Origin of the sequence: Streptomyces sp. NPDC059371, assembly GCF_042751995.1 — a bacterium.
Classification (GTDB): Bacteria; Actinomycetota; Actinomycetes; order Streptomycetales; family Streptomycetaceae; genus Streptomyces.
On sequence record NZ_JBHYXD010000016.1, the window covers coordinates 39332 to 97002 of the forward strand.

Here is a 57671-nt window from a genome sequence, read left to right on the forward strand (position 1 = left end):
ACACCCACGCCCTCCCCGCCCCCCCCCCCCACCGCGAGATTGGTATTCACACCTACCACCAGCCCCCGCGCCCCGTCCGCCGGGGCGCCGCCCCCCCCGCCCCTCAATGCTACTGAGACGGTAGCGAGTTACCGAGAAGTAGGTCAACTCGCCGCACTTCCGCCGAAGTTACTGACCCTCACCTGCGGCTGCAGGGCTTCTGCGACGACGCGAACGCCGGGAACTCCCTTCTCCCTCAGGGCCTGAGCGAAGGCGATTGCGGTGAGGTTTCCTGCCGTGCGTGGAGGACAGCTTGGGACGATCAGGCGATAGCGCGTGAGCGGCGGCGCAGTAGCGCCAGGACTGCGACGGCTGCGAAGGTCATCCACGCTTTGCCGAGGATTTGTCCAGGCAGGTAATTGAAGGAGCCGAAGGCAAGGTGGAGGAACAAGAGGCTGTCGGCCAGAAGTCCGACGGCGTTCGAGGCCAGTATCGCGACCAGTAGTCCTCGCTTGCGCAGGGGTTCGTAGACGACGAAGTCCATGGTTTCAGCGACGGCGAAGGCGACCGCTGACGCGGTGGCGAGGCTGGGGTCAGCGAGAAGGTAGGAGAGGACGGTGCCGATGGCTATGGCGGCGAGGATGGCGCCTCGGCCGACCGCCTCCCGTGCAAGGTCGCGCAGGACAAGCGCCAGGCCTACGAGGTAGACGCCGGCAGGCGCCACGTAACCGAGGCCGACGGGTACCGCGCCGAAATGGGTGACGGCCAAGTTGGCGGCCGGAATAGTGGCGATGTAAGCGATGAGTGTGGCAATACCGGCAGGAGCGGGAGACTTCACGATCTACTTTCTGTCTCGGTAGTGGGGTGGTGCGCTCGGCTCCAGCGGGGAACGGGCGGTGGGGCGAACGTGCAGACAGCACAGCACACGGCACTGACATTCCTAAGACGTCGGTCCGTGCTGCGGTGCTGGGGCAAGTGCCTGATTCCGGCGGTGCAAGGTCCGCGTGGGGCAGGCGGCGATGTCGCGCCGAGGGGCTCGGGTGGGTCCCTCTACGGCGGGCGCGCCAGACAGGGGGCAGGTGCCGGACCGCTGTAAGGGTTGCCGGGCGCGTGCGTAACCGCCAGCGGAGGCGTCCCACGGGCTCGGGTCGAACCAGGCGCCTTGCCGACGCAGGCGCGGCGCGGGAAGGGGGATGGCACCCCCCTTCCCGTCCAGGGGGCGTGTGCGTGGGTTCAGCCAGAGAAGGTCAGGCTGGCAATGGCGTCGTGGCTATGAATGCTTTCCAGATTCTTCGCCCTGATCACATGCTTTAGACCTTTTTCACGGCATACCAGGCTTATGTCACGGATGATGTCTTCGACGAAAACGGGATGGTCGTAAGCCTGCATGGTGACGACGCGTTCGTCGGGCCGCTTGATGAGGGGCAGGACGGGGGCAGAACCGGAACTGCGCAGCAGATCGACGATTTCGTGGATCGCCAGGGGGTAGGGCGCGTCGGCGGTCCCCGTGACCGTGAGGGTGACTTCGCTGCGTTGGTTGTGGGCCCCGTAGTCGGAGATGGCCTTGGAACACGGGCACAGGCTGGTGACGTCGGTGGTCACTGTGGTCGCGACGGTGCAGGTGTCGGCGGTGATGCGGCCGGTGATGGTGACGTCGTGGGTTTGCCACGACTGCCGCTGACTTGCGGGTGCGGTCACGGCCGTGGCGACGGGCAGGGACAGAGCGATGGCCAAGGTGGGGGCTTCGAGCAGGGCGAGCCCTCGTTTGAGGGCGATGGGCAACTCCTGCGGGGTGAGGGTGGCCACCTCCTCGTGCACCAGGGCGATCATGCGGCTCATGTGGGTGCCGCGCCGGTCGGCCTGCAGGCCGACGGTGACGCTGATGTCGGCGATACCGTGCTGGCGCGTACGGCCGTCATCGAACGTGACGGGGTAGCGCAGGCCGCTGATCCCTACTTCGTCGATGGCTACGCCGCGGTGGTCGACCTCGTTTTGAATGTCGTGCATCCTGCTACTCGCCTCGGTAGGTGCAACCGGAGGTGCAGGTCTCGCGCACGGTGATCGCCGACAGGGCAGGGAGTTCTGCGGTCATCCGGTCCCAGATCCAGCGGGCCAGGTTCTCGCTGGTGGGGTTTTCCAGACCGTCGATGTCGTTCAGGTAGTAATGGTCGAGTTGTGCATCAATCGGCTTAAAAGCCTGCTTGATGTCGCCGAAGTCCATCACCCAGCCCGCCTCCGGATCGACGGGTGCCTCCACGTGCACGGTGACCTTGTAGGAGTGGCCGTGCAGGCGGGCGCACTTGTGGCCCTCGGGCACGCGCGGCAGACGGTGGGCTGCTTCGAAGGTGAACTCGCGAAAGATTTCCATTACTGAATTCCCAGATACTTGTGCGTCTGGAGAGAGAGTGTCCAGCGCGGGTTCTTCATGCAGTACTCGACAGCGGCGCGGGTGTGGTCCTCACGGTGGGCGTCATCCAGCGGCTGCAACCGGAAGTGCTGGAAGTCGAGCCCCTCGAACTGAGCCGGGTCGCCGCCGGCCTGGGGGTAGACCAGTTTCAGTTCATCTCCGCTGGTCAGGACCAGGTCGGAGCCGATCTTGGGGCTGACGCACAGCCAGTCGATGCCGTGGGGGGCCGGCCGGGTGCCATTGGTTTCCACCGCTACTTCGAAGCCACGGCCGTGCAGGGCGGCGATGGCGTCCTCGTCCAACTGCAGCAGGGGCTCGCCGCCGGTACACACCACGAACCGGTGGGCACGGTCGGTGCTTGGCCAGGCGGCCTCGACGGCATCGGCGAGATCCTCCGCAGTGCCGAACCGGCCACCTCCTTCTCCGTCGGTGCCGACGAAGTCGGTGTCGCAGAACTGGCAGATAGCGCGTGAGCGGTCTGCCTCCCGGCCGGTCCACAGGTTGCAGCGGGAAAAACGGCAGAAGACCGCCGGGCGGCCGGCGTGGCTGCCCTCTCCCTGCAGGGTGTAGAAAATCTCTTTGATCAGATAGGTCATGTTCAGGCGCTCTGGTACCGGACAGGGTCGGTGACGCCGGCTTCAGCGAAGCCCTTCAGGCGCAGCAGGCACGTGTCGCACTTGCCGCAGGCCTGGCCCTGGTCATCGGGGTCGTAGCAGGAGGACGTGAGGGAGTAGTCCACGCCCAGACGCAGGCCTTCGCGCACGATGTCGGCCTTCGACATGGCGATCAGGGGGGAGTGCAGCGTCATCCGGGAGGTGCCCTCCATGCCAGCCCGGGTCGCCAGGTTCGCCATGGTGGCAAAGGCGTCCATGTACTCGGGGCGGCAGTCGGGGTAGCCGCTGTAGTCCACGGCGGTGACTCCGGTGAAGATGTCGCTGGCGCCTACGGTTTCGGCGAAAGCCAGTGCGAACGACAGGAAGATCGTGTTGCGGGCCGGTACGTAGGTGATCGGCACCCCGCCGTCCTCGACGTCATCCAGCGACTCGTGCTTGGGAACCTCGATGTCGGCGGTCAGGGCAGAGCCACCGAAGACCCGCAGATCGATGTCGGCGATGACGTGCCGGGCCACCCCCTGGACCTCGGCAACGCGCTTGGCGGCTTCCAGTTCGATGCTGTGCCGCTGGCCGTAGCGGAAGCTGAGCGCATAGGGAGTGAACCCTTGGTCCTTGGCGATGGCCAGCACCGTGGTCGAGTCCAGGCCGCCGCTCAGCAACACGATCGCGGGACGGTCCATGCTGTCACTCCCCTATCCGAAGTCCAGTTGCCTCAGTCGAGGCAGAGGCAGCCTACCCCTCTAACTAGCGGCTACAGTAATCACAACAACAAGCGAGTTACCGGAACCCAGGGGTCTAGCCGCAGTGAACGAGTTGCCGATCGTGGTCACCTGCACGGACCGGAAAGCGTCCCCTCCCACGGCAGACCTGCAGGCTCGCACCCTGAAGGCGGCCGACCTGCCCCAGCGGGCCGAGGAGTGGGCGCACCGATTGCGCACCACACCGAGCAGGCGTACGGCGCTGGAGGACCTGTACCGGGGAGACCAGTGGAAACGCGCCCTCGCGCTCACCCACGCTGCATCCCAAGCAGGCTTCACCCCCCGCCTGTATGCAGCCTCCGCAGGCCTGGGCCTACGTCCAGTCTCCAGCCCCGCCCCCTCCTACGCCGCGACTTTCCTGACCCGGCACGTAGATTCCGTGGCTTCCTCCAGCGCCCAGAGCTCCCAGTGGTGGGATCATCTGCAGCGCTTGGACGGCACGCGCGACCTGCCCCAGGTCGCTGGCGCCGCCGGACGCGCCCTCGTTGTGCTGTCTGCGCCTTATGCCCAGGCCATGCACCACGACCTGCTCGCCCTCGCCGATACCGCCACCGACGTCGTCCTGATCGGTGGCGCCACCGACATCGAGGGCATACGGCGCGTGCCCGCCAACGCCGGCCTGCGCCACGCCCTGGGCGGCACCCTGACCAGCCTCAACGTGCGCATGGCCGCCTCCTGGCTCGAGCACTGCACACCCGGACGCCTCACCGACCCCCCCGCCCAGCTGCGCTGGGAGGACTGGGCTGGCCAGACTGCCCGGCCTGAGCGCTACGACCGCACACCGGTTACGGACGAGACCGTCATCGCCTTCATCGAAATGGCGAAGGTCACCTCTCCCGGCGCTTCCCGTACCGGCCTGCTGCGCCAGTTTCGAGACGAGGGGATGGCCTGCGAACAAAAGCGTTTCGCAGGCCTGTACGAATCAACGATTGGTCGCTGATGACTTCCACTGTGCTGAAACGCCGAGCCCTGCGGATCGAGCAGCACCCCACGATCCCGCTGTACGTGTTCACGCTGGCGGCAGAAGAGGTCCATCAGGTCGCCGATGTCGCCCGGATCTCTCGCGACGAGGCCGGCAAACTCATCGGCTACCAGCGCCCCGAGAAGAAGCAGCACGTACGTCAGATCCTGGAATACCTCGACAGCGACGAGGTCCTCTTCCCCAACGGCCTGATCATGGCGCTGCCCGCCAGTGTGCGCTTCAAATCGAGCCCCGGACCCAGCAGCAGCGACGGCCTGTGCACCTCTGGCACGTTGGAGATCACGCTGCCAGACTCCCCCGACGCCCCCCGGCCTGCCTGGATTGTCGACGGCCAGCAGCGCAGCCTCGCTCTGGCTCGCACCCGCAACACCCGCCTGGCCGTCACCATCGCCGGCTTCGTCGCCGAGGATCTCGAAACCCAGCGGGACCAGTTCCTGCGGGTGAACACGGTCTCCCCTCTGCCGACCAACCTGGTCACCGAGCTCCTCCCCGAGGTCGGCACCGCGCTGCCCACCAAGCTCTCCGCCCGTAAACTCCCCGCCGTCTTGGTCGAAGCCCTTAACCACGACAAGGACTCACCGTTTTGCGGACTGGTGCGCCGCCCCTCCACCACCGCCGAGCAAAAAGCCGACGCCGTCGTCACCGACAACAGCCTCACCACGGCCATCCAGGAGGCCCTCAACTCCCCGTCGGGAGCCTTCTTCCCCTACAAAAACCTCTCCAACAACACCGTGGACACCGCTACCATCCGCCAGATTCTCATCACCTACTGGACTGCGGTACGCGACACTTTCCCTGACGCCTGGGGCCTGCCGCCCACCCGAAGCCGCCTCATGCACGGCGTCGGCATCCGCTCCATGGGACGCCTGATGGACCGCGTGATGATGGCCATAGACCCCGCCTCCCCCCACGCACTGCAGCAGGCACGCGACGAACTCGCCCTGATCGCCCCGCACTGCTACTGGACCAAGGGGCGCTGGCCCGACCTGAACATCCCCTGGAACGAACTCCAGAACAATCCGCGCCACATCAGCACCCTGTCGAACTACCTCCTCCGTATCTATGTGCAGGAAAAGGCAAAAGCCGCGTGAAATTCTATTTCCCTGACAGCCAGGACCTGGTGAGCCCCACCTATGACTTCGTCAACGACGAGTACTCGCCTTACCGAGTCCGTCAGCGCGACGACGTCTACGCCCACCAGGCCGTGACGCCGATCCCGTATGACGGGATTCTTGTCAGCAAGGCTGTCGTCGACGGATCCATGAAGGGTGCAGGGAAATACTCCACTCCGCAACGCGAGCGGCTTTACCGCCTGGGTGTGCGGAACTTCTTCCGCCTTCCCGAAACCTGTTCCACCATCGGTGACTGTGGCGCCTTCAACTACATTGACGAAGAACGTCCTCCGTACGAGGTCGATGAAGTCATCGATTTTTACGGCCGCTGCGGATTCGACGCCGGCATCAGCATCGACCACATCATCTTCGGCTACATCCCTCAAGAATCTGATACAGAACCAGAACCGGCCTGGCTGGAACGCCAGCAGATCTCCCTGGAGCTCGCCGAGAAATTTCTCGCCGCGACCAAAAAGAACGACGCCCGCTTCGAACCTGTTGGCGCCGCCCAGGGATGGGGGCCGGACAGTTACGCCCACTCCGTCGCGCAACTGCAGAAAATGGGATACCGGCGTATCGCTCTCGGAGGCATGGTCCCTCTCAAGTCCCACGAGATCCTGGCCTGCCTGCGAGCCATCGACGAAGTACGCAACGACGACACAGAACTACACCTGCTCGGCATCAACCGCGTTGACAGCATGGAACAGTTCGCCCGCCACGGCGTGACCAGTTTCGACAGCACTTCCGTCTTCCGCCAGGCCTTCATGGACGACCGCAACAACTACCACACCGCCACCAGTGCCTACACCGCCATCAGAGTTCCCCAGGTCGACGGCAACCCCGCACTCAAACGCCTCATCCTCTCCGGAAGCGTCTCCCAGGCCGAGGCCATCACCGCAGAACGGGCCTGCCTGCGCGCCCTGCGGGAATTCGACCGCGAGGAAACCTCTCTTGAGGACGTCCTGACCGTACTCCAGGCGTACGAGTCCCTCGTGCTCGGCCCGAAGAAGAAGAGCTATCTCGCACTCTACGAGCGCACCCTCAGCGACGCGCCCTGGCGAGCCTGCCCCTGCGCCCTGTGCGAGAAGCACGGCATCGAGATCGCCATATTCCGCGGAAGCGAACGCAACAAGCGCCGCGGATTCCATAATCTGACCGTACTCGAAGCCAAGATGCGCTCCCTCACCTTCGGGTAACCTCACTTTTAGATTTTTTGATATGTCTGGAGAGGCAATGGCCGACCGTTACGAACTCAGGCTCCCGGCGCTTGAAGTGCGCCAGGGTGACAGAAGGATCTACTGCTTCGCCGTTGACGGCAAGAAACTCCACAGCTTCGCCGCCGTCTCCCGCGTCCGACGCGACGACGACAGCAATCTCCAGGGCTACCAGCGCCCCGAGGTCCTCAGCCACATTCGCGGCATCCGTCGCTACCTCGAGTCCGACAACGCCATGCTTCCCAACGCCCTGGTGCTGGCATTCGACGAGAACGTCCGCTTCGAGACCGGAGCGCGGCGCAAGGACGGAGTCGACTACTCCGTCCCCGGCGAACTGGTCATCCCCGTCGACGAATCCCTTCCCGACGAGGACAAGCCCGCCCTGATCGTCGACGGCCAGCAGCGCAGCGCAGCCATCCGCGACGCCGATCTGGTCGAATTCCCCGTCGCCGCCGTCGGGTTCATCGCCGACAACCACGACGACCAGCGCTCCCAGTTCATCCTGGTCAACTCCACCAAGCCGCTGCCCAAGGGCCTCATCCACGAGCTCCTTCCGGAAACCAGTGGCCACCTTCCGCCCGCCTACGCCCGCAAGCGCCTGCCCGCCCAGTTGATGACCCGCCTCAACACCGACAACGGTCCCTTCTACGGCCGCATCGCCAGCCCGACCTCACCAGACGGCAACATCAAAGACACGGCCGTCCTGCGCATGCTGGAGCACAGCCTCTTCGAGGGCGCCCTCTACCAGTACCGCAACCCCGAAGACGGCTCCGGCGACGTCGACCGCATGGTGAAGCACCTGCGCGCCTTCTGGACCATGGTCAAGGACACCTTCAGTGACGCCTGGAAACTGCCGCCCCGCCAGTCCCGCCTCACCCACGGTGCCGGCATCCAGGCCATGGGCTTCGTCATGGACAGCCTCACCGACGGCATGCAAGCCGAAGAGGTCGACTGCGACGCCGTACGCAACGCTGTTCTGGGCCTGATGCCGGTCACCGCCTGGACCTCGGGCATGTGGCGCTTCCCCGACGGCGAACAGCGCCGCTGGAACGGCCTGCAGAACACTCCCAGCGACATCCGCCTCCTGACCGACCTGCTCGTCCGCGCCGTACACAACTGACCTGACGTTCGCGGTGCCCGACTCAGGGGCATCTCGAAGGACGGCAATTCGCCCGCTACCGGTATCCGGTGGCGGGCGAATCCGTTTTCCGGGCTGCAGCGGCCCACTGCTCCTGCGGCGCTGCCGCCGGCTCTCCACCGTCGTATAACAGCCGATGAAGATGCCGATTGAACCTGGTGAGTGTCGGCCCGGGCTGTCGGCGGGACCGAGGCCCTGGTTGCTGGTGTTGATGAACCTGCAGCAAGATCTGGTAGCGATCGTCAACTCGATGACGGGCAGTTGGGTCACTCGAACGTAGCTGCCGACAGGTTGACGCCTCGTCCTGCCTCGCTTGTATCTATCCGTACGACGGGTGTTGCGCTGCCCCGTCTTCTGCTGGTCCCGCTGGCTGGGGCAGGTCAGGTCTCCTCCTCGGCCCGGAGTCTCTGCGGTGTCACGGCATCGCAGGCGTCGCAGTGTTCCCGCAGCGTCAGTTGCTGATCGCTTGCGCTCGGCATTGACCGGACTAACCGTATGGGTTATGAAATTAAATGATCATCTTTATTGTGATCTCATTCCCGACGTCCCGGCGGGGCGGCGTGGAAGGGTGGCGGCAGGGCGGCGCCGGATGGAGTGGTGGCAGGCGGCCCGGGTTGTGGCTTCGGTGCGGTGACCCGGCGTCGACGCGTCGCGATCGCCCAAGTTGGTCTACCCGGCGGGGGCGTTGTCAGTGGTGCGGTTTACGCTTCAGCCGGCTGGATGTGAGCATCTTGTGAAGGAAGTGCGATGTCGGGGCTGAGGGTGGGGGATTTCGTCCGGTTCGCCGGTTCGCCGGGGGTGGGGCGTGTGGGGGTGCTTGAAGGAGACAGTGTCCAGGTCGACTTCTTTGAGTCGATAGCGGAACCTGTAGCACTGCAGCAGCGGATCGCTGCACGGTCGTGCACGCCGGTGGCTCTCCCGGAGGAGACCCGGGTCTACCGGCGCGATCCCAGCACGGGCGTGTGGATCGTGGGACGGGTGCGGGGCAGCGACCCGGGCGTGTACTACGTACAGTTCCCCAATCATCCGGACGTGCACTTGCCCGTCAAGGCGGCCGAGTTGCACGTGCGCTGGGACGAACCGGTACGCAATCCAGTGGCCACCCTCGGAGCCGGTGGAAACGAGTCCGGCTACTTCCACGACGCCCGCCTGCCGATGCTGCACAGCCTCATCGCCCAGCGCAGTGCCAGCGGCAGCATTCCTGCACTGCTCTCCGCCGCCGTGGAGATCTACCCCCACCAAGTGCAGGCCGCCCTGACGGTCCTCTCCGACCCGGTGCAGCGCTACTTGTTGGCCGATGAGGTGGGACTCGGAAAGACCGTCCAGGCCGGCTACGTCATGCGGCAGACCCTCATCGACAACCCCCACGCCAGGATCGTCGTTGTTGCGCCCCAACCTCTGGTGAGGCAGTGGCGCAGCGAGATGCTGGAGAAGTTCTTCATCGACGACTTCCCCGATGCACACATCACCTTCACCGCCCACGAGACCCCCCGTAAGTGGGAGACCTACCGAGGTGCCGACCTGCTCATCGTGGATGAGGCGCATCTCCTCGTCCACGGCATCACCGAGCCCACGCAATCGCCCTACCAGGAACTGTGCGGCATCGCACACTCGGCCGTTCGACTGCTGCTGCTGTCGGCCACTCCAGTGACCTCTCACTACGTCACCCACCTCGGCCTCCTGCATCTGCTGGACAAGGACCTGTACCGGTGGGACGACCGTGCCGCGTTCGGGGAGCGCTACCGGCGGCGCAAGGACCTGGCCGATGGGGTGTTCCAACTGGACGCCTACTTCCCCGCACTGCTGCCGATGACCATCGAGAGCCTGCGAGACCTCCTGCCGCCTGATGCACGCTTCGAAGACCTGGCCGCCGGAGTACTGGACCTGCTCACCGAGGACGCTGATCTGGCGGACGAGGATCAGGCTCCCGAACTGGGGCTGCGCGTGGAGAGCCTGAGAGCTCATCTCAGCGAGACCTACCGTCTGCACCGCAGGGTCATCCGCCACCGTCGTGCCTCCGTGCTCCAAGAGGACGAGGAGACGGACCTGGTGCCCTACGAGGTCAGGGGCCGCACCCGCCCGCGACTGCTCGCGGTGGACCGGGACGAACACCACCTGGGCCAGGAGTTGTTGCTCGAGTGGCGCACGCTTGCTGCCGACCACCTGATGGACACGGAAGCAGACGACCACCAGTACACGGCGTTCGCCATGGCACTGGCGGTGCTGGCCTCTCGGGCCGGGGGCCCGGCTCAGGACCTGCTGTGCGCACTGCGCTGGCGCACTCACCTCGATGAGCACGCCGCTGACCGCGCCGGACTCACCGAACAAGAACGACACCTGCTCAGGGCGCCAATCGCCCTACCGGGCGAAGGCGGCCTGCTGGAGACCTACAGCAACCAGTGCGCCGACTCCTTTGATGCCTCCGCCTGCACCTCCCTTGCCCAGGTGCTGGCACCGGTGATGCGTCCTGGGACGAAGGTGGTGATCTTCTGCGGTCCGGGTTCCATGGCCGCACAGTTGGCGGCCGCCCTCACCGCCGCCCACGCGGCGAGTGCAATGGTGGGCCTGCACACGACAAAAGCTGGCGCGGACGCCTGCGAACGTGCGGTGCAGGCATGGCGTGCCTCGCAGGATGCGGGAATGTGCCAGGTCCTCGTCGCCGACACCTCGGCCGAGGACGGACTGAACCTGCAGGTGGCCGACACGCTGGTGCACATGCGGCTGCCGTGGTCCCCCAATCGCCTCGAGCAGCGGATCGGACGGGTGGACCGCTACCGGGGAGTGGAATCGCTGCGGCAAAATCGGCCGGCGCAGCAATTCCGCATCGGTGACCGCGAGGGCAATGAGATGTTCTGCGGCGCCTGGGCCGGCCTCCTCCACGAGGGGTACGACCTGTTCACCGCATCGGTGTCAACTCTCCAGGACATCATCGCCGAAGGACTGGCCCGAGTGTGGCGGCAGGCGCTGACCGACGGCCCCGCAGGACTTACGGCCCTGGCACCTACCCTGCGCGAGGACCTCCGCCAGGCCAAACGGGACATCGACACCATGGACATGCTGGAGTCCAGCCACGAGACGTCGGAGCAGGCACGTCAGACCACGGGCGCACTCGACCGCCTGGAACAGGATTGGCGCACGCTGCGCAAGAACCTGGTGCACTACGCAGACGACAGCAGTGGCGGCCTGCGCTTCCGGCATGACGTACGCGCCGTCGCCGGTCACCAGCGTGACCTCTTCGATATCGCCTCCTCGCGCCCCCTGCTCGACCCCCAGCGTCGCAAGGCGGCCACCGAAAGCATTCACCCCCATATGTCCCAGGGTGTGTTCAACCGCTCCACAGCCTTGCGAGCACCAGGGACTCGGCTCTTTCGCTCGGGCAACCCCTTCGTCGACATGCTGGCGGGCATCGTCTTCACCGACGAACGCGGACAGGCCACGGCCTTCCGGCGCTTTGACCCGGCCTGCCGAGGCGCGGACGAGGCGTACTTCGGCTTCGAGTACCTCGTCGAGGCCGACATCAACTCCGCCCTTCAGCACCTCGCGGACGTACCGGAAGCGAGGCGGGCACTGCGGCGCCAGGCCGACCGCCTGCTCGCGCCATTCACCCGCAAGGTCTGGGTGCCAGCCGGACATCGAACAGCTCTCACCAATCCCGAGGCGTGCGCTTGGCTGGACGCCCCCTACGGTCGGCAGGGCGACCAGAACTACAACTTCACCAACCATCAGCAGTTGATCACCGTGTTCGGAGGCGGGCAGGACTACAGGCGGACGGCCGAAGCAGCTGAGGAGGTGGCTCGCGCCCACCTCGCTCAGGCAACCGATTTGGTCAGCAAGTGCGTTACGGCCCAGGACCAGGCACGACAGCAACTTGCCGTGGCGAGTGCGCAGGCGCAGGCGCGACGTGCGGCCGGGCATCTGCTGGGCGACACCGAGAGCTACCTGCTGGACGTGGCCGTGGCGCGGGATCTGACGGAAGGCCTGAGCCGTCCCTCGGTGCGCGTGGTGGCCGCCACCTGCATCGTGCGCGGTGGATACCGGACGGTGAACCACCATGGGTGATCTGTGGGCGCACGCTCAGGAGTTGTTCTCGGCATGGCCCGAGGTGCCCGCGACGACCGCGTCGGGGACGCTGCGGCGGCTGAAGGACGCCTTGACCGACCGGGCGGCCAAGCGGAGCGACGCGGTCGACTGGCGCGACATCGCGGCCCTGACCCGTCAAGTCCTGCTGGAGGCCGCGGTCAGGGGTAACCATGCCGGCCTAGAGGTGCCGTTGGATGCGGCCCTGCCCAGCCGCGAGCAGTGGGAACAGATGGCGTGCAGGACGCTGCCCACCGGACGTGGACTGCGTGTCTTTGCCCTGGAATGGCATCCGCGCGCCCTGACACCCCACGCACAGCAGAGCGCACGGGAGGACTTGCAGCAGATTTACCTGGGAGAAGACTCACTGCACCGGCGCCACCTCGAATCCCAGCCGGCCGATCCCTATTGGACCGAGGCCCTCGGTTACCAGGAGTACGTCTCCGTCGGACAGCAGCAGGCCGCACGGGCCGTCGCACTGGCTCCCGCGGGCAGCACCACGATCGTGTGCCTGCCCACAGGCCATGGCAAGACCGCCGTGGCCCAGGCTGCAGCGCTGCTGGCAGGAGCCCGCGGGGGAGTGTCTGTCGTGGTCGTGCCCACCGTCGTTCTCGCACTGGACATGGAGGCCAGGACGCAAGCTGCCCTTGCTCGGCAGGGTAGGCAGAGCCCGACCGGCCGCTATGCCTACACCGGCGGCATGCCGCACGAAGTCAAGCGACAGATCTGCGAGGACGTGCGGACTGGTCGCCAGCGCGTGCTATTCACATCTCCCGAGGCCGTGGTGACGGCGCTGAAGAAGCCTCTGGAGGACGCCGCCGAAGCCGGACTGCTGCAGTACTTCGTCATCGACGAGGCGCACCTGGTCGAGCAGTGGGGCACCGGCTTTCGGCCCGAGTTCCAGACCATGGCCAGCCACCGGCGTACCTGGCTGCGCAAGGCCCCACCAAACCAGGCGCCGGTGACGGTGGCGATGAGTGCCACTCTCACCCACCAGCAGGTCAGCCTGTTGGAGCAATTGTTTGCCGAAGAGGGGCAGGCCGAGGTGATATGGGCTTCCCAACTGCGCCACGAGCCCAGCTATTACGTCGACACCTGTCCCGACGACCAGAGCCGTAACCAAGCCGTCATCGACGCGGTCGCCATGCTGCCTCGGCCGCTGGCGCTCTACACCACCCGGGTCAAAGACGCCGTCGACTGGGCCGAACGGCTGCGCCAGGCCGGTTTTCGCCGTGTCACCCAGGTCACCGGAAAATCTACCGACGAACAGCGGCGGCAGGCTCTTGAGGGCTGGGCGGGATCGACCGCGGCCGGGCCTGCAACCACGCGCTTCGACGTGGTCGTGGGCACCTCGGCCTTCGGCCTGGGAGTCGACCTCGCCGACGTGCGTACCGTGGTTCACGCCTGCCTTCCGGAGACCACGGACCGCTACTACCAAGAGGTCGGCCGCGCCGGACGTGACGGCAACCCCTGCATTGCCTACATGGCCACCGCCCCTGGGGACGAGGAACTGGCCGAAAGCATCAACCGCAGCCCGCAATTGACCGCCGAGCGTGCCTGGTCCCGGTGGCGGGCTATGTGGGTGGGGCGCACCTCCACCGGTAACGGCGCCCACCGACTCAGCCTCGAAGCCCTGCCGGCCGACATGCCCGAAGGGTTCGGCCGCCACCGCAGTTGGAACGAACGCATCCTCAACTTTATGGTCAGAGCGGGGCTCATCAAGGTGAGTATCCCCGAGCCCCCCCAGCGCGCCACGCAGGAGGCCGACACGGCTTGGCAAGAACGCCTCGATGCGTTTTATGCGTCGCTGGGCAAAGAGTTCGACGTCTTCCTCGTGGACGGGCAGACCAACGACCGTGTCTACTTCTTGCAGCGCTTCAACGACGTCCGTCGGCTGATCATCAACGACCAGCGTGACGCCGCCGGCCGCCTGCGAAAGATCCTTCGCAGCGACCGCTGCTGGGGCGAAGCACTGGCCGACCACTATCGCGTGCCCTACCGCAAAGGCGTCCTGACGACGGGCGTCACCTGCCGTGGATGCCCGCCCTGCCGAAAGCAGGGCCCGCCCCGGACCGCACCGGAGGGCTACTACCGACTCGCGGTCGAGCCCTGGCCCGCCGTGCCATCGTGGCCGAACCGGCACGAGGACCCTCTGAAGCGGTTCCGCGCAGACCTGCCGTGCCTGTCCCTGTACTGGGAAACCGAGCAGGAGTTCACCGACCTGGTGCCCGAACTGCTCGAGCGCCTGGCTGTGCGGGGGATGTCGGTCCTCGGCGGTCCGGGACTCGCCCGCCTTGCCACCCGGCGAATGCAGCGCGACGTGCGGCCCCGCCCTCTGGTCGTCGACAGGGACGAGGACCTCCTGGGCCGCTACACCAACCCGATGGTCTGGCTGCTGGACCCTTCCGCCTCCCACATGGGAGAGGAACTGGCGATGCGATTTGATTCTCAGGATGTAACGTACCTGCTGCATCCACGGTCTTTGGCGCATCCGGATCGCCCCGACACCCCACTTGTTGCAATCCACCGCGCCCACTTGTGGGTACGTACTGCCTTGGAGTCGTTCTAGTGGCCCTGTTGCTCGCGGAATCCTCAATACCACCGTTTATGTGGGCCGTCGTTCGTCTCCTTGCCGCAGAAAAAAAGCCGGTGCCGGTCGATCGCGCACGGGCTCTTCTTGCTCCCCCGTCCCTGACCGAGGGCAAGGAGAACAAGACCTTCGACCAAGCCGTGCGCAGCCTGCGCGAGGTGCAGTTGGTCGTCGTCGACGAAGGCCACCTCTCGCTGACCGGATACGCCAGCGACCTCGACGGCACGGACTTTTCGTCCTTCAGCAGCGCCCTGCGCGAGGCCGTGTTGGCCGGTGAACTCAATGTCGGACTCGCCGACGACGCCGGACAGACCGGTTCGCGCGACCTCACCCGCATCCTCGTGTGGTTCCTCTCCTGCGATCCTCTCGACGGGCCGGCCACCTGGGACATCGTCCAACGCGAGCAGTCCATCGACCTCAATCCGGATGCGGGTACGGCGTCGCGAAACGACACGCGCTGGAACCGTTTTGTGCATTGGGCGCCGGCCCTCGGTATGGCCGCGGCGCCTTTGCTGCCCAGCAGCGGAGTGGGCCCCCTGCTGCCAGACTGCACAGAGGCCGTCAAGCAGACGGTGCAAAGGCTGTGGACTGCCGGGGAACGAGTCAACGCCGTCGACGTCGCCCGAACCCTGCGCACGGCTTTGCCGGTCCTGCCGGGCGGGGACTACGCCAATGCCATGGGCATCCCCGACCCGGGCGGGCAGTCAGCAGGGCCGGCCTTGTCCTACGCCCTGCTGCGCGGCGAAGACGAGGGCTGGCTCATCCTGCAGCAGGACGCTGACGCTCAGCGCGTCTTGACCCTTCATGACCCCGACCGTCCGTCGCACTACGTGTCCGACATTGTCATCTCGGAGGACCAGCATGGCTGACTTCCGTGGCTTCCTGTGCTGGACGCCCGAAACCGCTGCCGCGACGATCAACACCGAGGCGGTCAGCCCCTCGCGTGCGGTCTTCTTGGCCACGCACGCGCCGCTGCGTATCCGCAGGGCTGGCCTGGACGGACGTGCCCTCGTCTCCGATGGCCCCCTCATCGACGAGAACACCGTCCTGAAGGACTTCCTGTCGCTGCAGTCCGACACCGGCGCGCTCCTGTTGCCGATCGTCGGCGACTCCGGAACGGGAAAGTCGCACCTGGTGCGCTGGGTGCGCGAAAACCTTCCCTCCTCGGACAAGCACAAAGTCATCTATCTGGAAAAGGCCAAGACCAGCCTGCGGGCGGTGATCGATGCTCTGCTTGCCGACGCGGACAGCGGCGAACTGGCGCAATTGCGCTCCGACATCCACCGATTCACCGACGGCATAGACGCGGCCACGCTGAGCAGGCGTCTGGTCAACGCCCTCAGCGAGTCCCTGGCCGCCACCACGGCTCGGGACGTACCGCAGCACGCTCGCCCGCTCGCCGGTCCCCGGGGCCTGACGGTCGTCCTGCAAGACCCTCACGTCAGCGCATTCATGCTCGGCCAGGGCAAGTTCCTTACCCGGCTCGCGGAACAACTGCTCAAGGACCGCTCAGATGGTGAGCCGGACCGCCCGATGGCGTTCACCATGCAGGATCTCCCCACCGACCTGCTGGACCTCCACCGCGCCGCCCAGATCACGATCAAGCTGATCAACGTGATCTCGGGCAACACGCAACTACAGCAGGCCGCCGTCGACCTGCTGAACCATCATCTGGAAGCGGCCGTCAAGCGGGTGGCGAGCCTGGGAGCAGGCCGCCTGCAGGACGCCATGCTTCAGGTGCGACGCGAGTACGCCCGCAAGGGCAAAGAGATCATCCTGCTCATCGAGGACTTCGCTCTGATCCAAGGCGTGCAGAAAGATCTCCTTGATGCGGTCATCGAGGCCGCCAACCGATACGGCAGCACCACCTTGGCCCCGATCCGCACCCTCATGGCGGTCACCACGGGCTATTTCAGCGACCTCCCGGAGACCGCACTCACCCGCGTGCGGGCCACCGCCGGCTACGTCTACAACCTCAACGTCCCCTTCACCAATGACGACCAGGGCGAAGCCGAGATCACCTCGTTCGTCGGACGGTATCTCAACGCCGCCCGGGTAGGGCGAGACGCCCTGGAGAACGAGCGGCAGGTGCGCAATCCCTGTGAGACCTGCGACCTGGTCTCCCAATGCCATGAGCAGTTCGGGGCCACCTCCGAAGGCTTCGGTCTGTATCCGTTCAACTCCTCCGCCCTGGTCCGCGCCATCCACGCGACGGCTCCGCGCAGCGACCCTTACGCATTTGTCCCGCGTACGGTGCTGGGCAGCGTGATCCGTCCCGTCCTGGTCGAGCACGCCGGTGCACTCAAGGAAGGCACCTTCCCCGACGCCCGTTTCCGCACGCAGTTCCCCACCGCGGACATCGACGAGCCGCTGTCCACCGACGTACAGGAAGTGGTAGAGGCAGAGGACCATCTGGACGCCGACCGTCGAAAGATCGTCCTGGAGTTTTGGGGCGGAGCTCCCGACCAGGCCAACGCTCTGTCGCCCGCGGTCACAGAAGCCTTCGCCCTGGAAGCCCGTTCCTTCTCCGGGGCCAGCGCTGCTCCCAAGCAGCCGATCAAAGCCCAGTCGGCAAAGCGGGAAAAGAAGCAGACCGAGACGGAATCCACCACTGCAAAGTTCCCTCCTTCTCTCCAGGCCAAGCTCAATGCCGTGGAGGACTGGCTAACCCGCGAACAAGTACTGCCGCAGGCCGTGGCCGGCGACCTGCGCACGATCATCGCCACGGCCGTCGCTCAACGCTATCGCTGGGTCAATCCGCTGATGCGGGAACAGAACCAGACGACGATCCGCGCAGCATGGCCGTCCAATGCCCGTGTGGTCTCTCTCGAAGGCGCAACAGAAAACATTCAGGGCGCGGACACGGCCCCGATCCGGTTCAAGCGGACGGCACGCAACAGCCGTTATCTACGCAGCGTGCTGCTGCTGAAGAACGGCCAGCCCGCCCAGCGGGCCGAACACGTGCGACGACTGAGCACCGAGTCCGACCGCTACACGGCGTCGCTGACCACCGCTTTGCAAAAAAGTCTGCAGATCACCGATGGCGACTTGGTTCTCGGGCTGCGGGCAGCCCTGATCGGCGCCGCTTTGGCTGGGCAGGCGTGGCCCGGCATGGACGAGGCCGACCTGCTGGCAGCCGCCTTCGCCGACGGCCGCTCCTGGGCGCGCGAGGACACGGCATCGCGCGACGAAGCGTGGAGCCGGGCACTGGAGAGCCACCTTCAACACAGGACACCCCTCGTCGAACGGTTGCGGGACGCCCTGGGCGTGGCGCAGGGCGAGGGCAAGCCCCGACTGATCGACGCAGCTCGGGCGCTGCCGCTGCTGCGCCAAGCGACAGCGCAGTGGGACTGGCAGGTGACGGGCTCGGACATACCGGAGTGGGTGAAGAAGGCTGTCAAGAACTTCGCCAACTGGACCGACATCGTGAAGGCGCAGAATGCTTCGCTGCGCCGCCAACTGGACGGCATACGCAGCCACCATCCACGGGGCACGACCGGAGCGCAGGTCCTGGCCGCCGTGCGCGACGCGCTTCTTGCGGCCGAGAACGCCAGCATCCCGATTTCGCTGGCCACACGGACGGGTATCACCAGCCTTCTGGCGCAGGCGCAGGACATCGACTGGAAGATGCTGAACCAACTCGAGGACGATCTCCTGCGCGCGGAGGACGTCGAAGCCTCCGATGCGGCCCGTATCACGGCGGCCGTGCGGGACCGAGGGGTGACCACCCAGGTGATCGGCGCCTTGCTGCAGGCCAGCGACGCATGGCTGACCACTGCTTTGGAACACGCTGCGTCCCGCACCAACTCCCATGGCGATGAAGCAGCCAGGGGGGTCCAGGAACTTTTGATCGAATGGCAGTCGCTGAGCGCACCGGAGGAGGATCGATGAGCGCGCCCCTGTCCGTAGTGCAAAAGGCCGAGCGCTTGCAGGCGGAGGCCCGCCGACTCAATGAGGGAGAGAAGGGGGAGGAGGAGGCGAGGCGCATCAGCCAACGCATTGGTGGCCTGCACAACGAGTTGATGGCCCTGCAGCGCAGCCTGCGCATCGCTCGCGCCCTGATGGCCCAGCCGGCGGCCGGCGACATCGACCTCTCCGGGCTCGATACAGGCCTGGCAGCCTTCACTCGTCAGTGCGAGGGCGGACTGCCTCCCAACCCCGCCTTCACCAGGGCTTCGACAGCGGTGCACAAGGTCGCCGACCGCATCGTCCAGGACAGCCAGGAGGCGTGGCGGCAGTGGACACAAGCCCAACTGGCGGCCGTGCAGATGGCGCGGCAGGCAATGCTCTCCTTGCAGGACCAGGCGCGGGCCAAAACCCTGCACCAAGACCTCACCAAGACGGCTCGCGCCGACGTCGACGCAGCCGTGATCACGCTGTTCGCCCATGCCCACGCCGAACTGGTTGAACTCCTCGAGACTGCGCCAGCGCCGCCAGAAGGACTGCAGAGACTCCTGGACCGCCTTGCCTCCGGCACCGCCCTGCTCCTCAGCGACATCACGGACGAGGAGATCGCACTGCTGCGTCGTGTCGATCTCGACGCCGACCTGGAAGTCCGCAGGAGGCGCACGTGATCACACCGTCCCTTGCACGTTTTTACAACCACGTCCTCAACACGCTCGAGAACCGCGAGTTGCCCCTGGTGTCCTGGGGCATCACCGACGGCGTCCTGACCGAGAGCGAAGTCCTCGAGGCCATCGAACTCTGCCTGTCCGACGCCCCGCAGGAGGCTGCAGGCATCTCGAGCGAAGACCTGCTGTATGAATTTCGCGACCGTGCCTGGTTGTTCAAGGTGCCCGACACCTCGCCCCCGCAATATCGCACGCGGCTGGCCGAAACCGTCCGTCTGGCGGCACAGTTGCGGCAACTCTTCCCCTGGCAGGTCCGCGACGAGGCAACGCCGTGGTGGCAGAGCAGCAAACGACTCGTCGCCGACTACCGCCTGCACACCGCGCCCCGCCGCTACCCCCAGCGCAACATCCCCGCAGGCGCCGCGCTGAAAGAACTCGCCGACTTGCCAGGGTGGGGCCGCCTCCAGCACCTCGTGGCACAGGCGCAGATCGGCTCCCGTGACCTTGCCCGCTTCCAGATCGATGCCGCTGCCGCGGTGACCCAGGCCCTGAAGCGCCCACACTCCAGCGGTGTCATCGTGGGCGCCGGCACCGGCAGCGGCAAGACGCTCTCCTTCTACCTGCCGGCGTTTGCCGCCATGGCCGAACGCGCCCGCCCGAACAGCTTCCGACTGCACACCCTGGCGCTGTATCCGCGCAAGGAACTGCTGCGCGACCAGCTACGGGAGGCGGTGAGCACCGCCCGCGCCCTGGAGCCCACCCTGCACAACGGCGACCGCAGGCCGCTTCGCCTGGGAGCCCTCTACGGAGACACGCCCTACCACTCCCAGGACACGCGCCTCGAGCCCGGCGCCAACGGCCGCACTGCCTGGAAACGGACCCAGCAAGGCGCCATCTGCCCTTACCTGACATGCCCGCGATGCGAACGCGGTGAACTTCTGTGGCATGACTCCGACCGCCGCCACAACAAAGAACGCCTGACATGTCTTAGCCCCACCTGCCAGAACGTCATCGAGGAGGGCCGCCTGGCCCTCACCCGCCAATCCCAGCGCGAGCAGCCACCGGATCTGCTGTTCACGACGACAGAGATGCTCAACCTCTACAGCGCTGCAGGAGGCATCGGCCGACTGCTGGGCTGGCAGGCCGGCGCGGTGCCCTCGCTGGTCCTGCTCGACGAGGTGCACACCTACGCCGGGCTTCACGGGGCACAGACGGCCCTGCTGCTGCGCCGATGGCAGCAGGCCGTCGGTAAACCGGTCACCTTCGTCGGACTGAGCGCCACGCTGCGTGACGCCAGCACGTTTTTCGCCCGCCTGGTGGGTCTGCGCGACAACAAGGTTGAGTACATCCAGCCCGCCGACGACAGCATGGACGAGGAGGGCCGCGAATACGCCCTCGCACTGCGCGGCGATCCCATCGCTGGCAGCAGCCTGCTGTCCACCTCCATCCAAACGGCCATGCTCTTCGGGCGCATGCTCGACCCTGAGGAAAACGCCGCCCTGTACGGGTCCACCGGATTCCTCTTCACCGACGACCTGGACGTCACCAACCGCTTCTACGACGACCTGCGCGATGCCGAGGGAAAACAAGACCGCTACGGCAGGCCAAGTGGCCGCCAACCCGCCCTCGCCGCCCTCCGCGCTCCGGCCAACCCCCAGCACCGCGCCCGCTACCGCGACGGCCAGTCATGGGACCTCATGGAGAAGATCGGTCATGTGCTCGCCCCCGGTACGGGCAGTCACGCCCTGCGCGTGGCACGCACGTCATCGCAGGACGTCGGAGTCGATCTGCACGCCGACCTGACGGTGGCGACCGCCTCCCTCGAAGTCGGCTTCAACGACCCGCGCGTCGGACTGGTGCTCCAGCACAAGGCACCCCACGACGCAGCGGCCTTCATCCAGCGACGCGGCCGCGCCGGCCGTCAGCGCGCCATGCGCCCGATCACGGTCATCACTCTGTCCGACTACGGCCGCGACCGGCTCGCCTACCAGGCGTACGAGACACTGTTCCAGCCGGAAGTGGCCGCACGCCATCTTCCGGTCAACAACCGCTTCGTGATCAAGATTCAGGGGGCGCAGTCACTCCTTGACTGGGCCGGGCGAAAACTACGCTCCCGCCAAATCTGGAACGATCCCAGGCAACTACTGACTGCACCACGAAACGGCGGCAGCAAAAAGCAGGACGACGACGCCCGCGAGAAGTTGGTGCTCCTGCTGGAGAGTCTGCTGATCAATGCCACCCTTCAAGACGATCTGGCACGTCACCTCAAAGCGGCCCTGCAGTTGAGCGCCGATGAGGTACAGGCCCTGCTGTGGGAGGAGCCACGGTCGCTGCTGCTCAGCGTCGTACCCACCGCCACTCGCCGTCTGAAGAGCAACTGGCAGACCCTGCAGCACAAGGATCCTGGCGCCGAACCCGGGACCATGCTGCCGGAGTTCGTGACCCGCGCCCTGTTCGACCCACTCAATGTGCCCGAGGTCGCACTGACCCTGCCCTTCGCCGCGCGCCGGGCCGCCGGAGGCACAGAGCAGGAGAGCACCGACGAACTTCTGCCGATCGCCAGGGCCCTTAGAGAGGCCGTACCTGGCCGGGTCAGTCGCCGTTACGGCTACCAACGGGACGACCACCGAACGTGGCTGCCCATCCCCCCGCTCGGCCAGGACACCCTGGAACTCGACGAAACCCTCGCCCCGGAACCGACGCCTGAAGGACGATGGTTCCCCCCGGGATACGACCAGGCGGGTCTGGTCGTACTGCGCCCGCATCGCCTGCACCTCAGCCAGCCGCCCCGACCGGTCGCCGACCGCTCACAAGGCTTTCCGCTGTGGGGCTCACAGATCGTTGTCGACACCAACACCTCACCTCTTGCCGGGGACGTTCCCCGTCCTTCGTCGTGGCAGGACCGCATCACTGCCGTCGGCTTCTCTCTGCACGCGGCAGGCAACCCCGTCGAAGTACGCCGGATGACCGCCGGAGCACGCTTCGAGGTGAGCTACGACTCGGGCACCACAGACGCCCGAACCGTGCACTACACCTGCAACGGAGAACCCGCCGCCCTCGGATTCCGGCTCAGCGTGGATGCCGCTTCCTTCACTCTTGCCCCGCTGGACACCACCCGCCCCGAGATCGCCCGCTACCTCGCCTCACCTCCATGGCGGACCCTGGCCTTCTTCCAGGCTGTGAGCGACGATCTTGCACTGGCAGAGGTGACCAACCAGTTCCAGCGCGGCTGGCTTGCCCTGGTCTACCTGACGTCGTTCTCCCTGCGAGGCATAAGCAACGACACCCCCGATCCGTCATCAATCCGCGCCGCACTAGCAGACGGCAGTTGGCGCCAGGACCTTGCGGAAATCCTCAGCGTCCTCTATCGCGACGAGTCCACCGGCCAGCCCGCCCACACCAACGAACGACTCATCGCCACCCTCACCGAACTGAGCGCCCTGCCCACCGTCGTGGACGCCCTGGACCGGGCCGGACGCCTCCTGGTGGCATCGGACGTCGCCGCCCGTACCACCGACCTGGCACGCCGCGCCTACACCGACACCGTGGCCGCCGCCGTCCTCGCTGCAGCACTGCGGGCCTGCCCGGACGCACAGGACGGCGATCTGATCGTCGACGTCGTTGCTGCGTCTGAGCACGGCCATCCGGCCACCGTGTGGCTGAGCGAGACCTCCATCGGTGGCCTGGGCGTGATCGAACAACTCTCCCGCTACTACGCCGAAGACCCGCGCCGCTTCTGGCGCCTGGTCGAGACAGCCCTGACGCCCAACGATTACGAATACGTTGACACCACTCTCACCCGACTCCTGCGCCACGTGACCACAGCACCCACCGGCGCAGCAGCACAGGCGATGGCAGGTCTGCGGGCCCGCACCTCTGCAGCCGATTCCCGCCAAGCACTCACCGACCTGCGCTCAGCATGGAGCACCCTCGACGGACCGCCACGCCACAGCGCTGTGGCTGCCCTGTCCACGCGACTGCTCCGCCCGGGCAGCAGCCCCACCACTGATGCCAGCGCACTGGCCTTGGTCGACGCCTGGCAGGCCCTCGAACACAGTCTTGGCGTGGAAGTCGATGCCCGCGTCATCGCCTACGCGGTCGGCTCCGGACGCCTGCCCACCGGCCCCGGCCCGCGCCTGTCCGCCGATCAGGCATTCAGTCTGCTCTGGCCGCGGGGTCGGGACGCCCGGATTCACCACCTTCAGCACTACCAGCCTTATCTCGACCGCCCACCCGTCCTGGATCGTCTTCTGGCTGCCGCAGCACACGACGAGCAACTGCCGCGTATCGACGTCACCGAAGAAGGCTGGGAAGAGCGCTACAAAGCCGCCATAACCCGGCACGCCGCTGTGGAGTTGACCGCCGACACGAATGCTGCGACGGCCCTGTCCGACGCCATCGTCCGCGTGCCCGTACTGACCGTGGACTGGGACGTGCTACGCCTGTACGGAGAAATGCAAGGAATGCGACGCGACGGCCAGCACTGGCGTGTTCGAGTGGATATTAGGGAGGCCACTCAGTGAGCGGCCTCGAGCGCCCCGTTCGCACCGGCGGACATACCGGCGTACACGCCGACGCCATCTTGGCCATGGCCCTCGTCGGAGAACTCACCTCCCCCGGGCCGGTGATGTGGCTGGTTTCACCTTGGATCAGCGATGTGAAGATCCTCGACAACAGCCAGGGAACATACGACGACTTGTTCGACGACAATCCCCCCAGTAGTTGCTCGTTGGCCGACTTGCTGGCCAGGATCACGGCGTCCGGCACTTCCCTGACCGTGGTCACCCGCCCCGACACGCACAACGCCCAATTTCTCGGACGGCTGCAGCGCTTGACCTCTCGCCACGCCGTGCGCATCGTCCAGAGTCCTGCTGTGCACGAAAAGACCATTTGCGGACGAGACTGGATGCTCACCGGGTCCATGAACTTCACAGTGCGCGGCCTGCTGGAGAACGACGAGGCGGTGAGCTACAAGGTGGGCGGAAGCGACGCGGCCCAGGCACGCCTGGAACTCGCCCAGCGATGGAAGGAACACCGGTGATCGCCCAGCGCCCGACTGCTGCTGTCCCAAGTGCCCAAGGCTTGGAAGCTTTCCTTCGGCGTTTCTTCGGCCAGGGAAACGACGCCTGGCCGGACATGGATCCCGACCCGAGCAAAGGCGAACGAGCCCGGCGCTTCGTCGATCTGTTGCGTAGCGGCAGCGACCTCCCGATCGTGCTGCCGCGCTACCAGCAGGCCGAGGACCGCTATGCGATCTATGTCATCGCTCGCGACGAGGCGCACGCGACTCTCGTCGGCAACATCATCACGGCCTTCGCAGGCGTCACCTACCTCAGCGGCGCTGGCGTGCACCCCTGCACGCTGGACCCTCATGATCCGGTCGAAGCAGCAGTGCAGGAGTTCGCCGCAACGGCGACGACCACCTTCAGGCTCGAGACACACCCCAATCGCCGCTTCCGCCAGAGGCTTACCGACGTGGCGCTGCTCATGCTGCAAACGTTGGCTCACCGTCCTCCGCGACTGTGGCGGGCAGTTAAGCCCACAGGACGGCTGCTGGCTGAATTCGACGCCGCCCTGGCGGCCGGCGGTCAAGCCGCCTCACAAGCGGTTCTCGATCAACTGGTGGGCCAAGGAGGCATGACCGCCACCAACCTTGCCCACCTGCACATCAAGCGGCTCAGCCGGCTCGGCCTCGACCGGGAACTGCTCAACTACCCGGACCTCGGCGACGTGCTGCGGCAAGACCCGCCCACACCGGTGAAAGCAGCGGTGCTCGGTGCGGTCTTCTCCTGCGACGTGCAAGGGCCCCTGGGCAGCGGCGATCTGCCTGTCGCGCAACAAGCTCTCCACGATCGGGGCTTCCTTGCGCTGGCTCCCTTCGAAGACGACGTGGAGTCCTATTCCGCCGATGCACTTACCGTTTTGCTCCTGGCCGCAGTGACGCGTGGCGCCCGACACAGCAGTCAACACATCCTCGCCGCTGTTGAGCGCACAGCGTCCCTCGACGTTGTTCCATCCGTCCTCCAAGAAGCCGCAACGGCTCTCCTCAGCCTGCACAGCGCCCCCCAGACCCAGTCCGTCCAAGACGGTGCGGGCACCCCGGCCGATCCACTGACGCGGGCACCCGCCCCGTCCGCATCACAGGACACCGAGCCGGACGTGATCGAACCGGCACCGGGCTCCTGGACGGAGTTGGTCAACGCGATCGCTGGCGGATACACCGGGCTGAACGCCGTCTTGGAGCAGGAAACCTTCTCCGCGTGGCCCTCACCGGCTGTGGATGACCGCAGCATCGCTGCGCTGCTGGAAAACCTGCACGACGAGGGCCAGGCGAAGGTCTGGCGCTGTGTGGGGGCGTTCATCGAAAGCGTGGGATACGACCAGCCCGCACCGCTCAGCGCCCGCGCCCTGATCACCTGTGCGCTGGCCTACGACTGGCTGGGCCCCGGTGACCTGTTGGCGGTGCAGGCACTGACCGAGATCGTGCTGCGATCGAGCCCCTCTGCCGACATCTACCGGCAACTGCTGGGGGAACTCGCCGACACTTGCGAGCGCTGGGTCGCTCCCGAACGAGCTGCTATCGCACTTGATTTCGCCGATCGCCTGGTCATGGAGGCCTCTCCTGTTCCCGACGCTCGTGAATTCTTGGCGCTTGCACTGCTCCTGCCGCTCAGCGTGCACCAAGGCCGTTTGGACCCCGCAGACACTGCCATGGCCCGGCGCCTGTCCTTGGAACTCGGCATCGAACTCGATTGGCCTGAGCAACTTGACGAAGACCTGGCGCAGGACACGAACGCCAGCCTGCGCAAGGCAGCCGGCCACACCGTACTGCTCTACTCCCTCGATCAGCGAGTCCTGGACCGCGTCAGCGAAGCCCTTCAACAGCTCGCGCCCGGGGTCAAAGTCACCTGTGCTCACGACAGCGTCGGCAGTCCGCCACTGCGGCAAAAGGCCCGCCAGGCCGACGTGGTCGTGTTGGCCACCCGGTGCGCCAAGCATGCAGCAACAGGCTTCATTACCCAGCACGCAAAAGCAGCCGTCATCGACTATGCGGACGGGAGTGGCTCAGCCTCTCTTATGCGCGCCGCAGTACATGGTCTGCTGCGCACTGTGCACGGAGACTGACAGTCGCTCGGTCGAAGCCGACTACCTTGCCGTTCACGAACTGGCCGCACGCCAAAAGAAGGCTCGGACGCTCGGGAGACCCAGTGTGGACAATTTGGATGCCATTTCATCTGGTGAGTCTGTGGTGAGCGGTGAAGGCGAGTAAGTACTCCGGCTTTCGCTCGTTGCGGCGGTGGCGGCGGCAGCCGGCCATCCAGGAAACGGTCCGCTCCACGACTCGGTGGTGCCGGCTCAGGCGTCGCGATGACACGGTGCCCTTGTGAGCGAGGATTCAGTAACCGTCGGGGTCCGGGAGAGGCCGCGATGCGCGCAGTCGGGGACGGGTAACGATGCGGCCCTACTGCGCCATGACGCTTGCACGTCGACTGACTTGGTGGCTGGATGCGGCGACAGTCGGGGTGACCGCCCTTGCCCCGAGTGCCGGTGCCGCGATCGGAAATCGCCGGGTGCCTCCGGAGGCCCCGTGCGGATCAAGCGTTTCAGCAGGTCAGCGTCCTACAAGTACTAGGCAGCCTCCGGCCGGTCCACGAGTAGGCCGCAGATCAGCTATCTGAGGTAGGAGGCTACGGGATGAGATCCGGCTCGGTGCAGCCGTAGGTCCCGTCGTCGGGCCAGACGACGACGCACCCCTGGCTCTGGGCGAGGTCGAGTAGGTCCTTACGGGTTGGGATGGCAGAAGGATGACGCGAACGGCGGGTCCACAAACCGGCTGTAGTCCGCGAGCTGCCCGATGGCCATCTGGACGTTCTCTCGGGTGACGCTGCCCTTGGCCTCGGCGAGGAGACCGAGCTCCTTGCAGTAGAGGTCGGTGAACAGCGGGCGGTTCTCACCGGGCGTCAGTACCCTGTGCCGGCAGGATTTGTGGCCCTTGCTCGCGAGGTAGTCGGCGAAGGCCTTGACCAGCTTGGCTTCCCGGCGCTCGGGTTCGTAGGACTCACCGTTGGGGTTGACGAACAACTTCTCGGTCTCGTTTCGCTCCAGGGGGAGCTCGTCCACTGTGTTCGGGGCACCACTGAGTAAGCGTCCCAGCTTTGTGGTGGGGTGCTTCGGCTCCGTGCCGACGGGCTTGAGACGAAAGATGATGACCTTGCGGAGCGGGCCGTCATTGGTCTCCGGCGCGTCAGCCTCGTACCAGGGGTCCTCCTGGGCAACGACGAATTTACCTTGGTACGTGATGGTCCCGCGGGCGCCCTGGAACACGCGCAGTGCGTGTTCCTCGGCCTGGTGGTTGAGGACGCTGGCGTTGCCGGAGAGCATGCGCTGGTCTCCTGCTGGCCTTCTCCGCTGTAGTGGAAGTGGCCGTCCGGCATCCAGTCGTCGTAGTAGCCGTGCTTCTCGCCGGCCACAGGATCAGTGAAGCGAACAGGTTGGGGGTCTTCGCGGACGGGCCGATGCCGCCCTGTGTCCGTCCCCCAAAGATGCTGTGGAGCTCCTTGCGGGGGATGGTGTCGCCCAGTAGGAGCGTCCATTGCACCGGAGAAGGTGCAGACGTGGTGGGTAGTCCCCTAATGCATACGTGCTAGTTCGGATACATGCTGAACACTAGCGCCAAGCAGGAATTAGCACCCTGGGTGCATATCTATCCATATCGGATAGTCCGGGCTCGATGACATGAAACCTGTTCAGCTCCCCGGCTCCCGTTGGAATTGTCGGGATCAGGGCGCCTGCGCCGTGAGCGACCTGGCCGCGCTTTTCCCCAAGCTCGTTCATCTTGTCGCGAAAATGTTGAGTGAAGAACGTGTCACGGAATCCCAAGGGAATTAGGACCACGTTCAAATTTGAAGGCTTAATCCCATTATTCTGAGCGATCCTTTTCCGATGGGCTTCAATTGCCTTCGTTAGGGAACTGGCGGTCGTTGACCAGCTCCTCTGGAGCCCATCCGGTGAGAAGTCTGGGTAGCTGGCATTCCCTGAACTGCGAGTATTGGCCAAAGGGTTGAGGGACTGAAATATGAGCAAGTGGTGCCCTGCGTGCGTGAGGCGGCCAAGTCGGCATTGCCGTTCGGTCACATCCAGAACATTGCGTGCGATACTTTCAACATAGTGTTGCACCTCTGCGTGCATGAGTACGCGGAATGCATGCAATCTGTCAGTATCGGCTTGACTCTGGGATACCAGGTTCTTTGAGATGGAGAGCGAGGAAGCCAACTGGCTGATTCGACTCTGAAGGATGACTATTCGGCGAGATCTTCTGCAGGGGTGACCAATATGGGCGCCCAGATGCATGTATGCCATTCATCACGCCTTACGAGCCGCGATCGGAAGGAAGGGGAGGAGGAAGTCTTCGCTGCGCAGTGGCGTTCCGATGGCGCGCCCCAAAGCCTCGCCCCAGAGGTCGATTCGCCCGTTTACTGCGTCAGACCGCTTCGTCGTGGAGATCAGGAAGGATGAGAAAGTCGCGTTGCTTCGACAAAGCTCTTCGAAGGCTTCGACAACTTGCTCCGCTTTATCCACCGCTAGGGCACTGACACGAGGATCCGAGAAGTACCAAGTCATAAGATCGAATACTGCCACATTGAACCGCGGCATGTACTTGGCTCGGTCGGCATCGAATCGCAGGAATGCCGTTCGTCCGAAGATTTCGAACGTTGTCTCGATGGCCCTTTCCAGGTCTGCAAGCAGGTCTCTCAGTTCTCCCTCGATTTCCGGGTAGTGATCATTTCCGCCCCTGAGTACACGGTCCAGGAAATCGCGCAGATCTCCTCCGTATTTGTTCAAGTTGGTCTTGAATCCAACGTAACGCAAAAGAGTCTCGGCGTCCCTGAGCCTGGTGTCTGCATCCTTTAGGCGTCGCGCTTTGAGGAGGGGGCGACTCTCCGCGCTTTCCTTATTGATGAAATACGTGAGCTGGCCCGGGTAGAGAGCCTGGCGTAGTTCGTGTGACGCCAACGGAACGCTCGCCTTGTTCAGGCGCGAAAAGATCAGATGCAGAAGCGCAGGGGTTCTCCAATTCCTTACCACGATGGTTCGAATTGGTTGGGCGTACATTGTTTGAATCAGTCTGCGGGTGTCCGTGCTCAGGCGAATTTCGTCAAAGTCCTTCCCGGAAATTCGGTCTCCGAGGAGCTCGAGTCCCCGCAGCTTCAGCTTTTCCGGATCTCCCTTAACAAAATTCTTTAGGGCGGTGAGTCGCTGCTTTCCATCCAGTACGTAGAAGTGGCTAGGGTTTATCAAGCTCTCGGCCAACACCAAAGGAGGTACGGGAAGTCCCAGCATCAAGGATTCGATGTATAGGCTCTGGCGATCGTTGTTCCAGGCCGTCCGCCTTTGGAACGGTGGGGACGTGAAGATGACGCCTTGCGAATCTGGGTCGTTTGGATCTGCGTCGATCTGTTCGATGACGGAACCGATCGTCCAGTCAACGGTGTAGATCACACTTCCCTGAACCTGTTCAGCTGTGAGTTGTCCTGGCTCCTCGTACGATTCGCCGAATTCGTCATCGGAATCGATCTGGATCTCGATCTTGGATGCGCCGGATTCGTCAGCGTCCATCAAATCTCCCTCACGTCGTGCTTGTGCTAGTCGGCAGGTCTACCTCACGCCCCGTCAACTAGGTTAGCGTGCTGCGTTTTTGCCTGTCTGGTGTCCGTTACGGATCGACACGCCGTTTCCGCCTCAGGTGGGCGGCCTTCCGGGTCGGTGGAGCTGCTTCGGTTGACGTCCTGACCGGGCCTGATCGGGGGGCTGCGAGCTGCCGGGAGAAGACTTGAAGGACCGATGTGGGCGTCACTTGAGCCTCAGCCGACGAAAGCCAGCCACGACGGCGGGTGCGCCGGCCGACCAGGCACGCGTGTGTTCGCTGCACCCCCACAAGCCTCAACCACGCTGTTGGCTTGTCTCGTCGATCAGAGCAACGAGCGGCGGTCGCGCGTGGCGACCGTTGCAGGCCCTCAGCTTGGGAGCCGTGATCGTCTACGGCTGGGTTGGATGCTGACCTGCGCGGACGCCTGGACTGTGGCCTCGTCGCTATCGGCAGCTCTCGCCGTGATGCCTTGCTGTCCCCCGTCCGATCTGGTGCTCTTGTGGAGCGCCTCGGTGACTTGACCTCCTCGTCCCGAACCTGTTCGAGGGGCCTTGGGGATGCTGGTCGGGCGGCTATCTGGGGCGCTGGGTCGGTTGCGGTCTCTGCTCCGTGGTTGTAAGGCAACTATCGTCGTTCAGTGCCGACCAGGTTAGGACCCTTGTTCTTGCTCGCAACCACAACGGACCGCGCAGGTGCGATAGAGACACGACGCGCGACTGCGCGTGACCCGACCTAAAATGAAGGCAGCGGGTCATTTCGACAGCTCGACGGGGTGCCGTCCCGCGAGGAGCTAACTATGACCATCGGCGATCAGGATCTGCTCAAAGATAAGATCGTTTGGAAAGTGCGCAATCCTGACAATGATCAGCGAATATCCTTCGTAGTGGGGTCTGGATTGACTCGCGGGCCTGTTCCTGGCGTGGCTGAGTACGTTAGAAAATTTCGAAGAAATCTTGACACTTCCGAAGCGCGCACAAGGTTCGACACTTCTGTTGCAGGAACCAAAGGGGCAGAGGCATACCAACGGGCTGCCGCATATATTGAGCTATCGAAAGACCGTAACTTCCTGACCCGCCTTGTCCGCCTAGGGGTCCTTCAAGCGTGTACCGGATTGAGTTCCGCAACTAAGAACCGGCTTGTCAGGAACGAAATTGAGTTGGCCGATCTGGAATTGGATCCGAGTATATGGAATCTCACGCCCGGTGTAGAATCGTTTGGCGAGTTGCTGGTCAACATTCCAAGGGAGAGAAGGGGGATCGTCCTTACCACCAACTTTGATCCTCTGATAGAGGTAGCAGTTCGCAAAGCTGGTGGCCAAGCGCGCTCGCAGTGGCTCGAAGGTGATGGCAGAATTGCCCCTTGGAACATGCACAATGAGATCCATGTTATTCACATGCACGGTTTCTGGAGTCAAGGCAACACCCTGCACACGGAGTGGCAGCTGACCCGGCCTCGGCCCGTCCTGGAGGGTTCCGTGAGGGACGCCCTTACCAATTCCTTCGCACTTGTTTGCGGGTACGGTGGCTGGAAAGATACGTTCACCAGGTCGCTTCTCGATCGCGTGCGGGAGCAAAATGACCTACGGATGGAATATGCTTGGAGCTGGCATTCGACTTTGGATGAATCGGATTTTTCCTATGGAATTCGCGCCGAGCTGAAGAATATAGGCTCAGTGTTTCATTATGCAGGCGTAGACTTGAATTCATTCTTCCCTGACCTGGCAGCCGAGGTGAAGAGACTTTCCGGCTCAGCCGGACCTTAGAGCTTGTAACACGATCATGCGATCCAGTGCCAGTAGTCGTGTCGTGGTGGAGCGTGGGAGCGTGGCCCTGGATCGTGGGCGATGACCTGTGTAGGGAAAGGGGGTTGGATGAGCGTGGCGTGAGCGGCGACGTCGCCGGAATCGGGATTGTTCCATCCGGTTGAGAGACGTTCAGAGGTGAAGGATCTGTCGGACCGCTTCAGCGACCTGCGTTCCCGTGGTCAGGGGTACGTCGAGGTTCGGTCGCCGAACAGGGAGTTCCCGGTGCTGATCCTGGCCTTCCGAGATGATCACGCGGTCGTCCATCTGATGAGTGACACCGAGCGAATGTCTCTGCTCGTAGGAGACGGCACCGTGCCCTCGGGTGCCGAGGTCGAAGTCCCGATCATGGACGACCTCGCCGCGTTCACGGGCGACTTTGTGCTGGATATCGATCGGGCGTGGGACCTGGTGCACGACTTCACCCAGACGCGGGCGGTCGGCTCTCTGGGTGAGTGGTGTGAGTTGTAGCCAAGAGCTCGTGACCCGATAATGATCGGTGCTTCTTCAGTCGCCTCCAGCAGATGAGGCCGCAGGCCAATGAGACGAAGGCGTCGTGGAGTTCGGTTCGGCGTTCCCAGCGGACGGCGAGGCGTTTGAACTGGTGGAGCAGGGCGAAGGTCTGCTCGACGACGCAGCGGAGTTTGCCCAGGCCCTTTAGGTTCGGGACGCCCTTGCGGGAGATGACCGGCAGGATCCGGCGCTTGCGCAGCTCATCGCGGTGGGGGTTGAAGTCCTAGCCCTTGTCGCCGAGCAGCGAATCGGGGCGGCGGCGTGGCCGGCCGGGACGCCCGGCCACGGGTGGGATGCCGTAGACCAGGGCGAGGGTCTGGGTGACGTCGTTGACGTTGGCAGGGGTGGTGATGATTTTGAGCGGGGTGCCGCGGCCGTCGCAGATCAAGTGGTGCTTGCTGCCCGTCTTCCGCCGGTCGACCGGTGACGGACCGGTGTCGGCTCCCCCTTTTTCGCACGGATGTGGGAGCCGTCACCACACGCCCTGGACCAGTCGAGTTCGCCAGCCGCATTCAGCTCGGCAAGCAGAATGCGGTCCAGCCGGTCGAAGGCCCCGGCCTGCTGCCACCGCTCCAGATGCCGCCAGGAGGTCTGTCCGGAGCCGAACCCCAGCGGCAGCAGTTGCCAGGCAATGTCGTTATGGAGGACCTACAGGATGCCCTGCAGACACAGCGGGTCCGCCACCGGCCGCGGCCCCAGTGATCGCTCAGGGCAAGTCGGCAGCAACGGCTCGATCAGCATCCACAAGTCGTCATCTACCATCCATGGCCGACCGCATCATCGACCACCTCGGGCCGATGCTCGCGCTCCAGCCCCGCAAGCGGTTCGCTAAGGACACCGTGCTCATCGTGGACGGCACCCTGGTGCCCGCTCGCGACCACACCATCGACGAGTAGTCAAAGAACTACCGGTACTCCACCAACCACCAGGTCGTCATCGCCGACACCCGGCTCGTCTTCGTGGTCGGCCGACTGCAGCCCGGGAACCGCAACGACTTCAAGGCGTGGGAGGAATCCGGCGCCAAAGCCGCCGTCGGCAGGACACTCACGATCGCCGACGGCGGCTATCCGGGCACGGGACTAGTCATGCCCCATCGCCGGCGCGTGGGCGAAGACCTGCCCGACTGGAAGAAGGCGCACAACAAGTCCCACAAGCAGGTCCGCGCCCGTGTCGAGGACGTCTTCGCCCGGATGAAGACCTGGAAGATCCTCCGAGACTGCCGCCTCAAAGGCGACGTGGTCCACCACGCCATGCTCGGCATTGCCCGCATGTACAACCTCGCCCTCGCCGGATAGGCGAGCGGACCGCACCGCGACCGACCCCACTCCCGGCGACTCAAAGATCATTTACGGGACAACCCTTAGCCGTCCCTTTGTTGGCCTCGGCTACTAGCAGAGTTCGTCCGGTGACGCGTTCCAGAAGCTCCAGTACGGTGGCCAATCGTTCATGCAAGTGTGTCCGCGATCACGCAGGGTTCGGAGCGTGGGTGCTGGTCATCGTCTGCAGGTCGCTGCTGCCGGCCGTACCGGACTCCCAAAATGTCAGTGCTCTCCTCCATAATCGGGGCACCCTCTTCAACGAAGGACCTCATGTCTGTGACGATCACCCAGCACGAGCTCGAAGGCCGGCTGTGGGATGCCGCGAACGCGCTCCGCGGCCCCGTCGACCCGGCTGACTTCAAGACCTACGTCTTCCCGATGTTGTTCTGGAAGTGGATCAGCGACACCTGGGTCCACGAGCACGACGCGGCATTCGACAAGTACGGCGACGACCTCGACGACGAGATCGAGGCCGAATTCCACCGGTTCGAGCTGCCCGAGGGCACGCTGTGGAGCGAGGTCACCAAGAAGGTCACCAACCTCGGTGCGGAGATCGCGAAGGCGTTCCAGCGAATCGAGATGGCCAACCCCCGCTCGCTCGCCGGCGTCTTCGGTGACGCCTCGTGGGGCAACAAGGAGCGCATCCCGGAGTCGGCTCTGCTGGGGCTCATTCAAGCGTTCAACAAGATCAGGCTGGACCCGTCTACGGTCTCACACGACTTGCTTGGCGCAGGCTACGAGTACTTGCTGAAGAACTTCGCCGACGAGTCGGGCAAGAAGGCTGGCGAGTTCTTCACGCCCCGTGAGGTCGTGAACCTGCTCGTCGGGATCCTCCAGCCTGAGCCGGGCGAGTCCGTCTACGACCCGTCTTGCGGCTCCGGCGGGATGCTTGTCGCGACGATCAACCAGCTGCGCGAGTCCGGCAAGGACCATCGCACGCTTAGGGTGTACGGCCAGGAGATCAACCTGACGACGGCCTCGATCGCTCGGATGAACCTGTTCCTGCACGAGATCGAGGACTTCGACATCAAGCGCGGAGACACCCTCCGCGCTCCAGCGTTCAAGGCCCCCAGCGGTGCGGTCCGCCAGTTCGACGCCGTGATCGCTAACCCGCCCTTCTCACTGGCGAATTGGGGAGCGGACCGCTGGTCCTCGGATCCGCGAGCCATCTGCGGCGTGCCGCCGGCGCAGAACGGCGACTACGCCTTCGTCCAGCACATGGTCTCGTCGATGAAGCCTGGATCCGGTCGTGTCGGCGTGGTGATGCCCCACGGCGTGCTATTCCGCGGAGGCGCGGAAGCGAAGATCCGCCGAGGCCTAATCGAGAAGGGCGTTCTGGACGCCGTCGTCGGACTGCCGCCCAAGCTGTTCTACTCGACTGAAATCCCGGCATGCCTGTTGATCTTCCGCGACCAGAAGCCTGTCGAACGCAAGGAGCACGTCCTCTTCATCGACGGTTCGGCCCGGTTCGTCAAGGGCAAGAAGCAGAACCGTATGTCCGAGGATGACGTCAAGACTCTCATCGAGGCGTACCAGACAAGCAACGACCCAGATGGTGAGGGCGGTGCGAACGTCCGGCTGGTGCCGTTCGAGGAAATCGAGCAGAACGGCTTCGACCTGAACATCGGCCGCTACATCAAGGTTGCTGCAGAGGAAACTGCCGATCTGGGTGCAGCATTCGTCGCGTATGCCGATGCTCGCCAACACCGGATGGATACCGAAGCTGTCATGTTCGAGCGACTCGCAGCGGCAGGCGTCGACCTGAGCATGTTCGGGATGTCCAGTGGCTGAGTGGGAGCGGGTCCGGCTCGACGAGGTCATCGCGCTGAACGTCGACGCGGTCCCGGTCACGGCGACGACCTCCTACAACATCGTCGGTGTCTTGAACCGCGGTCGGGGCCTGTTGTTCCGGGCCCCGATCGCTGGCGATGAGACCTCGTACAAGACGCTGAATCGCATCCGTCCCAATCAGATCGTCTACAGCCGCTTGAAGGCGTTCGAAGGTGCAATTACCGTTGCTCCGAACGATCTGGGCGAGGTTTACGCGTCGCAAGAATTCCCGACGTTCACGTGCGGTGAGCGATTGCTACCCGAATACATCCGGCTCCTTACCACCACAAAATCACTCTGGGAGCAACTGCAGGCGTTGTCGACCGGCATGGGCGGCAGGCGTGAACGGGTCAAGCCGGTTGACTTCTTGACGATTAAAATCGCTCTCCCAGCCTTGACGGAGCAGCGCCGCGTCATCGATGTCATGGCTGCCGTGGACGCGCAGATCGCGACACTGGATTCGGAAGCGGCAACAGTTCGCCACCTCTTGCGATGTGCGCTGTCTGACCACTTTGAATCGGTTCTCGGACGCCAGTTTCCTATTGAGGACCTCTGCTCGCATGTGGTCGGTGGAATTTGGGGCTCGCCCGAGGGCGAGAATGAGGTTGATGTGTTGGCTCTGGGGCCGCGAATCTATGCTCCTGCTACAACAGGATTCGTTACTGATGGATCGCCAGTGCGGTCGTTCACGCAAAAACAAGTTGAGCGGCGTCTTGTGCAACCTGACGACATTGTTCTAGAGCGATCGGGAGGTTCTCCAGAGCAGCCCGTTGGGCGGGTGGTAATTGCTGGATCGGGCCTACCGCCGTGCATCCCGACAGACTTCCAGCGACTTATGCGACCCAACGTCGAAAAGGTCGAGCCCCGCTACCTATTCTGGCGGCTCCAGCATGACTGGAACGCAGGTCTCACGCGATCCTTCAGTCGGCGAACAACGGGAATCACGAACCTCTCAGTCAAGGACTACATTGCTCGCGCAGTTCCTGTTCCTGACAGAAACGAGCAAAGGGCTATTATTTCCGTTGCGGATGCCATCGACTTGAGCCTCAGTGAGATCACGAACGAACTAGCTCGCCTCCGCACCATCCGCTCCGCGCTCCTGAAATCGCTCCTGAACCAGGAAATCGAGATTCCCGAGTCTTACGACGTTGTGTTCGAGGGGGTGTCCTGACGTGGGGTGGACGGAAGCGAGCACCATTCAGCGCTCACTGCTCGAATGGGCGGAGGAGGCCGGATGGGAACGTCTCCAAGGGGAAGCATTACCGCGCGATGAGCATGACGTCATCGTCGCGGACTGGGCACGGGAATCCTTGATCGCGCTGAACCCAGAGCTGGTCGACGACCCTGAGTCTGCGGACCTCGTTCTGCATGAGGTCAATCAGGCTGTCCTCGATGCACATAATGGTCTCGTTGCAGCCAACGAGCGGCTGACCGTGATGCTTCGTGGTGATCACTCGTTCACGACGATCGACGGTAGGCATGTGCCTCGTCGGCTGATCGACTTCAATGACCTCAATAACAATCGCTTCACTGTCGCTGACGAGGTCACCATCAACGGTGCAGCCAAGCCGCGCCGGTTCGACGTCGTCTACTACGTCAACGGGTTCCCGCTGGTCGTTGCCGAGACCAAGACGCCTGTGAAGCATCAGGTCTCGTGGGTCAACGCCGCGAAAGACCTTCACGACGTGTACGAGGCGGAGTACCCGAACTTCTTCGCGACGAACCTCTTCAACGTCGCTACAGAGGGCCTGGAGTTTCGCATGGCTCCGATCCGTGCGGTCCCGGACCCCGACTCCGAGATCTGGGCCCCATGGGGGTCTACTGAGGACGACCCAAAAACCGTTACGGGCCCGGCTCGAGTTGAGCGGGCCGCGCGTTTGCTGCTGCGGCCGGAGACGATCCTGCCGATTCTCAAGGACCTGGTGATGTTCCGTCACGCTCGGGACGCCTCCGAGGTCGACATCAAGTTCTTGCCTCGCTATCCGCAGTTCGAGGCGGCTCTGGCGATCCACGCCAAGGTGCTCGCAGGCTGTCCTGGCGGACTGATTTGGCATCATCAGGGATCGGGAAAGACCGAACTCATGGCGTTCGCTGCTGCCCGTTTGCTGCGTGATGACGCGGTGACGGCGAAGTTCGGGAGCGCGCCGACTGTCATCGTGATTGCTGACCGTAAGGATCTGGTCCGGCAGACGGCAGAGATGTTCGAGACTGCCGGCATGCCGCGGATGTCGGTGCCCCGCAATCGCCGGGAGCTGCATGCTCTGCTGCGTAGCGGTGAGCCCGGCGTGGTCATCACGACGGTGCACAAGTTCGCTGAAGCCGGCCATCTGAACAACCGGTCGAACATTGTGGTTCTCGTTGACGAGGCGCACCGCTCGCAGGAGGGGAAGTTCGGCGATGCGTGGCGGGCGGCGGTGCCGAATGCGAAGTTCTTCGGTGCGACAGGTACTGCGATTGAGGACAAGGACCGTTCGACGTTCAAGCTGTTCGGCGACCCTGGCGACCCGGACTTTGTGATGTCGCGGTACACGCCGGAGCAGTCCATCGCCGATGGATTCACCAAGCCAGTCATCGTGGAGGGCCGGTCTGTCGGATTCAACCTGGACAAGGAAGCCCTGGACGAGGCCTTCGACGAGCTGGCCACGGAGGAGGGCCTGGACGAGGAGGAGAAAGTTTTCCTGTCGGGGAAGGCTTCTCACATCGAGACGATCCTCTCCAACCCTGAACGCGTTGCTGCTGTGTGTGCCGACATCGTCGACCACTTCCTTACCTATGTCGCGCCTCTGGGGCAGAAGGCTCAGGTCGTGGCCTACAACCAGCGCCTTGTGATCGCATACACCAGAGCCATTGAGGCCGAACTGGAGCGCCGTGCTGCAGTTATGCCGGACGGACGACTCCGTGAGGTCGGTGTGGTGATGCACGTCGCCGACAGCAAGGAGACCCCCAAGGAGCACAAGAAGTACATGCTTGCTCCGGAGCGGGAGGAGGCGCTCAAGCGCCGCTTCAAGAGGGTCGATGACCCGATGTCGTTCATCGTCGTCACTGCGAAGTGGATGACTGGCTTCAATGCGCCCATCGAGGGCGTGCTGTATCTCGACAAGCCCGCCAAGGACACGAACCTGTTCCAGACGATCACGCGGCCTAACCGCCCGTGGAAGAACCCTGTCACCGGACAGCGCAAGGACTTCGGGCGGGTCGTCGACTACATCGGGCTTGCGAAGGCCATCGGCAAGGCAGTCGTCGGCCCGAAGGTGAAGGACGACGAAGGGGACGAGCTCAACGTCACCGACGCCTCCAAGCTGGCGGGGAAGTTCGTCGCCGACCTCACGCGTCTGCTGCATCTGTTTGACGGCATCGACATCAGTGACTCGTCGTTCGAGTCGCTCGCCGAGGCCCACGAGCGTATCCCCGAGGGTGGCGCGCAGCGCACCGAGTTCATCGAGACCTACGTTGCCTTGCAGACGGTGTGGGAGTTCCTCGACCCGCACCCGATGCTCCGGCCATTCAAAGGGCAGTACTTCTGGCTGGCGAAGGTGTACGAGTCGATCCGGCCCAAGGACGTCTCCAAGACGTTCCTCTGGGCACGTCTTGGCGCGAAGACCACTGACCTGATTCACGGTCACATGACTGATGTGGGCGTGAAATCGATGACGTCGAGGACAGTCACACTCGACGCTGCCGGCTTGGCGCTGGTGAAGAAGATTGCCGAGCAGCTGAAGCTCTCCGAGCGGCAGGCGCCGGAGTCAAGAGCCGATGACGTGTACCAGGAGGTCCTCGACTCTATCGAAACGCGCCTCAGGCGTCGGCTCGCCGATACCGAGAGTCCGGCGTACCAGTCGCTGGCGGAGCGGATCGAGAAGCTCCGTGCCAAGGCGATCGAGAACGTCGAGGACTCGCTGGCGTTCCTCGAGGAAGCGCTGAAGATCGCTCAGGACGTGGTCGCCGCAGACCGGGCAGCGGAACAGGGCGACCAGGGGTCGCTCGACCGGCTGGCCGATCCGAAGCGTGGGGCGCTTACTCAGATCGTCGCGGAGAACACACCGCCCGGGCTGCACAAGATCGTCCCCGACATAGTCTCGCGGATCGACTCGATCGTCGTCGAGGTCGCCTATGCCGGTTGGAGCGCGAGCGACGCGGGCGACAAACGTGTCCGTCGCGAGCTGCGTTCCGTCCTGAAGGAGTACAGCTTGCCGATCAAGGGCGAGCTGTTCGACCGAACGTACGAGTACGTTCGGGAGAACTATTGAACGACGTCACGACCGGGACCATCGCAAAGATTGCGCAAGTGCCGGGGCTGGCCTTTTCTGATTTCATTCAGGGTGGGGGATATGGGTGCGCCGCGGAGCCCAAAGCCGAAGGATTCGACACAAAGAGAACTCTGGCGCAGAGCAAACGGCATGTGCCAAAAGTGTGGCTGCGAACTGGATCCCGGGAAGAGAGGGCCCGCACCTACAGCCGAGGTCGCGCATATCAGGGCCCTGAGCGATGGGGGCCCGCGCGCGGTGCCGGGTTTGTCGATCGAGGAGAGGAACTCAATCGGCAACCTAATTCTCCTTTGTCCATCCTGCCACGATCTTGTGGACAAGAGTGAGAGCGAATATACGATTTCTGCCCTGCTTAAGATGAAGGCAGGGCAGGAAGAGCGGGCAGCCTCAATGAGGCAATCCGGGCAGTCGTGGAATATGCGTTTTTCATCTATTGACTACCTGAATCTTCCTAGAATCGCCGCAATGCCTGGAACGAACCTGTTGCTGAAGGCCGCCAAAGAGGTGAGTCTCGATATCGGCCGTCCGTTTCATGAGCAAGGGATCGCCTCCGGCTTCTTTGTAGAGAGAATTCATCCGCTTTTCGCCGTATGGGATGCTCGAGCCACGGAGCTTAACGAGCGGACCGTAGTACACGTACAGCATGGTCAAATGGTTTCATTTGAACAGCCTATGCGTACCCGCAACTCCCGCTCGCTGCCGAGTATGCCTAACTCGGTGTCATGGGAAAATGTTCCGCAGCTAGTGTGTACGGTCGGCAAACGGAAAGTGCGAATCCGATTTGATGCGGACTGGATAACTACCAGGACTCCTATTGTTGACTTGAAAAGCGCAGCGCGTCGACCTGCTATTTACGCTGGCTTGGGTCAAGTTGTGGGCGTCACGGATGCGGAGATTTTCGTGTCTGCCCGACTCTTTGGGCAGCCGCAGACGCCTGAGAGCGCTATGTGGGATTACCTTAAATCGTCGAGTGGGTCAGTTCCGGGCACCCTGTCCGTAGACGATTTCGTTAACGAGTTCTCCAGCCTGCAGCGAACGCCTTCGAATCCTGTGGCAGATCGGGGAGGGGAAGAATTGAAAACCGTAGCACTGCATTTCGATGAAGATGCAGTTATACCGGGGCAGATAGAACGTGAACTGTTTGGTCAGATTCTTCGCGTCGTGCCAGAGTTCCGACGCGACGTCCGAGTGGCCGTTTATGACCTGTCCCTCAGGGGATTTGCCAAGAATGGAGTCGTTGCGCCAAATAATGTCGCGGTAGACATACTGGCGTCGAGGCCCGACCTTTGGAAGACGCTGGCGATTCCCGAGATGGCGACTTTTATTCGATACAAGAATATTGCCATCGCTAAGGTGGAGGGGGTCTCTATTCAGCAGGCAATCGACCTCCATGCGGTGATGAAGGAAGCTTCCCAAAGCTACCTCGGTGCGGTAGAAGTGGATATCGAATCGACTACTCATCGCCGAGTTTACGAGGGCTTCCCTCGCTATAGGCTTGTGCAATCAGACTTGCGCCTTCTGTGGAGTGAGCTTGAGCGTGCCCTTTCTGGTGACGACATTGAAGACAGGCTCAGTGAATGGGAGGCGGTGGGCCTATTTCGAAGAGTTAGCTGGGAGGATGGCCCCGGGCCCCACGACGCCGAGATTCGGGACCTTGGGAATCAATTCATCCAATGGCTGGCAGAGGATGATAATCGTTAACGGGGGGATCTGGTATGTAGAGCATTCGCAGCCTAAGTAAACGGTGCTGATTTCATCGCGTTAAGGTCGGCGGAGCGGCTTTGGGGTGGCGCTGCTTTGGCGCGAGTGATCATGGCCCCGTAAGCTTCCGGCGCGTCGGGCGGTCTGTGGACCTGCCCGGTAAAGCACGACGTTGGGGCCATGATCTTCGAGGCTCGCGCCAAAGTGGCTCCGTAAAGCCGTGGAGCCGACCGCCCCAGCCACAAAGCATCCCTTTTCTGGCGTCAAGCGGCTGATTGCTGTGCGCGCGGTACGGGCGCCGGTCGGGCTGAAGCGGGGCGGAGACAGGAGCGTAGGCCCGGCCGGGGGCCGTGCCGCGCGCGGTGAGCGGAGCGAACCGCCTTGAACCAGTAAAGAAGGTTGTTACTCAGGCCTCGGCTGGATGCGCCACAGTGGGGCTTCGTACTGGTCAGGACGGCTGCTGAGCAGTAGGGCTCTGAGCTCCTGGCGCTGCTTGCCGTTGAGACCGAGGGCTTCGGTGATCCTGCGGAACGTCGTGTGCGTGATGCCGCGGTCGCGGGCCTGGGCCTCGAACTGGTCGAACTGGCGCAGCGTCGCTTCCTGATCGAGCTTCTGTTCTGGCTGACTGCCGAGCCAACTGGCCTTGTTGCGCTCGTAGTCGATCTCTGAGTACCCGCAGACCTCGCGGCTGTACTGCTCTGCCTCAGCAAGGGTCTCCGTTGCGAGGATGGCGCGTGCGAGTTCGTTGCGGTTGAGGGCGTCGTCCAGGTCGGCTTCGTGGACGGTGGGGCCTTCGTCGTTGAGCGGGACCGGGAGGCCGGCGTCTCTGACTTCGCAGAGGCCGCGTACTCCACGGGCTGTGGCTGCCAACATCGCCGTTGCCTCGGACGGGTGCCACTCAAGAACTGAGCTGATCGGTTCGACGTGTTCGGCCGTGAGCGTCAGGGTCGGCGGGCCCATTCGGTTGGCCAGGATCTCGGCTGGGAGCTCTCCGTCCAGGCCGGGACCGGCAACCAAGAGCCGCACGGGCGCGTTGACTTGGCAGCACGCGGCCAGCGTGAGGGCATCGCCGAGCGGGCTGCGCAGGGTGGGTTCGTCGCCCTTGGCGAGGATGTCGCCGCCCACGTCCAGGAGGTCGATGGACTCGGGGGCCAGGTGCTCGATGAGTTCTTCTAGCTGGCGTGTGACGCCCTCGGCGCCGTGTGTGGGGTCGATCAGGGCGAAGGTGTGGGGGAGTTCGGCTGCCAGGCGCGGGAGTGTCGAGCCTGCGGGGGCGATGGGCTTCGCGTCGGCCGGGACCGTCCAGACGCTTTGCGTGAGAGGACGTAGACCCGTGAAGTTCGCCGGCCCTCGGGGTCCCGGCACCGGGTCGATCAGGAGGCGGTCCCACGCATACGTGAGGATCACCGCCGGACGGTCGTCACCCCCGTAGAGGGCTGCGTCGAGCATTGCGGCGGCGACTGCGTCGCCCCCTCCTCCTGCTGCCACGATCAAGCGGGTCACCCTCGCAGCGTACGGGTTCCCCTGCTGGCCACTCACCCTATAGTGGCTACTGGTCATAGCCACTTAGGGAGGGGCTCCGATGCCGCAGATCGAAGAGACCCAGCCCAAGTACCTCCAGATCGCCCACCACATCCGCGATCAGATCTTGCGAGGCGACTTGCGGCCTGGCGACGAGGTTCCGTCGGAACGTCAACTGGCCGCAGACTGGAATGTTTCCCGCCCCACGGCTGCTCGGTCGCTGGAGGCTCTGAGTCACCAAGGTCTGGTGGAGAAGCGCCAGGGTTCGGGGACTTACGTGCGGGGGCTTGCCGTGAATAGGCGTGCCAGGGAGCTCTACGGTCGTGCCAAGCAGACCGGCAAGATCTACACGCCGGGTGAGTACGCGGTCATCACGTCCGCCGGCTGGCTGGAAGCCCCCGACTACGTGGCCGAGGCGCTGAGTCTGGCGGCTGGAACCCGAGCTGTTCATCGTCGACGGGTCACCAAGAACGAGTCGGGCCCCATCACCATCTCCACCTCGTGGTTCGCTGCCGATGTCGGCGAGCGGGCGCCCAAGCTCTGTGATCCTGACCGGATCCAGGAGGGGACGCTCATGTACGTCGAGAGCGTCACGGGTCGGCAGGGGAGCTATGCCGAAGACCGGATGTGTGCACGGGTGGCGACCGATGATGAGGCTGCTGACCTTGAACTTGAGCCCGGGGCGGCCGTCCTGATCGTCCATCACGTGGTCTATGACCTGCAGGATCGGCCTCTGGAGTTTGCCGAGGCCACGTACCCGCCTGGGCGTTGGGCGTTCGAGCAGGGCTACCCGATCAGCTAGAAATCGGCCTTCTCTCCGAGAACCGCTTGTGGCTCCGAGTGGCTAATGCCACTATCCAGTGAGTGGCTAATGCCACTTGACCGGAAGGGGCACGGACGTGAGCCAGGAGTGCGGGGAGTTACGGCACGTCTCGCGGGAAGCGGTCTGCCGTGGATGCCGGGGGCGAGGGTGGAAGCACGTCGGCTCCCGCTCCGCCCTGGCGCTCTCCGCTGCTGAGGCTCGCGTCCGTGCTACGTCCAAGCGGCGCTGTCTCGACTGTGACGGCACCGGTAGGGAGTAGTGGCGCTCATGGCGGATGCGCGTGAAGAGTCCGAAGCCGAGGTTGCCGGACCGACGCCGATCGGGGGTATGACCCTCTATCCGGTGCCCGAGTCCGTGGCTCGGGCCAGGCGATGGTTCCGGAAGTTCACCGCCCCGTACAACCTGGCCTGCCCGATCGATGACTGCGTCCTGATGCTCTCCGAACTGGTGACGAACGCGATCCTTTACGGGGAGGCCGAAGAACCGTGGCGGGTCCGGGTCGAGTGGTCGCGTTTGGGGGAGTCCCTGCGGGTGGACGTCCACAACCCGGGCTTCCCGGCGGATGTCCGGCTCCGAAGTCCCCGAGCCAACGATGCGCACGGTCGCGGGCTCTGCCTGGTGAACGCGCTGGCGGACTCTTGGGCCGCTGGCCCCAGCCACTTCGGTGGAACCGTCGTGTGGTTCCAGATCGACGAAGCGTGGAAGCCGTGAGTCGACCCCGACCTGTGGCGCCTGCGTGTCCGCGGCTGTTCAGTACCCACTCACGTGAGTAGGCTGGTTGACAGGTTGACTTGGCGGATTCTCACTAGGCGGGGCTATGGCGTACGAGGTGGCTGCACCCAAGTATGTGCGGCTGGCGCAGACGCTCCAGGGGCGTATCGAGGACGGCACGTATCCTCCGGGGAGCCGGGTCCCGAGTGAAAATCAGCTGGTCCAAGCCTTCGGAATGTCCCGGCCAACTGTCGTCCGCGCGCTGGAGCTGCTGAAGCGGGATGGCTGGCTGGAATCCCGCCAGGGGTTCGGGACCATCGTCCGCGGGCGGCCGGAAACGACTGGGCAGAGAGTCCAACGCGGCCGGGATGTGCTCGACCGTCAGGAGCGTCAGGCCTCGGGGCGTCTCATCGAAGTCCGTCAGGTGCCTGTTCCGCCCCGAGTCGCGGCGCTTTTGGGGGTGCCCAGGAAGGCGCAGGTTCTCCTTCGACGGTTGCTGATCGAAGCGGATGGAGAACCGGTTGAGCTCTCCTCTTCCTACTTCTCTGTCGACATGGCGGAGGGTACTGAGCTCGCCGACTCGGCTCTGCTCGGCGAGGGGCTGCGTGCGCATCTGGAAGCGCGCAAGAAGATCCGATTCGACCACGTAACGGAGCGAGTTTCGGCGCGTATCCCGAGCAAGGAGGAAGCGGATCTCCTCGAAATGCCTGAAGGGGAACCGGTTCTGTCCGTGCTTGTTCTTGCATGCGACGCGTCGGGGCAGGCCTTGCAGGTCACGGATGTCTTGCTGCCGGCTGACCGGCAAGAGCTCGAAGAGACCTATCGCCTCGGCTGACCCTGATCATGGGGGCCTCGGCGTTGTCGGCCCTACGCTCGCTGCTGCCTGGTGGCGAACCGATAGACCACGTAGGTGAGGGCCAGGATGAAGTCCGCGGCCACCCAGAAAGCGACGATCAGGCCGACTCCGATCGTCGTGCCCACGTCGCCGGCGTCCTGGCAGGCTTTCAGGCTGTCGCCGGTCAGGCCTGAGCAGGATTCATCTGGCCCGTTTCCGCTGGCGGCGCCTGCGATGACCCACACCAGGAAGAGGATCTGCACCGCGAGGAAGAACCAGAAGAAGACTCGGTGGCGCTTCTTGGGAGGCGCCGGCGGTCTCGTGGGTGGCCGGTTCTCAGGAGGAGCCTGCGGAGGTTCGCCCCACTGGTGCGATTGAGGTGGTGGCGTAGCGGCTGGTCGTGGGCCCCAAGCCTGCGGTGGTTGAGCCTGCGGGTTCTGGTTGTCGGAGGCTTCGCTCATTGCTTGTCCTTCCGGGAGGCGCTGTTCTCATCGTGCGCTCGTGATCGCGTCTGCGCCGTCGCTGAGCCCTCCAAGTGGCTTGACAAGTCAACCTGGCTTCCTTAACTTCGAACTTGCTAAGTCAACCTGTCAGGTTGTCTGACGGGTGTCTACGAAGGAGAAGTTCTGTGCGTGCAATCCGAGTTGAGACCTCGTCCGCGACGATCCTGCTGACTGAGGCCCCTGAGCCGAAGGTCAAGGACCGGCAGACGGGCGAGATCGCCAAGGATGCGGTCAGTGGGGAGGCGCTGATGAAGGTCGGCGTCGTCTACATCGACGAGGGGGAGTCGTCGCTCATCGCGGTGACCGTCCCGGAGAGCGGAATCACGGACGGTCTGGCCGTCGGCGCCCCGGTCTCCCTGCCCGGCCTCGTCGCCCGTCCGTGGGAGAGCGTCTTCAGCGGGCAGGCCCGCCACGGCATCGCCTACCGGGCGGCTGCTGTCGTGCCGGGTGCTTTCCCCGTCGGACAGGAGAACTGATCTCGTGTCCGAGCTGATGACCATGGCCGAGCTGGGTGGCCCCCTCGCCTTATTAGGCGGGGCGGTCTACGCCCGGAAGGCGCATCCGGCGGTCTACTGGGCCACGGTCGGGCTGCCCTCATCGGTGGCCCGGCTGGTCGGCTCGTACAGCTCGACCATGGACGCGTGCGGGCTGACGGTTCAGCCGTCTCGTCTGCGGGCCCTGGCGGTGAGGGCCACCACCCGCCGTGAGGTTCGGCCGGTGCCTCCGCGCCGAGGGCTGATTCGTCCCACCTCCACGGGGCTGCGAGTCCGGCTTCGGCTCGCCCCCGGCCAGGAGCCGGCGGACGTGGCCGCCTCGTGTGAGCGGCTGCGGCACGCCTGGGGCGTTCACGCGGTCCACGTTCGCGAGATCAAGCCGGGCGTGGTCGAGCTGCGGTTGGTCGGGTTCGACCTGCTGCGCAACGTGAAGATGCCGCGCCGCGCGGGGCACGACCTCCTCGCCGTGCCGGTGGCTCTGCGGGAGGACGCGACCGTGTTCGTCCGCGACTACCGGGCCGTTCCTCACGAACTCGTCCTCGGCGCCACCCTGTCGGGGAAGTCGATGTTCCTCCGCAATCTGCTGACACGGCTGGCCGCTCAACCGGTCGCCCTGGTCGGCATCGACTGCAAGCGAGGCGTCGAGCTGGCGCCCTTCGCTCCGCGACTGTCGGCGTTGGCCACCGACTCCGATGAAGCCGCCGAGCTGCTGCCCGTCCTCGTCCAGGAAATGGAGGACCGCTACGACCTGATCAAGGCACGCCAGGGCATCGCGTCCGGCACGCCCGACGAGGAGATCACCTCTGACGTGTGGGGCCTGCCGGACGACGAACGGCCGCCGCCCATCGTGCTGTTCGTCGACGAGGTGGCCGAACTCTTCCTCGTGGCAAGCCGCAAGGACGAGGAACGACGCGACGAGATGGTGACCCATCTGATCCGACTCGCCCAGCTCGGGCGGGCCGCGGGTATCTACCTGGAGATCTGCGGCCAGCGTTTTGGCGCCGAGCTGGGCAAGGGCGCGACCATGCTCCGCGCTCAACTCACCGGACGCGTCTGCCACCGCGTCAACGACGAGGCTTCGGCCAAGATGGCCCTCGGCGACATCGCCCCCGAAGCGGTCGGCGTCGCGGCCACCATTCCCGCTGAACGTCCGGGCCTGGCCGTGTCCGGCGATACGTCCGGCGGCTGGGGACGCATGCGCACTCCGTACCTGTCCCTCGGCGACGCTGCGGCCATCTGTCGCGAGACTGCCGAACTTGCCCCCGACGTACCGGCCCTGAAGCCGTTCCGGCCACACGTCCCGGCTTTGCCCACGGACACCCCGACCAGTGTGACCAAGCCGCACCCGGCGACCGGCTGACCCACCAACCCACCGGCCGGCGCGACCGCCTCGCGCCAAGTCCCTACCCCCGCCATGCCCGAAACCGAACGAGAGGACGTGATCAGCGTGGCCGAGCGCTCCGTACCGCGTGCCCTTCCGGCCCGCGTGGACGCCGTACTGGTTCAAGCGGTGATCGCTGCCGCGCTGTCCTTCGCACACCTTCATGATCTGGCCGTCGCGGCGGGACAGGACGGCTGGAAGGCGTGGGCCTATCCGATCAGCGTCGATCTGCTGTTGGTGGCGGCCTGGAGGCGGCTGAGGTCGGGGGAGTCCAAAGCGGCCGGGTGGTGCTGGTTCCTGGTCGCACTCACCGCCAGTCTCGGCGCCAACATCGCGACGGCCGGGCTCCTGGACCTCCACCACGTTCCTGCCTCGCTCCGCATCGTCGTGGCCGGTTGGCCGGCGGTCGCCTTCCTCGGCGGAACGCTCCTTGCTCACGGACCCGCGGATCCGGCCCCGGACCCGCGTGAGCAGAACGACGAGCTGACGAACGAAGTGGCGCAACAGGGATCACCCCCCGCGCCTGCGGCTGCGTCCCGGCCCGCTGCCCCTGCTTCGCATCCCGCGCTTGCCGTGCCACCCCCAGATCGACTTCCGACCGCCCTCGTCGACCACGCCCGAAAGGTGGCTGCCGAGCACCGAACCCGAACTGGCGCGCCCATCGACACCGACACCCTGCGAGCCCGCCTTGGTGTGCCGGGCCCGCTCGCCGAAGCCATCGCCGCCCAACTCACCTGACCCCAGGAGACCTTCCGCCCATGCGCCCGTCCACGCTCCGCGCCCTCAACCGGGCCGCCGAGCTGACCCGTCAGAACCGCCTCACCGAAGCACTGCTCATCGCCGAACCCGTGATCCTCGTCGCCGACGACATCGAGAGCGCGGAGATCCGGCGGTGGCTGCTCGACCACGTCGCCGACTTCGCCGGCGAGAACCGCGAGACCGAAGGAGCTCCCCTGATGCCCGCCAACCCTCGCTTCCGCCGGGTCGTCCGCATCGGCCCCGTCCAGGTCGCCACGTACTACGACGGCCGGGGCCGCGAGAAGCACGCTGCCGCCTGCACGGCACCTCGCTGCGGATTCTCGACCGACTACGACAGTCGCGCCGCCGCCGAGCTGGCGGCCCGTACCCACCGCTGCTCGGGCCGCTAGGAGACCGCCGTGACCCTCAGCCTGCCTCTCGTCTTCGTCCTCGGCGTCATCGCCTGGGCCGCGATCAAGTTCCTCGGCGTCCGGATGTGGGTGGCCGTCGTGATCGCCCTCTTCGGCTTCCTGCTCTCTCAGACCTTCCTCGCCCCGGCCATCGAGTCCAGCACCCGCTCCGGGGTCGGCGTCGTCGACGGCACCCATCGCTGAAGGGAGAAACCCCATGCTGTTCCACCCGAAGATGCCCGACGCCGCTCCGGTACCGATCGCACAGACCCTGGCTCGACCGGCCGAGCACCACCACGCCCCGGTGACCACCTGCTCCTGTGCTCACGCCCCGATGGCGTCCGCCGGCCGTCCGGTCGCTCCCCTCATCGGCCGCGGGGCGAGCGCCGTTGCCGCGGTCCTCGTCATCGGCGTCGTGCTGACCGCACTCCTGGCCACGGTCGCCATCACGGCTGTCTCCGTCTCCATCGCGGCCCTGGTGCTGCGCTCCCTGCTCAACAGCGCTCACAAGCGCTGACCCGCCTGCCGGGGCGGTCTCGATACCGCCAAGCATCCCGCCGCCCCGGCAGGCTCGGACCTTCCGACCGAAACCGAAAGGACAGTTCCCATTACTACCGGACGCGTTCCGCCCCCAGTCAAAGAACTGGGCGCGCTCGTCTCCCTGGGCGGCATGCCCACCCTCGTCAAACAGCTCCGAGGCATCGGCGGTTGTACACAGCCTGTGCGCTTGGACGGCCACCGTGTCGAGCACGCGGTCGACACACGTACCGGCGAGATCGGCCGCGTTCTCCACCGCCTCGACTCGGCCTCACTCCCGGCAGGCAACCTCCTCGTACGCTGCAACAATCGCCGCGCGACCCGCTGCCCGGCCTGTGCGGAGACCTACCGCCGGGACACCTTCCACCTGATCACCGCCGGACTGCGGGGCGGCAAAGGCACTCCCGCCACCGTCACCCGCCACCCGAAGGTGTTCGCCACCTTCACCGCCCCCGGCTTCGGCCCCGTCCACAACCGACCCACAGACCGAAGCGGCACAGTCCGAGCCTGCCGCTGTGGACTCCTCCATGAGACCGACGCCGAACTGCTCGGCACGCCCCTGAACCCAGCGACATACGACTACGAAGCTGCCGTCCTCTGGAACGCGCACGCTGGGATGCTCTGGCGGCGCTTCTCCATCTACCTCCGCCGAGAGATAGCCAAGCGGGCCGGTCTCACTCAGAGGGACTTCGCTGACTTCGCCCGGGTCTCCTTCGCCAAGGTCGCCGAGTACCAGAAGCGCGGTGCGGTCCACTTCCACGCCGTCATCCGCATCGACGGTCCCGAGGGTGGAGACACCCCGCCTCCGGCCTGGGCAACCGCCGAGCTGCTCATCGACGCGATTGGCGCCGCTGCTGCTCACTCCCGCATCGATGGCCCCGTCATCGATGGACGCTCGCACGCGTTCGCCTTCGGCAAGCAAATCGACGTACGTGCGATTCGCTCCGCCGACTTTGACGGTGGTCAAGAGCTGACCGAGCGGGCTGTCGCCTCGTACATCGCCAAGTACGCCACCAAGGGCGCCGAGACTGCCACGGGAGCTCTCGACCGCCCACTCAAGTTCCTTGCCGAACTGGCCCAACTCGACGTCAGCGACCATGCGCGCCGCCTGATCCGAACGGCCTGGACGCTCGGCATGCGCAAGGAGTTAGGAGAGCTTCGGCTTCGGGCCTGGGCCCACATGCTCGGCTTCCGCGGCCACTTCTCCACCAAGTCCCGCCGCTACTCGACCACCCTCGGCGCCCTCCGTGACGCTCGCGCCGAGTGGCGCCGCGCCCAAGCCGCAGTGATCACCGAGGACGAGCCGGATACGACTCTCGTTCTTTCGCACTGGGTCTTTGCCGGAATCGGTCTGTCCGCCGTCGAAGCCTGGCTCGCTGCCTCCCTCGAACCCGCTCTCGGTACGGAAGGAGAACCGACGTGAACTCGCGGCGCGACGAATTGATGACCGTTCGCCAGGTCCTGGACGAGCTGGGCGGGGTCTCTCGCCGAACGTTCTACCGCTGGCGTGAGCTGGGGCATGGGCCGGCCGCATTCAAGCTGCCCAACGGAGAGCTTCGGGTGTGGCGGAGTGACTTCTCCACGTGGCTGCGAGAACTGGAGGCCGCGGCGTGAAGTCTCTCGACGTGAAGGTCTGGGCCGTTCGGAAGCGCGATACGAAGACGCCCTCGTACGGCGTTCGGTGGTCCGTGGCGGGTAACGTCTTCTCCGACTCGTTCCGAACGAAGGCACTCGCCGATCACTACCGCTCGAAGCTGATGCGGGCGATGCGCGAGGGCGAGGAGTTCGACCAGGCGTCCGGACTTCCGGACTCGATGGAACCGAAGAAGTCGGTTGTGTCCTGGTACGACTTCGCCCTCCGGTACCTCGCCATGAAATGGCCGCATGCCGCTCCCAATACGCGCGACGGCATCAATGAGTCTCTGACCAGTGTGACCGTGGAGCTCCTCGATGAGCGGGCTGGACGGCCGTCCGACCAAGCCATCCGTAGGGCACTGCGCAACTGGGCTTTCGTCCTGCCGGGGCCCGACGACCGAGAGGTCTCGGACGACGTGCGGAACGTCCTTCACTGGGTGTCGAAGGCATCGCGGCCGCTGGCCGATCTCGCTGAACCGGCGACGGCCCGTGCGGTACTGGACTCGCTGAAGCTCAAGCTCGACGGCACGGCCGCGGCAGCCGAGACCGTGCGGCGGAAGAGGCGGACCCTCGTCAACGCTGCCAACTATGCGGTCGACCTGGGGGAACTGCGCGAAAATCCGATCACGGCCGTCCGCTGGCAGAAACCGAAGGTCTCCAACCAGGTCGACCCTCGCATTGTCGCGAACCCCGAGCAGGCTCGGAATCTCCTGACGGCCGTTTCCTATGTGGGCGGATACCGGCGGGCCCGTGGTCGGCGTCTGGTGGGTCTCTTCGCTGCCATGTACTTCGGTGGGCTCCGGCCGGCTGAAGCGATCGGCCTCGTCGAGACGGACCTGAGCCTCCCCGAAGAGGGCTGGGGATCGGCGCTGCTTCATCGGACTCGTCCGTCGGTCGGCAAGCAGTGGACCGACTCGGGGGAGACCCACGACGACCGCGGTTTGAAGAACCGGCCGGTTGAGGACGTCCGACGCGTGCCGATTCCGCCCCACCTCGTTTCCGCACTCCGCGAGCACTTGGCCACCTTTGGCACGGCGGACGACGGGCGGCTCTTCTTCAGCGAGAAGGGCTCGATCGTCCCGTCCTCGACCTATTACCGGGTGTGGCAGGAGGCCCGCCTTCTCGCGCTCCCGCCGTCCGCCGCGGCCTCGCCGCTCGCGAGCCGCCCGTACGACCTGCGGCACTCAGCGCTGTCGACGTGGCTCAACGCGGGGGTCGACCCGACCGAGGTTGCCGAGCGCGCCGGCAACAGCGTTGAGGTCCTGCTGACCCGCTACGCGAAGTGTCTCGACGGACGGCAGGACGTCGCCAACCGGCGTATCGAGGATCTGCTCCGCGAATACGAGTGAGAGACCCTGCACCCCACCGAGGCCCCGGGCAACTTGTCCGGGGCCTCTCTCGTCATGAGCCCTACCTGCTGCGACGCTTCGAGCCGAGAGCGGACGAGGGGGACTCGTGGAGCTGAAGGTTACGCGCTGGAAGCGGTACGGACATGATCGCCTGTACGCGAACCTGCCTGATGGCACGGCGGTCGGCTGGGCGGATGTGAAGACGGGGGACATCACGGTCCTGGTCGCCGAGTATCGCGACGACGTGATCGCCGTCCTGACAGACCACCTACAGAACAACCCCGAACCGGTCCCGCCGCAGAAGACGCCCAGGACGCCTGCGGCTGAGGCGCCCCCGCTACTGCCGCTTCTGACGGCGGCCGACGACCTGTCCGCCAACCGTCCCGGTGAGTCTCTGCTCGACAAATCCGGGCCAGGCCTGATCAAGCGAGTCGTCTCACAGCTCTTGCGGCGCCCCGCCGAGTGGGACTCCTGGCGGAAGGGCCTGGCGGGGGAGCAGGGGGTGGGAGCCGAGCTGAACCGCTTGGAGCGGCACGGCTGGCGCGTCCTGCACTCCATCCTCTTGGCCGACAAGGTGGACGTGGACCATTTGTTGATCGGGCCCGGTGGCGTGTTCAGCATCAATACGAAGCACCACCACAAAAGGGCTGTATGGGTCGGCGACGACTCTGTGAAGGTCGATCACGGAAAGCCAGCGCCCTATGCGCGCAAGAGCCGGGCGGAGGCCAAGCGGGTAGCTCGAGTGCTTGAGCGCTACTGCGGCTTTCCCGTACCGGTGGAGCCGGTGCTCGTTTTCGTGGGCGTGACCGATTTGAAGGTGGTCGCCACGCAGCTCAGCGTGCGCGTGTACCGGGAGCGTGAGGTGGCGGCACTGGCACCGCTCTCAGGGGTGCTGCCGGCTGAACAGATCGAGGTGTACGACGTCGCCCGTCATCGCCAAGCTTGGATTGGGGCCTCAGTCAGCTCTTCTCGGTAAAGTGTCGGCCCTTTCTGTGAGAGCTGTGGGGAGTCTCCATGGCGTGGCCGACGTCGGGCGGGGTGCCCTGTCAGTGCCGTCCTTTACGCTCCGCTCCTGATCAAGCAGTTCGGATGGGGAGGGGATACGGATGGGCGGAAACGAGTGGAGTCACACGGGCCCATATCAGCGTGATCTGGTGGCTGCATTCCGGCAGGCTCAGGAGGACGAGTTGGCGCGGGACAACCACGGTTTCGAGGGCCAGTCCGTCGAGGAACTGCGGCGCGACCCTGAGTGGCAGGAGTACATATTCACCGGTGGCACGTGCACCGTGCTCGACTTCCCGCTCATGATCGAAGCCGCGGACACCGATGACGGTCCGTTCATGCGGCCGCTGACCGATGAGGAGGTGCGTGCGTGGGCTCCTCACGGCCGGCCCACCTACGAAGAGTGGGACGCCGCTCTCGACTCCGAGCGGTTGAGCTTCCCGAACCGTGCCCAGGGGAACTGCACAGTGCTCTACCGGGATGGCAGACCCGCGCAGATCGGCTATTGGGGGACCACCGCCGACTAGGGGGGCCGATACCGCTTCGCGATGTGGCCCCGTCCTCGTCCGGGGTCACATCGCTTTGGTGGGACTCACCTGGGGGAACGTCTCAAGATCCCGTCCACGCCTCGTCCACAGACCCCGACATGGAGCTGCTTCGGGCGGCATCTGCCTGCACATACGCGAAGACCCCGGCCTCAGCGTTTCCGCTGGTGACGGGGTCTTTGGGCACCTTATGAAGGGTGCCCCCGGCAGGATTCGAACCTGCGCACACGGCTCCGGAGTGATTGCGCCGATTGAACCTCGCGCCCTGTCTGACCTGCGCTGGAGCCAGTTCATGGTGGTTCAGGGACACACACTGTGTCGGAGCTGTGTCGCACGATCCCGCAGTTAGAGGGCGTCTGAAAAGCCTGTCAGCGGGCTGGACTTGCGAGGCGCCGCACCAGGAGCATGGCCATGGCGAGATAGATGGCATTCTCAGAGCAGACGCGCAGGTACTCGTAGTCCTTCGACAGGCGGCGGCACCGTCCCAGCCAGGCGAACGTCCGCTCTACCACCCAACGCCGCGGGATCACCGCGAAGAGGGGCACTGCCGGAGGCGGTGCCCCTGCCTTCGCCCAGGTCGAGCGGAATCCTCCGTCGTGGCGCTGCACAACCTCCATAGTGATGCCGGTGGCTTCCTGGGCCCAGGTATGGAAGTCGGTGCCGCGGTAGCCCTGATCCGCCCACACGTGCCGAAGGCGCGCTGGGAGTGGGATCGCGGCCGAGCTGCACACGTTCGTGCTCACGCAGCGCTGTCAGCATCCGCTCCCACACGCCTTCTTGCTGCCATCGCCGCCAGTAGTGGTAGACGGTCTGCCACGGCGGCAGGTCATGCGGCAGCAGTCTCCAAGCGCAGCCGGCCCGCAGCCAGTACGCCAGTGCGTTGAGGATCTCCCGACGGGTGTGTTTTGCCGGTCGCCCACCGGGCTTGACCGCCGGAACCAGCGGACAGAGGATCTCCCACTCCGGATCGGACAGATCCGTCGAGTATCGGGTACCCAGCCCGCACACCCCAGCCCCCGAAAGTGCGACACCACCCCGCTACCAGGCGACTTGCCCGCTGACAGGTTTTTCAGACGCCCTCTAGGTGTCCTCGCGTGGCCCCGAGACGGCTCAGGGCTGCCGTCGAGTTCACGCGCTCCTGGTCGCTGACGGTGGGGAGGTGCTGCTCCAATAGTGATCTTGCGCTACGAGGCGAGAGTGCTATACCTTCACGTGATCTTCACATGCATGGAGGAAATGAATGGCTGGCGTGGCCTACTGCCCGAAGGACGACTCACCGCTTACGTACGTGGGACCGCGTGAGTGGTACTGCCCGAACTGCGGGTCCCATTACGACAGTCCGCCCCGGGGATGACGAGCGCTCATCAGCTCTTCCGCGCCTAGGTCGGTGAAGCTCCTGGTAGACGGGTTCTCGACCAAGATCACCCGTACCGCCAGGAGCTTCGCGTGCTTGTTTGCCCGTCGTCGATCGACCTGTCCAGTCGCACTCTGCGGTACCTGACCGGGCAGCTCGCAGGCCGCCGCAGGGAGATCGGTACCCGGTGGCGGCGGCCGGCGCCGGGCGTCAAGCCCTGCTCGCCCCGCCCAGCTGCGGTGCGGTGACACCTGTGCCCAGTTCGCTGCCGGGTTCAGTATCGGGATCGCGACGGTCTACCGCTACATACACGAGGCTGTCGAGGTTCTGACCACACTGGCTCCCACCCTGGCCGAGGCGATGACGACGGCCCGGACGAAGGCGTTCGTCATCCTGGACGGCGCGCCGCCACCGATCGACCGGATCGCCGCCGACACCCCGTACTGCTCCGGGAAACATAAACGCCACGGCATGAACGTGCGGGTCCTCGCCGATCCGCTCGGACGTCTGCTGTGGACCTCAGCGGTGCTGCCGGCTCGACTCACGATCTGACGGCCGCCCGGCACCACGGGATCATCGACGCGCTCACCACCGCAGAGCTGAAGTGCTGGGAGGACAAGGCGTATCAGGGGGCCGGCGGTCCCCTCCGAGTCCCGTTCCGGGGCCGTCGTCTCAAGCGATGGAAGCGGCGCCACAACACCACCCACGCCAAGATCCGCTACGTCGGCGAGCAGGCCATAGCCGTCCTGAAAAGCCGGCGTCTGCCCCGCAAGCTCCGCTGCGGCACCAACCGGATCACCGACGTCGTGAAGGCCGTCCCCGTCCTTCACCACGCATCAACACGAGGTTGGAAGAGGCTCGGTGATGAATGGTTGGGTTTCGCGGTCCAGGTCAGTTGGTGTGGCCCAACCGTCGAGTGATTACTCAAACAGTTTGTTCGTGTATGTGAGGGCGGCGTCGATGCTGGCGTCGAGTAGTTCGTCCCTCACGGAGCCCGAACGCTGCAACGCGTCGATATCCCGACGGTCGAAATCGAAGCGGGCCCATGTTCCTAGTTCGGAGGAAATACGGCTCCTCTTGGAGATCTGACGGTAGATGAGTAGCTGGCACATCAGCATCCGCCAGTACACAGGGCGATCTTCGATTCGGAAATTGTAGAGCGGATTACAGAATAGGCCGAGCGATTTGGATCGGCTGTCTGTAGGGGCATCGTATAGGTCTAGGTAGCGGCGCTCGAACTCTGCGATGGTGGTGACCCTGTCGGCGTCGCGGTCCACGCAAAGTTCCACGGCCGGGTCGAGTCGTACGCGTGTCATTCCCTGCCACCAGTAGGTGGCAGGGTTTTGTAGACGCTTCTCCCGCCAACCGGCTACCACAGGATTGTAGATTAGGGTGGGCGCTAGGCTTGCGATGGTGTAGTCATCCTGATGGACTCGATATGCGGCTTGGGCGAGCCGATATATCTCTTCGAGTCGACCGTCGAAGCTCAAGTCGACCAACGTGGTCTTCTCGCTAAGCAGAGTGAAGAGGGCGAGTGGCTCCAATAGGGAGTGAGCCAGGGAAATAACCTCAGATGACTTGGATAGCATCCAGAACGACTTGGTATCGCGAGTGGCGCGCAGTTCGCCCCAGCGTCGAGTGTCCGTGAGGCTGAGGATTCGGTCGGCCGTATAGTCGCAACTCTGTGCGAGCTTGAGGATGATGGGTTCACACTCGGCGTAAATCCTTCTCTTCGCCTCGTATTGATAAGTGCGTCGAGCCTCCGCCTCCGCATCCTCGCGTCCCAGGTTTGACTTGGCGACCTCCAACTCCTTAGAGGTCTTCATAGATAAACGCGAAGTATAGAGAGCTGCGATCGTCGCCAGCAGAGCCGTGGACGCTGTTACGACCGAGGCAACAATCTCTCCAGACATGCAGTCATCCAATCGGTATGCAGTTCGATGAATCCAGCTTCTTGTCAGTTGTTGCCTTACTTGGTGGTGTGGTGTGAGCGGCCTATTCCGGGCGAGAAAGACCCAAGCGCTGTCCTGTACCTGCCTCGCCTGACAGGTGCTGTGTACTCACGGTCACCGATCCATTACGGTACCGCCTGCTGAGGTCCTGGATCAGCCGATGCACCAGAGGCTGATCCAGAACCTTCTGAGTGAACCGAACCTGGCCGCCATGGGGGGCTCACTCGCCACTCACTCGGGAACGGTACGCAGCAACGACGAAGACCCGGACTCAGTGGGACTGAGTCCGGGTCTTCGTCTATGGCACTTCAGCTGATCAGCGCTTGATCCTGCTGCTCTAGCTTGAGTGCCCCCGGCAGGAT

43 protein-coding genes and 5 pseudogenes are annotated in these 57671 nt (G+C 64.7%); 34 read left to right on the forward strand and 14 right to left on the reverse strand.

The window, feature by feature from the left end; translation table 11 throughout:
* Positions 1-301: 301 nt before the first annotated feature.
* The 5 genes from ACFXGX_RS12225 to queC all read right to left on the reverse strand — a co-directional run bounded on the left by ACFXGX_RS12225 (position 302) and on the right by queC (position 3680).
* On the reverse strand, positions 302-817 hold the full coding sequence (locus ACFXGX_RS12225) for a VUT family protein (RefSeq protein ID WP_340475387.1): 516 nt from the start codon (positions 815-817) through the stop codon (positions 302-304).
* 395 nt (positions 818-1212) lie between these two features.
* Positions 1213-1986 (reverse strand): GTP cyclohydrolase I FolE2, encoded by a 774-nt coding sequence (locus ACFXGX_RS12230; protein ID WP_384788639.1) that lies wholly within the window; start codon positions 1984-1986, stop codon positions 1213-1215.
* Positions 1987-1990: 4 nt separating this feature from the next.
* Positions 1991-2347 carry a 6-carboxytetrahydropterin synthase QueD gene (queD, locus tag ACFXGX_RS12235; protein ID WP_266701354.1) on the reverse strand — a complete coding sequence of 119 codons (357 nt, stop codon included), beginning with the start codon at positions 2345-2347 and terminating at the stop codon, positions 1991-1993.
* On the reverse strand, positions 2347-2982 hold the full coding sequence (gene queE / locus ACFXGX_RS12240) for a 7-carboxy-7-deazaguanine synthase (RefSeq protein ID WP_384788643.1): 636 nt from the start codon (positions 2980-2982) through the stop codon (positions 2347-2349). The genes queD and queE overlap by 1 nt, the downstream gene beginning before the upstream one ends.
* Positions 2983-2984: 2 nt before the next feature.
* Positions 2985-3680, reverse strand: coding sequence for a 7-cyano-7-deazaguanine synthase QueC (queC, locus tag ACFXGX_RS12245; RefSeq protein WP_384788646.1), 696 nt, complete (start codon positions 3678-3680; stop codon positions 2985-2987).
* A gap of 124 nt (positions 3681-3804) precedes the next feature.
* Between queC and ACFXGX_RS12250 the strand changes: the two genes are divergently transcribed.
* The 12 genes from ACFXGX_RS12250 (at position 3805) to dpdD (ending at position 26567) form a co-directional block, all read left to right on the forward strand.
* Positions 3805-4698, forward strand: a complete 894-nt coding sequence (locus ACFXGX_RS12250) for a hypothetical protein (protein WP_384788649.1) — start codon at positions 3805-3807, stop codon at positions 4696-4698.
* Entirely contained in the window at positions 4698-5831 is a 1134-nt protein-coding gene (gene dbpB, locus ACFXGX_RS12255) for a DGQHR domain-containing protein DpdB (RefSeq protein ID WP_030223757.1), read from the forward strand. Before ACFXGX_RS12250 ends, dbpB (ACFXGX_RS12255) begins: the two co-directional genes overlap by 1 nt.
* Complete coding sequence (gene dpdA / locus ACFXGX_RS12260) at positions 5828-7048, forward strand: tRNA-guanine transglycosylase DpdA (protein ID WP_384788653.1); 1221 nt, start codon at positions 5828-5830, stop codon at positions 7046-7048. Before dbpB (ACFXGX_RS12255) ends, dpdA begins: the two co-directional genes overlap by 4 nt.
* Positions 7049-7070: 22 nt before the next feature.
* Positions 7071-8186, forward strand: coding sequence for a DGQHR domain-containing protein DpdB (gene dbpB, locus ACFXGX_RS12265; protein ID WP_384788656.1), 1116 nt, complete (start codon positions 7071-7073; stop codon positions 8184-8186).
* Positions 8187-8951: 765 nt separating this feature from the next.
* Complete coding sequence (dpdE, locus tag ACFXGX_RS12270; protein ID WP_384788659.1) at positions 8952-12263, forward strand: protein DpdE; 3312 nt, start codon at positions 8952-8954, stop codon at positions 12261-12263.
* Positions 12256-14850, forward strand: a complete 2595-nt coding sequence (dpdF, locus tag ACFXGX_RS12275) for a protein DpdF (protein WP_384788662.1) — start codon at positions 12256-12258, stop codon at positions 14848-14850. Before dpdE ends, dpdF begins: the two co-directional genes overlap by 8 nt.
* Positions 14850-15740: a protein DpdG gene (gene dpdG / locus ACFXGX_RS12280; RefSeq protein WP_384788665.1), complete on the forward strand. Its 891-nt coding sequence runs from the start codon at positions 14850-14852 to the stop codon at positions 15738-15740. The genes dpdF and dpdG overlap by 1 nt, the downstream gene beginning before the upstream one ends.
* A complete protein-coding gene (gene dpdH / locus ACFXGX_RS12285) occupies positions 15733-18762 on the forward strand; it encodes a protein DpdH (RefSeq protein ID WP_384788668.1) in 3030 nt (1009 codons plus the stop codon). Before dpdG ends, dpdH begins: the two co-directional genes overlap by 8 nt.
* Entirely contained in the window at positions 18759-19445 is a 687-nt protein-coding gene (locus ACFXGX_RS12290; RefSeq protein WP_384788671.1) for a hypothetical protein, read from the forward strand. Before dpdH ends, ACFXGX_RS12290 begins: the two co-directional genes overlap by 4 nt.
* Positions 19442-23965 carry a protein DpdJ gene (gene dpdJ / locus ACFXGX_RS12295; protein ID WP_384788674.1) on the forward strand — a complete coding sequence of 1508 codons (4524 nt, stop codon included), beginning with the start codon at positions 19442-19444 and terminating at the stop codon, positions 23963-23965. The genes ACFXGX_RS12290 and dpdJ overlap by 4 nt, the downstream gene beginning before the upstream one ends.
* Positions 23962-24483, forward strand: a complete 522-nt coding sequence (gene dpdK, locus ACFXGX_RS12300; RefSeq protein WP_384788677.1) for a phospholipase D-like domain-containing protein DpdK — start codon at positions 23962-23964, stop codon at positions 24481-24483. The genes dpdJ and dpdK overlap by 4 nt, the downstream gene beginning before the upstream one ends.
* Positions 24480-26567, forward strand: coding sequence for a protein DpdD (gene dpdD / locus ACFXGX_RS12305; RefSeq protein ID WP_384788680.1), 2088 nt, complete (start codon positions 24480-24482; stop codon positions 26565-26567). The genes dpdK and dpdD overlap by 4 nt, the downstream gene beginning before the upstream one ends.
* 106 nt (positions 26568-26673) lie before the next feature.
* Here dpdD and ACFXGX_RS12310 read toward each other — a convergent pair.
* From ACFXGX_RS12310 to ACFXGX_RS12325, 4 genes and pseudogenes are all read right to left on the reverse strand, one after another.
* Positions 26674-26835, reverse strand: a pseudogene (locus ACFXGX_RS12310) (IS5/IS1182 family transposase); the annotation flags it as partial.
* A gap of 389 nt (positions 26836-27224) precedes the next feature.
* Positions 27225-27824, reverse strand: coding sequence for a hypothetical protein (locus tag ACFXGX_RS12315; RefSeq protein ID WP_384788683.1), 600 nt, complete (start codon positions 27822-27824; stop codon positions 27225-27227).
* A gap of 285 nt (positions 27825-28109) precedes the next feature.
* On the reverse strand, positions 28110-28802 hold the full coding sequence (locus tag ACFXGX_RS12320) for a HEPN domain-containing protein (RefSeq protein WP_384788686.1): 693 nt from the start codon (positions 28800-28802) through the stop codon (positions 28110-28112).
* A gap of 3 nt (positions 28803-28805) precedes the next feature.
* Positions 28806-30059 (reverse strand): DUF262 domain-containing protein, encoded by a 1254-nt coding sequence (locus ACFXGX_RS12325; protein WP_384788689.1) that lies wholly within the window; start codon positions 30057-30059, stop codon positions 28806-28808.
* A gap of 827 nt (positions 30060-30886) precedes the next feature.
* Between ACFXGX_RS12325 and ACFXGX_RS12330 the strand changes: the two genes are divergently transcribed.
* Together ACFXGX_RS12330 and ACFXGX_RS12335 are read left to right on the forward strand one after the other, a co-directional pair.
* Positions 30887-31852 (forward strand): SIR2 family protein, encoded by a 966-nt coding sequence (locus ACFXGX_RS12330; RefSeq protein WP_384788692.1) that lies wholly within the window; start codon positions 30887-30889, stop codon positions 31850-31852.
* Positions 31853-32116: 264 nt separating this feature from the next.
* Positions 32117-32362, forward strand: a complete 246-nt coding sequence (locus ACFXGX_RS12335; protein ID WP_384788695.1) for a hypothetical protein — start codon at positions 32117-32119, stop codon at positions 32360-32362.
* A 31-nt stretch (positions 32363-32393) separates the two neighbouring features.
* On the opposite strand, the pseudogene ACFXGX_RS12340 reads toward ACFXGX_RS12335, so the two are convergent.
* Positions 32394-33166: pseudogene (locus ACFXGX_RS12340) on the reverse strand (IS5 family transposase); the annotation flags it as partial.
* Between ACFXGX_RS12340 and ACFXGX_RS12345 the strand changes: the two are divergent.
* The 5 genes and pseudogenes from ACFXGX_RS12345 to ACFXGX_RS12365 form a co-directional block, all read left to right on the forward strand.
* Positions 33166-33699 (forward strand): annotated as a pseudogene (locus ACFXGX_RS12345) (transposase); the annotation flags it as partial. The pseudogenes ACFXGX_RS12340 and ACFXGX_RS12345 overlap by 1 nt on opposite strands.
* A gap of 300 nt (positions 33700-33999) precedes the next feature.
* Positions 34000-35514, forward strand: coding sequence for an N-6 DNA methylase (locus ACFXGX_RS12350; protein WP_384788698.1), 1515 nt, complete (start codon positions 34000-34002; stop codon positions 35512-35514).
* Positions 35507-36724 carry a hypothetical protein gene (locus ACFXGX_RS12355; protein ID WP_384788701.1) on the forward strand — a complete coding sequence of 406 codons (1218 nt, stop codon included), beginning with the start codon at positions 35507-35509 and terminating at the stop codon, positions 36722-36724. Before ACFXGX_RS12350 ends, ACFXGX_RS12355 begins: the two co-directional genes overlap by 8 nt.
* Before the next feature lies 1 nt (position 36725).
* Positions 36726-39800: a type I restriction endonuclease subunit R gene (locus ACFXGX_RS12360; protein ID WP_384788704.1), complete on the forward strand. Its 3075-nt coding sequence runs from the start codon at positions 36726-36728 to the stop codon at positions 39798-39800.
* A gap of 150 nt (positions 39801-39950) precedes the next feature.
* Complete coding sequence (locus ACFXGX_RS12365) at positions 39951-41519, forward strand: HNH endonuclease signature motif containing protein (RefSeq protein WP_384788827.1); 1569 nt, start codon at positions 39951-39953, stop codon at positions 41517-41519.
* Positions 41520-41921: 402 nt separating this feature from the next.
* Here the strand turns inward: ACFXGX_RS12365 and ACFXGX_RS12370 are convergent, their stop codons facing one another.
* Positions 41922-43022, reverse strand: coding sequence for a DUF1152 domain-containing protein (locus tag ACFXGX_RS12370; protein ID WP_384788707.1), 1101 nt, complete (start codon positions 43020-43022; stop codon positions 41922-41924).
* A 79-nt stretch (positions 43023-43101) separates the two neighbouring features.
* Here ACFXGX_RS12370 and ACFXGX_RS12375 point away from each other — a divergent pair, with 79 nt between their 5' ends.
* The 3 genes from ACFXGX_RS12375 to ACFXGX_RS12385 all read left to right on the forward strand — a co-directional run bounded on the left by ACFXGX_RS12375 (position 43102) and on the right by ACFXGX_RS12385 (position 45409).
* A complete protein-coding gene (locus ACFXGX_RS12375; protein WP_266762778.1) occupies positions 43102-43842 on the forward strand; it encodes a GntR family transcriptional regulator in 741 nt (246 codons plus the stop codon).
* Positions 43843-44130: 288 nt separating this feature from the next.
* Positions 44131-44574, forward strand: a complete 444-nt coding sequence (locus ACFXGX_RS12380) for an ATP-binding protein (protein WP_384788711.1) — start codon at positions 44131-44133, stop codon at positions 44572-44574.
* A 106-nt stretch (positions 44575-44680) separates the two neighbouring features.
* Positions 44681-45409, forward strand: a complete 729-nt coding sequence (locus ACFXGX_RS12385) for a GntR family transcriptional regulator (RefSeq protein ID WP_384788714.1) — start codon at positions 44681-44683, stop codon at positions 45407-45409.
* Positions 45410-45441: 32 nt separating this feature from the next.
* Here the strand turns inward: ACFXGX_RS12385 and ACFXGX_RS12390 are convergent, their stop codons facing one another.
* Positions 45442-45672: a hypothetical protein gene (locus tag ACFXGX_RS12390; protein ID WP_351127756.1), complete on the reverse strand. Its 231-nt coding sequence runs from the start codon at positions 45670-45672 to the stop codon at positions 45442-45444.
* A 365-nt stretch (positions 45673-46037) separates the two neighbouring features.
* Between ACFXGX_RS12390 and ACFXGX_RS12395 the strand changes: the two genes are divergently transcribed.
* The 11 genes from ACFXGX_RS12395 to ACFXGX_RS12445 all read left to right on the forward strand — a co-directional run bounded on the left by ACFXGX_RS12395 (position 46038) and on the right by ACFXGX_RS12445 (position 53985).
* Positions 46038-46388 carry a hypothetical protein gene (locus ACFXGX_RS12395; RefSeq protein WP_266616567.1) on the forward strand — a complete coding sequence of 117 codons (351 nt, stop codon included), beginning with the start codon at positions 46038-46040 and terminating at the stop codon, positions 46386-46388.
* A gap of 16 nt (positions 46389-46404) precedes the next feature.
* Entirely contained in the window at positions 46405-47766 is a 1362-nt protein-coding gene (locus ACFXGX_RS12400; RefSeq protein WP_384788830.1) for an FtsK/SpoIIIE domain-containing protein, read from the forward strand.
* A gap of 54 nt (positions 47767-47820) precedes the next feature.
* A complete protein-coding gene (locus ACFXGX_RS12405; RefSeq protein WP_384788717.1) occupies positions 47821-48525 on the forward strand; it encodes a DUF2637 domain-containing protein in 705 nt (234 codons plus the stop codon).
* A 218-nt stretch (positions 48526-48743) separates the two neighbouring features.
* Positions 48744-48935 (forward strand): mobile element transfer protein, encoded by a 192-nt coding sequence (locus ACFXGX_RS12410; RefSeq protein ID WP_037621018.1) that lies wholly within the window; start codon positions 48744-48746, stop codon positions 48933-48935.
* A gap of 9 nt (positions 48936-48944) precedes the next feature.
* Complete coding sequence (locus ACFXGX_RS12415) at positions 48945-49139, forward strand: hypothetical protein (protein WP_384788720.1); 195 nt, start codon at positions 48945-48947, stop codon at positions 49137-49139.
* A 16-nt stretch (positions 49140-49155) separates the two neighbouring features.
* Positions 49156-49452 (forward strand): SpdD protein, encoded by a 297-nt coding sequence (locus tag ACFXGX_RS12420; protein WP_078943277.1) that lies wholly within the window; start codon positions 49156-49158, stop codon positions 49450-49452.
* A 153-nt stretch (positions 49453-49605) separates the two neighbouring features.
* Positions 49606-50895, forward strand: a complete 1290-nt coding sequence (locus ACFXGX_RS12425) for a replication initiator (RefSeq protein ID WP_384788723.1) — start codon at positions 49606-49608, stop codon at positions 50893-50895.
* 20 nt (positions 50896-50915) lie between these two features.
* Positions 50916-51086 carry an AlpA family transcriptional regulator gene (locus ACFXGX_RS12430; RefSeq protein WP_266765852.1) on the forward strand — a complete coding sequence of 57 codons (171 nt, stop codon included), beginning with the start codon at positions 50916-50918 and terminating at the stop codon, positions 51084-51086.
* Complete coding sequence (locus ACFXGX_RS12435; RefSeq protein ID WP_384788726.1) at positions 51083-52456, forward strand: tyrosine-type recombinase/integrase; 1374 nt, start codon at positions 51083-51085, stop codon at positions 52454-52456. The genes ACFXGX_RS12430 and ACFXGX_RS12435 overlap by 4 nt, the downstream gene beginning before the upstream one ends.
* 106 nt (positions 52457-52562) lie before the next feature.
* Positions 52563-53432, forward strand: a complete 870-nt coding sequence (locus ACFXGX_RS12440) for a nuclease-related domain-containing protein (protein ID WP_384788729.1) — start codon at positions 52563-52565, stop codon at positions 53430-53432.
* A gap of 178 nt (positions 53433-53610) precedes the next feature.
* Positions 53611-53985 carry a hypothetical protein gene (locus ACFXGX_RS12445; protein ID WP_384788732.1) on the forward strand — a complete coding sequence of 125 codons (375 nt, stop codon included), beginning with the start codon at positions 53611-53613 and terminating at the stop codon, positions 53983-53985.
* Positions 53986-54371: 386 nt separating this feature from the next.
* On the opposite strand, the pseudogene ACFXGX_RS12450 reads toward ACFXGX_RS12445, so the two are convergent.
* Positions 54372-55002: pseudogene (locus ACFXGX_RS12450) on the reverse strand (transposase).
* 447 nt (positions 55003-55449) lie between these two features.
* On the opposite strand from ACFXGX_RS12450, the pseudogene ACFXGX_RS12455 reads away from it, so the two are divergent.
* Positions 55450-56199, forward strand: a pseudogene (locus tag ACFXGX_RS12455) (transposase family protein); the annotation flags it as partial.
* A 78-nt stretch (positions 56200-56277) separates the two neighbouring features.
* On the opposite strand, the gene ACFXGX_RS12460 reads toward ACFXGX_RS12455, so the two are convergent.
* On the reverse strand, positions 56278-57183 hold the full coding sequence (locus tag ACFXGX_RS12460; protein ID WP_384788735.1) for a hypothetical protein: 906 nt from the start codon (positions 57181-57183) through the stop codon (positions 56278-56280).
* Positions 57184-57671: the final 488 nt, after the last annotated feature.

What these genes read in the sequence shown, in the direction of transcription:
- ACFXGX_RS12230 (WP_384788639.1), bottom strand. Translation starts at nt 1,986, where the DNA reads ATGCACGACATTCAAAACGAGGTCGACCACCGCGGCGTAGCCATCGAC.
- queD (WP_266701354.1), bottom strand. Translation starts at nt 2,347, where the DNA reads ATGGAAATCTTTCGCGAGTTCACCTTCGAAGCAGCCCACCGTCTGCCG.
- queE (WP_384788643.1), bottom strand. Translation starts at nt 2,982, where the DNA reads ATGACCTATCTGATCAAAGAGATTTTCTACACCCTGCAGGGAGAGGGC.
- queC (WP_384788646.1), bottom strand. Translation starts at nt 3,680, where the DNA reads ATGGACCGTCCCGCGATCGTGTTGCTGAGCGGCGGCCTGGACTCGACC.
- dbpB (WP_030223757.1), top strand. Translation starts at nt 4,698, where the DNA reads ATGACTTCCACTGTGCTGAAACGCCGAGCCCTGCGGATCGAGCAGCAC.
- dbpB (WP_384788656.1), top strand. Translation starts at nt 7,071, where the DNA reads ATGTCTGGAGAGGCAATGGCCGACCGTTACGAACTCAGGCTCCCGGCG.
- dpdE (WP_384788659.1), top strand. Translation starts at nt 8,952, where the DNA reads ATGTCGGGGCTGAGGGTGGGGGATTTCGTCCGGTTCGCCGGTTCGCCG.
- dpdF (WP_384788662.1), top strand. Translation starts at nt 12,256, where the DNA reads ATGGGTGATCTGTGGGCGCACGCTCAGGAGTTGTTCTCGGCATGGCCC.
- dpdH (WP_384788668.1), top strand. Translation starts at nt 15,733, where the DNA reads ATGGCTGACTTCCGTGGCTTCCTGTGCTGGACGCCCGAAACCGCTGCC.
- ACFXGX_RS12290 (WP_384788671.1), top strand. Translation starts at nt 18,759, where the DNA reads ATGAGCGCGCCCCTGTCCGTAGTGCAAAAGGCCGAGCGCTTGCAGGCG.
- ACFXGX_RS12315 (WP_384788683.1), bottom strand. Translation starts at nt 27,824, where the DNA reads ATGCTCTCCGGCAACGCCAGCGTCCTCAACCACCAGGCCGAGGAACAC.
- ACFXGX_RS12320 (WP_384788686.1), bottom strand. Translation starts at nt 28,802, where the DNA reads ATGGCATACATGCATCTGGGCGCCCATATTGGTCACCCCTGCAGAAGA.
- ACFXGX_RS12325 (WP_384788689.1), bottom strand. Translation starts at nt 30,059, where the DNA reads ATGGACGCTGACGAATCCGGCGCATCCAAGATCGAGATCCAGATCGAT.
- ACFXGX_RS12330 (WP_384788692.1), top strand. Translation starts at nt 30,887, where the DNA reads ATGACCATCGGCGATCAGGATCTGCTCAAAGATAAGATCGTTTGGAAA.
- ACFXGX_RS12365 (WP_384788827.1), top strand. Translation starts at nt 39,951, where the DNA reads ATGTGCCAAAAGTGTGGCTGCGAACTGGATCCCGGGAAGAGAGGGCCC.
- ACFXGX_RS12375 (WP_266762778.1), top strand. Translation starts at nt 43,102, where the DNA reads ATGCCGCAGATCGAAGAGACCCAGCCCAAGTACCTCCAGATCGCCCAC.
- ACFXGX_RS12380 (WP_384788711.1), top strand. Translation starts at nt 44,131, where the DNA reads ATGGCGGATGCGCGTGAAGAGTCCGAAGCCGAGGTTGCCGGACCGACG.
- ACFXGX_RS12385 (WP_384788714.1), top strand. Translation starts at nt 44,681, where the DNA reads ATGGCGTACGAGGTGGCTGCACCCAAGTATGTGCGGCTGGCGCAGACG.
- ACFXGX_RS12400 (WP_384788830.1), top strand. Translation starts at nt 46,405, where the DNA reads ATGACCATGGCCGAGCTGGGTGGCCCCCTCGCCTTATTAGGCGGGGCG.
- ACFXGX_RS12405 (WP_384788717.1), top strand. Translation starts at nt 47,821, where the DNA reads ATGCCCGAAACCGAACGAGAGGACGTGATCAGCGTGGCCGAGCGCTCC.
- ACFXGX_RS12410 (WP_037621018.1), top strand. Translation starts at nt 48,744, where the DNA reads ATGCCCGCCAACCCTCGCTTCCGCCGGGTCGTCCGCATCGGCCCCGTC.
- ACFXGX_RS12425 (WP_384788723.1), top strand. Translation starts at nt 49,606, where the DNA reads ATGCCCACCCTCGTCAAACAGCTCCGAGGCATCGGCGGTTGTACACAG.
- ACFXGX_RS12430 (WP_266765852.1), top strand. Translation starts at nt 50,916, where the DNA reads ATGACCGTTCGCCAGGTCCTGGACGAGCTGGGCGGGGTCTCTCGCCGA.
- ACFXGX_RS12460 (WP_384788735.1), bottom strand. Translation starts at nt 57,183, where the DNA reads ATGAAGACCTCTAAGGAGTTGGAGGTCGCCAAGTCAAACCTGGGACGC.